General features: G+C 72.6%; 47 protein-coding genes, 2 rRNA genes and 2 pseudogenes (1 of these 51 cut by a window edge). 38 read left to right on the forward strand and 13 right to left on the reverse strand.

All coding sequences use genetic code 11. The features are described from left to right. From ACZ5NJ_RS00005 to ACZ5NJ_RS00020, 4 genes and pseudogenes are all read left to right on the forward strand, one after another. A 23S ribosomal RNA gene (locus ACZ5NJ_RS00005) occupies positions 1–2,473 on the forward strand; the annotation flags it as partial. Between the two features lie 106 nt (positions 2,474–2,579). After that, positions 2,580–2,696: ribosomal RNA gene (gene rrf / locus ACZ5NJ_RS00010) — 5S ribosomal RNA — on the forward strand. 232 nt (positions 2,697–2,928) lie between these two features. Beyond that, positions 2,929–4,005, forward strand: a pseudogene (locus tag ACZ5NJ_RS00015) (hypothetical protein); the annotation flags it as partial. 12 nt (positions 4,006–4,017) lie between these two features. Continuing rightward, positions 4,018–5,196 (forward strand): annotated as a pseudogene (locus ACZ5NJ_RS00020) (hypothetical protein); the annotation flags it as partial. A gap of 79 nt (positions 5,197–5,275) precedes the next feature. On the opposite strand, the gene ACZ5NJ_RS00025 reads toward ACZ5NJ_RS00020, so the two are convergent. After that, positions 5,276–6,547: a DUF1015 family protein gene (locus tag ACZ5NJ_RS00025; RefSeq protein ID WP_468760955.1), complete on the reverse strand. Its 1,272-nt coding sequence runs from the start codon at positions 6,545–6,547 to the stop codon at positions 5,276–5,278. Positions 6,548–6,690: 143 nt separating this feature from the next. On the opposite strand from ACZ5NJ_RS00025, the gene ACZ5NJ_RS00030 reads away from it, so the two are divergent. From ACZ5NJ_RS00030 to ACZ5NJ_RS00045, 4 genes are all read left to right on the forward strand, one after another. Further along, positions 6,691–7,740 (forward strand): HAD-IIA family hydrolase, encoded by a 1,050-nt coding sequence (locus ACZ5NJ_RS00030; RefSeq protein ID WP_468760957.1) that lies wholly within the window; start codon positions 6,691–6,693, stop codon positions 7,738–7,740. Between the two features lie 63 nt (positions 7,741–7,803). Further along, complete coding sequence (locus ACZ5NJ_RS00035; protein ID WP_468761958.1) at positions 7,804–8,853, forward strand: FecCD family ABC transporter permease; 1,050 nt, start codon at positions 7,804–7,806, stop codon at positions 8,851–8,853. Continuing rightward, the gene (locus ACZ5NJ_RS00040) at positions 8,850–9,911 is read left to right on the forward strand and encodes a FecCD family ABC transporter permease (RefSeq protein ID WP_468760960.1); all 1,062 of its coding nucleotides are present in this window, start codon (positions 8,850–8,852) and stop codon (positions 9,909–9,911) included. The genes ACZ5NJ_RS00035 and ACZ5NJ_RS00040 overlap by 4 nt, the downstream gene beginning before the upstream one ends. Positions 9,912–9,915: 4 nt before the next feature. Beyond that, positions 9,916–10,809, forward strand: a complete 894-nt coding sequence (locus ACZ5NJ_RS00045; RefSeq protein ID WP_468760962.1) for an ABC transporter ATP-binding protein — start codon at positions 9,916–9,918, stop codon at positions 10,807–10,809. Positions 10,810–11,004: 195 nt separating this feature from the next. On the opposite strand, the gene ACZ5NJ_RS00050 is transcribed toward ACZ5NJ_RS00045, so the two are convergent. Further along, a complete protein-coding gene (locus ACZ5NJ_RS00050) occupies positions 11,005–11,352 on the reverse strand; it encodes an SCP2 sterol-binding domain-containing protein (protein ID WP_468760964.1) in 348 nt (115 codons plus the stop codon). 65 nt (positions 11,353–11,417) lie between these two features. On the opposite strand from ACZ5NJ_RS00050, the gene ACZ5NJ_RS00055 reads away from it, so the two are divergent. The 6 genes from ACZ5NJ_RS00055 (at position 11,418) to ACZ5NJ_RS00080 (ending at position 17,173) form a co-directional block, all read left to right on the forward strand. After that, positions 11,418–11,714 carry a hypothetical protein gene (locus tag ACZ5NJ_RS00055; RefSeq protein ID WP_468760966.1) on the forward strand — a complete coding sequence of 99 codons (297 nt, stop codon included), beginning with the start codon at positions 11,418–11,420 and terminating at the stop codon, positions 11,712–11,714. A gap of 7 nt (positions 11,715–11,721) precedes the next feature. Further along, positions 11,722–12,537 carry a TlyA family RNA methyltransferase gene (locus ACZ5NJ_RS00060; RefSeq protein ID WP_468760968.1) on the forward strand — a complete coding sequence of 272 codons (816 nt, stop codon included), beginning with the start codon at positions 11,722–11,724 and terminating at the stop codon, positions 12,535–12,537. Then, positions 12,534–13,517 (forward strand): NAD kinase, encoded by a 984-nt coding sequence (locus ACZ5NJ_RS00065; protein WP_468760970.1) that lies wholly within the window; start codon positions 12,534–12,536, stop codon positions 13,515–13,517. The genes ACZ5NJ_RS00060 and ACZ5NJ_RS00065 overlap by 4 nt, the downstream gene beginning before the upstream one ends. A gap of 106 nt (positions 13,518–13,623) precedes the next feature. After that, positions 13,624–15,342, forward strand: a complete 1,719-nt coding sequence (gene recN, locus ACZ5NJ_RS00070) for a DNA repair protein RecN (protein ID WP_468761960.1) — start codon at positions 13,624–13,626, stop codon at positions 15,340–15,342. A 147-nt stretch (positions 15,343–15,489) separates the two neighbouring features. Further along, positions 15,490–16,599, forward strand: a complete 1,110-nt coding sequence (locus ACZ5NJ_RS00075; RefSeq protein ID WP_468760972.1) for a glycosyltransferase family 4 protein — start codon at positions 15,490–15,492, stop codon at positions 16,597–16,599. Between the two features lie 196 nt (positions 16,600–16,795). Further along, positions 16,796–17,173 carry a peptidoglycan-binding domain-containing protein gene (locus ACZ5NJ_RS00080; RefSeq protein WP_468760974.1) on the forward strand — a complete coding sequence of 126 codons (378 nt, stop codon included), beginning with the start codon at positions 16,796–16,798 and terminating at the stop codon, positions 17,171–17,173. A 146-nt stretch (positions 17,174–17,319) separates the two neighbouring features. On the opposite strand, the gene ACZ5NJ_RS00085 is transcribed toward ACZ5NJ_RS00080, so the two are convergent. Further along, the gene (locus ACZ5NJ_RS00085; protein ID WP_468760976.1) at positions 17,320–18,372 is read right to left on the reverse strand and encodes an NAD-dependent epimerase/dehydratase family protein; all 1,053 of its coding nucleotides are present in this window, start codon (positions 18,370–18,372) and stop codon (positions 17,320–17,322) included. Between the two features lie 174 nt (positions 18,373–18,546). Between ACZ5NJ_RS00085 and ACZ5NJ_RS00090 the strand changes: the two genes are divergently transcribed. Together ACZ5NJ_RS00090 and ACZ5NJ_RS00095 are read left to right on the forward strand one after the other, a co-directional pair. Next, a complete protein-coding gene (locus ACZ5NJ_RS00090) occupies positions 18,547–19,908 on the forward strand; it encodes a tetratricopeptide repeat protein (protein WP_468761962.1) in 1,362 nt (453 codons plus the stop codon). Between the two features lie 20 nt (positions 19,909–19,928). Then, positions 19,929–20,795, forward strand: a complete 867-nt coding sequence (locus ACZ5NJ_RS00095) for a glycosyltransferase family 2 protein (RefSeq protein WP_468761964.1) — start codon at positions 19,929–19,931, stop codon at positions 20,793–20,795. Between the two features lie 743 nt (positions 20,796–21,538). On the opposite strand, the gene ACZ5NJ_RS00100 is transcribed toward ACZ5NJ_RS00095, so the two are convergent. After that, positions 21,539–23,161, reverse strand: a complete 1,623-nt coding sequence (locus ACZ5NJ_RS00100) for a PucR family transcriptional regulator (RefSeq protein WP_468760978.1) — start codon at positions 23,159–23,161, stop codon at positions 21,539–21,541. A gap of 217 nt (positions 23,162–23,378) precedes the next feature. Here ACZ5NJ_RS00100 and ACZ5NJ_RS00105 point away from each other — a divergent pair, with 217 nt between their 5' ends. Together ACZ5NJ_RS00105 and ACZ5NJ_RS00110 are read left to right on the forward strand one after the other, a co-directional pair. Beyond that, on the forward strand, positions 23,379–24,932 hold the full coding sequence (locus ACZ5NJ_RS00105) for an APC family permease (RefSeq protein ID WP_468760980.1): 1,554 nt from the start codon (positions 23,379–23,381) through the stop codon (positions 24,930–24,932). Between the two features lie 12 nt (positions 24,933–24,944). Further along, entirely contained in the window at positions 24,945–26,585 is a 1,641-nt protein-coding gene (locus ACZ5NJ_RS00110; protein ID WP_468760982.1) for a flavin monoamine oxidase family protein, read from the forward strand. A 7-nt stretch (positions 26,586–26,592) separates the two neighbouring features. Here the strand turns inward: ACZ5NJ_RS00110 and ACZ5NJ_RS00115 are convergent, their stop codons facing one another. Together ACZ5NJ_RS00115 and ACZ5NJ_RS00120 are read right to left on the reverse strand one after the other, a co-directional pair. Further along, a complete protein-coding gene (locus ACZ5NJ_RS00115; protein WP_468760984.1) occupies positions 26,593–27,975 on the reverse strand; it encodes an FAD-binding oxidoreductase in 1,383 nt (460 codons plus the stop codon). 78 nt (positions 27,976–28,053) lie between these two features. Next, a complete protein-coding gene (locus ACZ5NJ_RS00120) occupies positions 28,054–29,883 on the reverse strand; it encodes a glycoside hydrolase family 15 protein (protein WP_468760986.1) in 1,830 nt (609 codons plus the stop codon). A gap of 451 nt (positions 29,884–30,334) precedes the next feature. Between ACZ5NJ_RS00120 and ACZ5NJ_RS00125 the strand changes: the two genes are divergently transcribed. The 14 genes from ACZ5NJ_RS00125 (at position 30,335) to ACZ5NJ_RS00190 (ending at position 45,415) form a co-directional block, all read left to right on the forward strand. After that, positions 30,335–31,969 carry a CTP synthase gene (locus ACZ5NJ_RS00125; RefSeq protein ID WP_358895100.1) on the forward strand — a complete coding sequence of 545 codons (1,635 nt, stop codon included), beginning with the start codon at positions 30,335–30,337 and terminating at the stop codon, positions 31,967–31,969. A 75-nt stretch (positions 31,970–32,044) separates the two neighbouring features. After that, a complete protein-coding gene (locus tag ACZ5NJ_RS00130; protein WP_468760989.1) occupies positions 32,045–32,701 on the forward strand; it encodes an NUDIX domain-containing protein in 657 nt (218 codons plus the stop codon). A gap of 138 nt (positions 32,702–32,839) precedes the next feature. Continuing rightward, complete coding sequence (locus ACZ5NJ_RS00135; RefSeq protein ID WP_468760991.1) at positions 32,840–34,858, forward strand: tetratricopeptide repeat protein; 2,019 nt, start codon at positions 32,840–32,842, stop codon at positions 34,856–34,858. A 152-nt stretch (positions 34,859–35,010) separates the two neighbouring features. Then, the gene (gene ald, locus ACZ5NJ_RS00140; RefSeq protein WP_468760993.1) at positions 35,011–36,126 is read left to right on the forward strand and encodes an alanine dehydrogenase; all 1,116 of its coding nucleotides are present in this window, start codon (positions 35,011–35,013) and stop codon (positions 36,124–36,126) included. Between the two features lie 461 nt (positions 36,127–36,587). Next, positions 36,588–37,625: a ParA family protein gene (locus ACZ5NJ_RS00145; protein WP_237292736.1), complete on the forward strand. Its 1,038-nt coding sequence runs from the start codon at positions 36,588–36,590 to the stop codon at positions 37,623–37,625. Continuing rightward, positions 37,610–38,104 carry a hypothetical protein gene (locus ACZ5NJ_RS00150; RefSeq protein WP_468760995.1) on the forward strand — a complete coding sequence of 165 codons (495 nt, stop codon included), beginning with the start codon at positions 37,610–37,612 and terminating at the stop codon, positions 38,102–38,104. The genes ACZ5NJ_RS00145 and ACZ5NJ_RS00150 overlap by 16 nt, the downstream gene beginning before the upstream one ends. Before the next feature lie 156 nt (positions 38,105–38,260). Beyond that, complete coding sequence (locus tag ACZ5NJ_RS00155; protein WP_468760997.1) at positions 38,261–39,220, forward strand: segregation and condensation protein A; 960 nt, start codon at positions 38,261–38,263, stop codon at positions 39,218–39,220. Beyond that, positions 39,220–39,825 (forward strand): SMC-Scp complex subunit ScpB, encoded by a 606-nt coding sequence (gene scpB / locus ACZ5NJ_RS00160; RefSeq protein WP_468760999.1) that lies wholly within the window; start codon positions 39,220–39,222, stop codon positions 39,823–39,825. Before ACZ5NJ_RS00155 ends, scpB begins: the two co-directional genes overlap by 1 nt. Next, positions 39,825–41,090 (forward strand): pseudouridine synthase, encoded by a 1,266-nt coding sequence (locus tag ACZ5NJ_RS00165; RefSeq protein ID WP_468761001.1) that lies wholly within the window; start codon positions 39,825–39,827, stop codon positions 41,088–41,090. The genes scpB and ACZ5NJ_RS00165 overlap by 1 nt, the downstream gene beginning before the upstream one ends. A 128-nt stretch (positions 41,091–41,218) precedes the next feature. Then, entirely contained in the window at positions 41,219–41,830 is a 612-nt protein-coding gene (pnuC, locus tag ACZ5NJ_RS00170) for a nicotinamide riboside transporter PnuC (RefSeq protein WP_468761003.1), read from the forward strand. Next, entirely contained in the window at positions 41,827–42,915 is a 1,089-nt protein-coding gene (locus ACZ5NJ_RS00175; protein ID WP_468761005.1) for an AAA family ATPase, read from the forward strand. Before pnuC ends, ACZ5NJ_RS00175 begins: the two co-directional genes overlap by 4 nt. Beyond that, entirely contained in the window at positions 42,912–43,646 is a 735-nt protein-coding gene (locus ACZ5NJ_RS00180) for an NUDIX hydrolase (protein WP_468761007.1), read from the forward strand. The genes ACZ5NJ_RS00175 and ACZ5NJ_RS00180 overlap by 4 nt, the downstream gene beginning before the upstream one ends. Further along, on the forward strand, positions 43,643–44,659 hold the full coding sequence (locus tag ACZ5NJ_RS00185) for an ADP-ribosylglycohydrolase family protein (RefSeq protein WP_468761009.1): 1,017 nt from the start codon (positions 43,643–43,645) through the stop codon (positions 44,657–44,659). Before ACZ5NJ_RS00180 ends, ACZ5NJ_RS00185 begins: the two co-directional genes overlap by 4 nt. Before the next feature lie 3 nt (positions 44,660–44,662). After that, on the forward strand, positions 44,663–45,415 hold the full coding sequence (locus ACZ5NJ_RS00190) for a nucleotidyltransferase domain-containing protein (protein ID WP_468761011.1): 753 nt from the start codon (positions 44,663–44,665) through the stop codon (positions 45,413–45,415). Here ACZ5NJ_RS00190 and ACZ5NJ_RS00195 read toward each other — a convergent pair. From ACZ5NJ_RS00195 to ACZ5NJ_RS00205, 3 genes are all read right to left on the reverse strand, one after another. Then, complete coding sequence (locus ACZ5NJ_RS00195) at positions 45,412–46,095, reverse strand: nucleotidyltransferase domain-containing protein (protein ID WP_468761014.1); 684 nt, start codon at positions 46,093–46,095, stop codon at positions 45,412–45,414. The two genes, ACZ5NJ_RS00190 and ACZ5NJ_RS00195, sit on opposite strands and share 4 nt — an antisense overlap. Positions 46,096–46,124: 29 nt before the next feature. Beyond that, positions 46,125–46,601: a Rieske (2Fe-2S) protein gene (locus tag ACZ5NJ_RS00200; protein ID WP_468761016.1), complete on the reverse strand. Its 477-nt coding sequence runs from the start codon at positions 46,599–46,601 to the stop codon at positions 46,125–46,127. 86 nt (positions 46,602–46,687) lie between these two features. Then, entirely contained in the window at positions 46,688–47,032 is a 345-nt protein-coding gene (locus ACZ5NJ_RS00205; protein WP_468761018.1) for a DUF952 domain-containing protein, read from the reverse strand. A 297-nt stretch (positions 47,033–47,329) separates the two neighbouring features. Between ACZ5NJ_RS00205 and ACZ5NJ_RS00210 the strand changes: the two genes are divergently transcribed. The 4 genes from ACZ5NJ_RS00210 (at position 47,330) to der (ending at position 51,435) form a co-directional block, all read left to right on the forward strand. After that, a complete protein-coding gene (locus tag ACZ5NJ_RS00210) occupies positions 47,330–48,418 on the forward strand; it encodes a prephenate dehydrogenase (RefSeq protein ID WP_468761020.1) in 1,089 nt (362 codons plus the stop codon). A gap of 136 nt (positions 48,419–48,554) precedes the next feature. After that, entirely contained in the window at positions 48,555–49,256 is a 702-nt protein-coding gene (gene cmk, locus ACZ5NJ_RS00215; RefSeq protein ID WP_468761022.1) for a (d)CMP kinase, read from the forward strand. Beyond that, positions 49,217–49,900: a lysophospholipid acyltransferase family protein gene (locus ACZ5NJ_RS00220; RefSeq protein ID WP_468761024.1), complete on the forward strand. Its 684-nt coding sequence runs from the start codon at positions 49,217–49,219 to the stop codon at positions 49,898–49,900. Before cmk ends, ACZ5NJ_RS00220 begins: the two co-directional genes overlap by 40 nt. A 74-nt stretch (positions 49,901–49,974) precedes the next feature. After that, complete coding sequence (gene der, locus ACZ5NJ_RS00225) at positions 49,975–51,435, forward strand: ribosome biogenesis GTPase Der (RefSeq protein ID WP_468761025.1); 1,461 nt, start codon at positions 49,975–49,977, stop codon at positions 51,433–51,435. 16 nt (positions 51,436–51,451) lie between these two features. On the opposite strand, the gene ACZ5NJ_RS00230 is transcribed toward der, so the two are convergent. Together ACZ5NJ_RS00230 and ACZ5NJ_RS00235 are read right to left on the reverse strand one after the other, a co-directional pair. Next, positions 51,452–51,898: a hypothetical protein gene (locus tag ACZ5NJ_RS00230; protein WP_468761026.1), complete on the reverse strand. Its 447-nt coding sequence runs from the start codon at positions 51,896–51,898 to the stop codon at positions 51,452–51,454. 219 nt (positions 51,899–52,117) lie between these two features. Then, a complete protein-coding gene (locus tag ACZ5NJ_RS00235) occupies positions 52,118–52,933 on the reverse strand; it encodes a hypothetical protein (RefSeq protein WP_468761027.1) in 816 nt (271 codons plus the stop codon). A 293-nt stretch (positions 52,934–53,226) separates the two neighbouring features. Between ACZ5NJ_RS00235 and ACZ5NJ_RS00240 the strand changes: the two genes are divergently transcribed. Continuing rightward, positions 53,227–53,982 carry a transglycosylase family protein gene (locus tag ACZ5NJ_RS00240; protein WP_468761029.1) on the forward strand — a complete coding sequence of 252 codons (756 nt, stop codon included), beginning with the start codon at positions 53,227–53,229 and terminating at the stop codon, positions 53,980–53,982. A gap of 24 nt (positions 53,983–54,006) precedes the next feature. After that, positions 54,007–55,056 (forward strand): helix-turn-helix transcriptional regulator, encoded by a 1,050-nt coding sequence (locus tag ACZ5NJ_RS00245; protein WP_468761032.1) that lies wholly within the window; start codon positions 54,007–54,009, stop codon positions 55,054–55,056. Between the two features lie 138 nt (positions 55,057–55,194). Here ACZ5NJ_RS00245 and ACZ5NJ_RS00250 read toward each other — a convergent pair whose 3' ends face one another. Both ACZ5NJ_RS00250 and ACZ5NJ_RS00255 read right to left on the reverse strand, forming a co-directional pair. Next, the gene (locus tag ACZ5NJ_RS00250; protein WP_468761034.1) at positions 55,195–56,238 is read right to left on the reverse strand and encodes a phosphatase PAP2 family protein; all 1,044 of its coding nucleotides are present in this window, start codon (positions 56,236–56,238) and stop codon (positions 55,195–55,197) included. A gap of 264 nt (positions 56,239–56,502) precedes the next feature. Further along, positions 56,503–57,157, reverse strand: partial view of a hypothetical protein gene (locus tag ACZ5NJ_RS00255; protein WP_468761966.1) — the 3' portion only. The gene runs 482 nt beyond the window's last position; 655 of the gene's 1,137 nt are visible here — the last part of the coding sequence; its start codon lies beyond the right edge, outside the window — the gene reads right to left on this strand; it ends in the stop codon at positions 56,503–56,505.

A 57,157-nucleotide genomic window follows, 5' to 3' on the forward strand; every position in this document is an offset into this window, starting at 1 on the left:
TCTCGTGACTGCGTGCCTTTTGAAGAATGAGCCTGCGAGTTAGCGGTGTGTAGCGAGGTTAACCCGTGTGGGGAAGCCGTAGCGAAAGCGAGTCCGAATAGGGCGATTGAGTTGCACGCTCTAGACCCGAAGCGGAGTGATCTAGCCATGGGCAGGTTGAAGCGGAGGTAAGACTTCGTGGAGGACCGAACCCACCAGGGTTGAAAACCTGGGGGATGACCTGTGGTTAGGGGTGAAAGGCCAATCAAACTCCGTGATAGCTGGTTCTCCCCGAAATGCATTTAGGTGCAGCGTCGTGTGTTTCTTGCCGGAGGTAGAGCACTGGATAGGCGATGGGCCCTACCGGGTTACTGACCTTAGCCAAACTCCGAATGCCGGTAAGTGAGAGCACGGCAGTGAGACTGTGGGGGATAAGCTCCATGGTCGAGAGGGAAACAGCCCAGAGCATCGACTAAGGCCCCTAAGCGTACGCTAAGTGGGAAAGGATGTGGAGTCGCAGAGACAACCAGGAGGTTGGCTTAGAAGCAGCCACCCTTGAAAGAGTGCGTAATAGCTCACTGGTCAAGTGATTCCGCGCCGACAATGTAGCGGGGCTCAAGCGTACCGCCGAAGTCGTGTCATTGCAGCAATAGGGCCAACGCCTGCTGTGATGGGTAGGGGAGCGTCGTGTGCCGGGTGAAGCAGCAGCGGAAGCTAGTTGTGGACGGTTCACGAGTGAGAATGCAGGCATGAGTAGCGATACACACGTGAGAAACGTGTGCGCCGATTGACTAAGGGTTCCTGGGTCAAGCTGATCTGCCCAGGGTAAGTCGGGACCTAAGGCGAGGCCGACAGGCGTAGTCGATGGACAACCGGTTGATATTCCGGTACCCGCTTTGAAACGCCCAATATCGAATCCATTAATGCTAAGGCCGTGAAGCCGTTCCGGACCCTTCGGGGAAAGGAAAGTGGTGGAGCCGCTGATCCAAGGTGGTAGTAGGTAAGCGATGGGGTGACGCAGGAAGGTAGTCCAGCCCGGGCGGTGGTTGTCCCGGGGTAAGGGTGTAGGCCGTGTGGTAGGCAAATCCGTCACACGTTAAGGCTGAGACCTGATGCCGAGCCGATTGTGGTGAAGTGGATGATCCTATGCTGTCGAGAAAAGCCTCTAGCGAGTTTCATGGCGGCCCGTACCCTAAACCGACTCAGGTGGTCAGGTAGAGAATACCGAGGCGTTCGGGTGAACTATGGTTAAGGAACTCGGCAAAATGCCCCCGTAACTTCGGGAGAAGGGGGGCCATTCCTGGTGATGAGACTTGCTCTCTGAGCTGGGGGTGGCCGCAGAGACCAGCGAGAAGCGACTGTTTACTAAAAACACAGGTCCGTGCGAAGCCGTAAGGCGATGTATACGGACTGACGCCTGCCCGGTGCTGGAACGTTAAGGGGACCGGTTAGTGACCTTTCGGGGTTGCGAAGCTGAGAACTTAAGCGCCAGTAAACGGCGGTGGTAACTATAACCATCCTAAGGTAGCGAAATTCCTTGTCGGGTAAGTTCCGACCTGCACGAATGGCGTAACGACTTCTCGACTGTCTCAACCATAGGCCCGGTGAAATTGCACTACGAGTAAAGATGCTCGTTTCGCGCAGCAGGACGGAAAGACCCCGGGACCTTTACTACAGTTTGATATTGGTGTTCGGTTCGGCTTGTGTAGGATAGGTGGGAGACTTTGAAGCAGCCACGCCAGTGGTTGTGGAGTCGCCGTTGAAATACCACTCTGGTCGTGCTGGATGTCTAACCTCGGTCCGTGATCCGGATCAGGGACAGTGTCTGATGGGTAGTTTAACTGGGGCGGTTGCCTCCCAAAGGGTAACGGAGGCGCCCAAAGGTTCCCTCAGCCTGGTTGGCAATCAGGTGTTGAGTGTAAGTGCACAAGGGAGCTTGACTGTGAGACCGACGGGTCGAGCAGGGACGAAAGTCGGGACTAGTGATCCGGCGGTGGCTTGTGGAAGCGCCGTCGCTCAACGGATAAAAGGTACCCCGGGGATAACAGGCTGATCTTCCCCAAGAGTCCATATCGACGGGATGGTTTGGCACCTCGATGTCGGCTCGTCGCATCCTGGGGCTGGAGTCGGTCCCAAGGGTTGGGCTGTTCGCCCATTAAAGCGGTACGCGAGCTGGGTTTAGAACGTCGTGAGACAGTTCGGTCCCTATCCGCTGTGCGCGTAGGAATATTGAGAAGGGCTGTCCCTAGTACGAGAGGACCGGGACGGACGAACCTCTGGTGTGCCAGTTGTCCTGCCAAGGGCATGGCTGGTTGGCTACGTTCGGGAGGGATAACCGCTGAAAGCATCTAAGCGGGAAGCCTGCTTCAAGATGAGTATTCCCACCTCCTTGAGAGGGTAAGGCTCCCAGTAGACGACTGGGTTGATAGGCCAGATGTGGAAGCCCGGTAACGGGTGGAGCTGACTGGTACTAATAGGCCGAGGGCTTGTCCTCAGTTGCTCGCGTCCACTGTGTTAGTTCTGAAGTAACGAACAGTTGCTGGTTTCTTGAGCTGGAACACAACTACAGAGTGTGCTTGTTCGCTCGAAACCGATAGGGTTTCGGTGGTCATAGCGTTAGGGAAACGCCCGGTTACATTCCGAACCCGGAAGCTAAGCCTTTCAGCGCCGATGGTACTGCAGGGGGGACCCTGTGGGAGAGTAGGACGCCGCCGAACAATCTTTCAAAGGACCCTTGGTCCTCAGCGTTCACGCTGAGGACCAAGGGTCCTTTTTGTTTTACACCTCTTTACGTTTTACGCCGAAGCGCGGCCATGGGCTGGTTGCGCGAGAATGACTAGCGGTACCCCGAAGACAGGAGTCACACCCATGTCCAACTCTCCCGACGAACGTCCGGAGCGCGAGCCTCGTCGCAACGACGGCGGTGACAGGGGCGGCTACCGCGGGGGCCGTGACGACCGTGGCGGTGACCGTGGTGGCTTCCGCCGCGACGACCGCGGTGGTCGCCCCGCCGGTGGCGGCTTCCGCCGTGACGACCGCGGCGGCCGTCCCGCCGGCGGTGGCTTCCGCGGCCGTGACGACCGCGGTGGCGACCGTCCGTCGTACCCGCGTCGCGACGACGACCGCGGTGGCTTCCGCGGCGGCCGCGACGACCGTGGCGGCGACCGCCCCTCGTACCCCCGCCGCGACGACGACCGCGGGGGCCGTCCCTCCTTCCCGCGTCGTGATGACGACCGTGGTGGTTTCCGTGGCGGTCGTGATGACCGTGGTGGCGACCGTCCGTCGTACCAGCGTCGTGACGACCGTGGTGGCGACCGTCCGTTCTCGCCGCGTCGTGATGACGACCGTGGTGGTTTCCGTGGTGGCCGTGACGAGCGTGGTGGCGACCGTCCGTCGTACCCCCGCCGTGACGACCGTGGAGGCGAGCGTCCCTCCTTCCCGCGTCGTGATGACGACCGTGGTGGGTTCCGCGGTGGCCGTGATGACCGTGGTGGCGACCGTCCGTCGTACCCCCGCCGTGACGACCGTGGAGGCGAGCGTCCCTCCTACCCGCGTCGTGATGACGACCGTGGTGGGTTCCGCGGCGGTCGTGACGACCGTGGTGGCGACCGTCCCTCGTACCAGCGTCGTGACGACCGGGGCGAGCGTCCTTCCTACCCGCGTCGCGACGACGAGCGCGGCGGCTTCCGTGGCGGCGACCGCCCCTCGTACCCGCGCCGTGACGACCGTGGCGAGCGTCCCTCGTACCCGCGTCGTGATGACGAGCGTGGTGGTTTCCGTGGCGGGCGTGACGACCGTGGCGGCGACCGTCCCTCGTACCCCCGCCGCGACGACCGTGGTGGCGACCGTCCGTTCTCGCCGCGTCGTGATGACGACCGTGGTGGTTTCCGTGGTGGCCGTGACGACCGTGGTGGCGACCGTCCCTCGTACCAGCGTCGTGACGACCGTGGCGACCGTCCCTCCTACCCCCGTCGCGACGACCGGGGCGAGCGTCCCTCGTACCCGCGTCGTGACGACGAGCGCGGCGGTTTCCGTGGCGGCCGTGACGACCGTGGCGGCGACCGTCCGTCCTACGGGCGTCGTGACGACCGCGGCGGCGACCGTCCTTCCTTCCGCCGTGACGACCGGGGCGACCGTCCGTCCTACCCGCGCCGTGACGACCGGGGCGGCGAGCGCGGTGGCTACCGTGGTGGCCGCGATGACCGCGGTGGTTTCCGCGGTGGCCGCGACGACCGTGGCGAGCGCGGCGGCCGTGAGTTCCGTGCCGACCGCGACCGGGACCCGGTCAAGCGCCTCCCGATCGACGAGGACGTCACCGGCCACGAGATCGACGCCGACGTGCGCCAGGAGCTCCTGAGCCTGCCCAAGGGGCTGGCCGAGGAGGTCTCGCGCAACCTGGTCATGGTCGCCCGGCTGATCGACGAGGACCCGGAGCAGGCGTACGCGTACGCCCGCATCGCCCTGCGCCTGGCCTCCCGCGTCGCCGCCGTGCGCGAGGCCGCCGGCTTCGCCGCGTACGCGACGCAGAAGTACAGCGAGGCCCTCGCCGAGTTCCGGGCCGCCAAGCGGATGACCGGTTCCGTCGAGCTGTGGCCCGTCATGGCCGACTGCGAGCGCGGCCTCGGCCGTCCCGAGCGGGCGCTGGCCATGGCCGGCGAGCCCGAGGTGCAGAAGCTGGACAAGGCCGGCCAGGTCGAGATGCGTCTCGTCGCCGCCGGTGCCCGCCGGGACATGGGCGAGCTCGACGCCGCCATCGTGACCCTGCAGAGCCCCGAGCTGGCCTCCCACGCCGTGCAGCCGTGGACCGCCCGCCTGCGGTACGCCTACGCGGACGCCCTGCTGGCCGCCGGCCGTGAGGACGAGGCGCGCGAGTGGTTCGCCAAGACCCTTGAGGCCGACAAGGACGGGGCGACGGACGCCTCCGACCGCCTGGCCGAGATCGACGGGGTCGAGTTCGTGGACGCGGCCGCCCCCGACGAGGACACGGACGCGGACGTCGACGACCTCGGTGACGAGGACGACGAGGACGACGAGGACGAGGACACGGCCGAGGTGGCCGCAGCCGAGCGCGCCGCCGACCAGACCGAGTACTACGACGAGGACGACGAGGAGTACGAGCCCGCCGACGGCCCGGACGCCGACGTCGACCTCACCGACGAGATCGTCGTCGTCGAGGACGAGGAGCGCCAGGAGCGCGAGGCCCGCGACAAGGGCTGATCGGGCCTGATGCCGAAGAAGGGCGGCACCCCCTCGGGGGTGCCGCCCTTCCGCATGTCCGGGGCCGGGAGCGGACGGATCAGCCCAGGCTGCGCAGGACCAGCCCGGTGGCCGGCTTCGGGCCGAAGGAGGTGGACTTGCGGGGCATCGTGACGCCCTGGCGGGCCAGGTCGCGTACGACCTCCTCGCGGACCGGGTGCAGCAGGACGGCCGTGCCGCCGTGGCGTTCGGCCATCGCGACCGTGGCCGCCGCGTCGTGGATGTACGCGATGTGCTCCGGGGCGTCCGGGACCTGCCACAGGGCGTCCAGCAGGGAGGCGTGCAGCACCGTCGCGTCCAGCCGGCGCCAGGCCTCGGGGCGGTCGCGGCGCACGGTGCGCTCGATCAGGTCCGGATCCGGGTCCGTGACCAGGTGGAAGGTGCCGTCGCCGGCGAGGAGGAAGGCGTTGCCGCGTTCCGAGGCGTCGGCGAGGGCCTCCAGGGCCAGCGGGAGCGGGCCGTCGACCGGGCGGACCCGGAAGGAACCCTCCGCCTTCGCCAGGGCCTCGGCGAGGGGCAGGCGGCGCAGCATGCGGTGGATGGCGCGGACCTGGAGCGGGTAGCGGGCGGTGTCCACGAGGAGGACCAGGCCGAAGTCCCAGGGGGTCGGCGAGGCGTGCTCCTCCTGGAGGCGCAGGTACGTCGCCCAGCGGTGGTGGCCGTCGGCGATGAGGGCCTGGCGGTGGGCCAGGTCGCCGGTGACGGCGGCCAGCTCGGCGGGGTCGGTGACGGCCCAGAGGCTGTGGCGGAACCCGTCCTCGGTGACCGTGGACAGCAGCGGTTCGCGCGCCGCGGTGGCCTCGACGACCGCGTCCGCGCCGGCGCCCGGGCCGTCGCCGCGGTAGGTGAGCAAGAGGGGTTCGAGGTTGGCCGAAGTGGCGCGCATCAGGCCGGCCCGGTCGGTGACCACGTCCGGCATCACGTCCTCGTGCGGCAGGACGATGCCGGCGTCGGCGGCGGACAGGGCCAGGGCGCCGATGATGCCGCGCTGCAGGAGGCCGGCCTTGCGCTGCTCGTAGACGTAGAGTCCGGGCTGCGGGTCGGCGCTGAGGACGCCCTGTGCGAGCCAGTCGCTCAGGGTGCGGGCGGCCTGTTCGTTGCGCGCGGCCGGGGTGCCGGCCTGGGGCAGGATGAGCCGGACGATGTTGTGCGGGTCGGCGGATTCGAGGTAGTCGACTCCGTCGGGGCGTACGACCACGTCGTACGGCGGCGAGGTCACCGCCGCCAGGCTGCCGACGCGCTCCGGGACGTACCGCAGTCCGTGGAAAGGGGTCAGGCGCAGCCCGTGCTCCGCGTTGCCAGGTGTGGTCATTGGTGCATGGTAAGACCCGTCTCGCGGTCTGGGACGGGCGGGGGAGCAACCGGGTAGTGCAAACTCGGACAAGATCAAACGTAAGAACCGAAGCACCGTTACAGTCCTGAGCGTTTCGAGAACGTGCATTGAGGAGCGGCCAGATGACCCGGCAGAGCAGGACCCGTCCCGCGGGCAGTGAGCGGAGTCTGCACCAGGCGTACGACACGGCCCTGCTGGACCTGGACGGGGTGGTGTACGCGGGCGGTCACGCCATCGCGCACGCCGTCGAGTCCCTGGCCGCGGCCCGGGCCGGCGGGATGCACCTGGCGTACGTCACCAACAACGCGCTGCGGACCCCGGAGGCGGTGGCGGCGCACCTGGGCGAGCTGGGGATCCCGACGGAGGCGGGTGAGGTGATCACCTCGGCGCAGGCGGTGGCCCGGCTGATCGCGGAGCAGGTGGAGCCGGGGTCGAAGGTGCTGGTGATCGGCGGGGAGGGGCTGCGGGTCGCGCTGCGCGAACGCGGGCTGGTGCCGGTGGAGTCCGCGGACGAGGAGGGGCTCGCGGCGGTGGTCCAGGGCTACGGCGGCCCCGACCTGGCGTGGGGGCGGTTCGCGGAGGCGGCGTACGCGATCAACCGCGGGGTGCCCTGGTACGCGTCCAACACGGACCTGACGATCCCCGGGGCGCGCGGGATCGCGCCGGGCAACGGGGCGGCGGTGGAGGTCGTACGGATCGCCACGGGCGCCGAGCCGCAGGTGGCGGGGAAGCCGCTGCCGCCGATGCACCGGGAGACGGTGCTGCGGACGGGCGCGGAGCGGCCGCTGGTGGTCGGGGACCGGCTGGACACCGACATCGAGGGCGCGTTCAACGGGGACGTGGACTCCCTGCTCGTGCTGACCGGGGTGACGGACGCGGAGCAGCTGCTGCGGGCCGAGCCCCGGCACCGGCCGACGTACGTGGACCGGGACCTGCGCGGGCTGCTCACCGGGCAGCCGGAGGTGACGGGGGCGCAGGGGGCCTGGCGGTGCGGCGGCTGGAGCGCGGCGCACGCGGGGAAGCGGCTGGAGCTGACCCGGGCCGCGGACGCGGCGGGGGAGGCCGATCCGGTCGACGGGCTGCGGGCGCTGTGCGCGGCGGCCTGGTCCACGGCCGGGGACGGCGTCTACGCGGACGACGTGGAGGAGGCGCTGGCCGCACTGGGGTGGTGAACGGGGGCGCTCGGCTGTCCGGGGATCATTTCGGGCGCAGGGTAGGCTAACCTAACTTCCGTGTTGGCTGAGAGTCCCCCCGAAACCGAGCGGCCCGCGCCGCCGCCCGCCGTGGCCCGTCCGGGCCACGGCAGGCGCACCGCGGGCCTGCTGACCGCCCTCGCCGTACTGGCCCTGGTCGCGGTGGCGAGCATCGCCGTCGGCGCCAAGGCGATGCCGCTCGCCGACGTCTGGCACGGGCTGTTCCACTACGACGGCACCACCAACGACGTCGTCGTACGGGACCTGCGGGTCCCGCGCACCGTCCTGGGAGTGATGGTCGGGCTCGGACTCGGCCTGTCCGGCGCGGTGATGCAGGCCCTGACCCGCAACCCGCTGGCCGAGCCCGGCATCCTCGGCGTCAACGCCGGCGCCGCGGCCGCCGTCGTCTCCGCCATCAGCTTCTTCGGGGCGAGCACGCTGACCGAGTTCGTCTGGTGGGCCTTCCTGGGCGCCGCGGTCGTCTCCGTCGCCGTCTACGTGCTCGGCGGCAGCCGCAGCGCGACCCCCGTGCGCCTCGCGCTCGCCGGTACGGCGGCCAGCGCGGCCCTCGTCGGCTACATCAACGCCGTCCAGCTCCTGGACAGCCAGGCCCTGGGCAAGCTCCGCTTCTGGACGGTGGGTTCGCTGGCCTCGGCCACCATGGACACCGTCCGCCAGGTCGCCCCCTTCCTGCTGGCCGGCACCCTGCTCGCGCTGCTGCTCGGCCGGCCGCTCAACGCGATGGCCATGGGCGACGACACCGCCCGGGCGCTGGGCGCGCACCTGACGCGGACCCGGATCGCGGCCATGGCCGCCATCACCCTGCTGTGCGGGGCCGCGACCGCCGCCTGCGGGCCGATCGTCTTCGTCGGGCTGATGGTCCCGCACCTGGCACGCCTGGTCACCGGGCCCGACATGCGCTGGGTCCTGGCCTACTCGGCCGTGCTGTCGCCCGTGCTGCTGCTCGGCGCCGACGTGATCGGACGGGTCGTCACCCGGCCCGGAGAGCTCCAGGTCGGCATCGTCACCGCCCTGATCGGCGGCCCCGTCTTCATCCACCTGGTCCGGCGCAAGAGGATGGCCCAGCTGTGACCGACCTCCGCCTCCGCAAGGCCGCCCGGCCGCGCACCCTGCGCGGCCCCGCCGCCACCTCGCTGCGCGTCGAGCCGCGCGCCCTGCTCGCCGGGCTGCTGCTGGTCGCCGCGGCGCTGGTGCTGGCCGTCGTCCTCATCGGCACCGGCGACTTCGAGATCGCGCCCGGGGACGTCGTGCGGACCCTGCTGGGCGACGGAGCTCCCGCCGACGACTTCATCGTCAACGACCTGCGGCTGCCGCGCGTCCTGGTCGCGATCCTGGTCGGGGCGGCCCTCGGGATGTCCGGGGCGGTCTTCCAGTCCGTCTCGCGCAACCCGCTCGGCTCGCCCGACCTCCTCGGCTTCGGGTACGGCTCGGCCGTCGGAGCGCTCGTCGTCATCACCCTGTTCAAGGGCGGGGCCACCGAGGTCGCGCTGGGCGCGGTCGTCGGCGGGGTGGTGACCGGGGCCGCGGTGTACCTCCTCGCGTACAAGAAGGGCATCCACGGGTACCGGCTGGTGCTGGTCGGCATCGGCGCCTCGGCGGTCCTCGTCGCCGTCATCCAGTACCTGATCGCCAAGGCGCAGCTCGTCGAGGCCACCCGGGCGATGGTCTGGCTGACCGGTTCGCTGGCCGGGCGCGACTGGGGGCAGGTGTGGCCGCTGCTGGTCACCTGCGCGGTGCTCTTCCCCCTCGTCCTCGGGCAGAGCCGGGCCCTGCGGGTGATCGAGATGGGCGACGACGCCGCGTACGCCCTGGGCGTGCCCGTCGAGCGGACCCGGATGCTGCTGATGCTGGCGGCGGTCCTGCTGACCACGGCGGCCGCCGCGGCGGCCGGGCCGATCAGCTTCGTGGCGCTGGCCGCCCCGCAGCTGGCCCGGCGGCTCACCCGCTCGCCCGGGTCGAACCTGCTGACCGGCGCGCTGATGGGCACCGTCCTGCTGCTGGCCTCCGACCTGGGCTCGCAGCGGGCCTTCGGCGCGGACCAGCTGCCGGTGGGCGTGGTCACCGGCCTGGTCGGCGGCGTCTACCTGCTCTGGCTGCTCGTCATGGAGCGCAAGGCGGGACGGGTGTGACCGTATGACCCACACGACGCACACCACGCAGACCGTGCGCACGCCGCACACCCACGGGCACGGCCCGGCCGACACGAGGAGTACGCAGGTGCAGAGGCTGACCGCGGAGAACGTCACCCTCGGCTACGACCAGCGGGTCATCGCCGAAAACCTCTCGGTGGAGATCCCCGACCACTCGTTCACGGTCATCGTCGGCCCCAACGCCTGCGGCAAGTCCACGCTGCTGCGCGCCCTGTCGCGGATGCTCAAGCCCACCGCCGGACGGGTCCTGCTGGACGGGCGGGCCATCACCTCGACGCCCGCCAAGCAGGTGGCCCGCACGCTGGGGCTGCTCCCGCAGTCCTCGGTGGCGCCCGACGGCATCACCGTCGCCGACCTGGTCGCCCGCGGCCGGTACCCGCACCAGGGGCTGCTGCGCCAGTGGTCGGCGGAGGACGAGCGGATCGTCCTGGAGTCGATGGCCTCCACCGGGGTCGCCGAACTCGCCGACCGGGCCGTGGACGAGCTGTCGGGCGGACAGCGCCAGCGGGTGTGGATCGCGATGGCCCTGGCCCAGCAGACCCCGCTGCTGCTCCTGGACGAGCCGACGACCTACCTGGACATCCAGCACCAGCTGGAGGTCCTCGACCTGTGCGCCCAGCTCCACGAGGAGCGGGGGCGGACCCTGGTCGCGGTGCTGCACGACCTCAACCAGGCGGCCCGCTACGCCACGCACCTGATCGCCCTGCGCGGCGGGGTGGTGGTCGCGCAGGGGCCGCCGTCCGAGGTGGTCACGGCCGGGCTGGTGGAGGAGGTGTTCGGGGTGGCCTGCCGGGTCATCGACGACCCGGAGACCGGCACGCCGCTGGTGGTCCCGGCCGCACGGAGGGCCAGGGCGAAGGCGGGGGCCGGGGTCTGAGGCCTAGGCCGTCTCTTCCGGATCTCGCCTGGCCCGCGCCGCCCGGCACCGCACCTCGCCGCCTTGGTGGGGCACCAAGTACGTCCAGTACGGCGGCGCCCCGCCAAGGCGCCGATGCACGGCACCTGGGGGCACCTCCCAGCGGTAGCTGGGGGAACGACGCGGGCTTGACCGGCAAGATCCGGAAGAGACGGCCTAGAGGAGGCTCTTGAGGCGCAGGAGGTCGCGGAAGCCGGCCTCCAGGCGGACCCGGCCCGAGGCCCAGGCCTTGGCGAACTTCAGCCGTCCGTCGACCAGCGCGAGGAGGTCGTCCCCCGACATCCCGAGGCGGATCTCGGCCTTGGCGCGGGGCGGGCCCGGGGTGAGGGCGTCCACCCGGATCCGGCCGCCGTCGAGGCGGCCGGTGAAGGTCATGTCGAGGTCGGTGATGTGACAGCTCAGGGACCGGTCGAGGGCGGCGGCGCCGCTCACGTCGCCGTCGGCCCCCGCGAGGTTGTCGGAGAGTCGGTCGAGTGCGGCGCGGCACTCCTGGATCGTAGCCATGGTGTCCCGACCGTACAGCAGAGCCGCGCGTGGCACGGGCGGTGCTTCGGGGTAGCGTCGGGGGCATGACCGACGATGTGTCCGAGGCAGCCGAGGACGTCCCCCAGGAGCCGACGGTGGCCGGGGCGGAGGCCGGGGCGGAGACCGCCGCCGAGCCCGCGGGGCCCGCTCCGCTGGGCCTCGTGCGCACCCCCACCGGGCACCCCGGCGTGGACGCGCACCTGGAGCGGCTCGCGGACGCGGACCACCTGGCGGCGGACGGGCACGTCGAGGTGTACGAGGATGTACACCGGGGACTGCGCGAGGCGCTGAGCGCGCTGGACGCACAGCCCGTCCCCGCACCGTACGAAAACAGGAGCTGAACCGAACGTGGCAGGAGTGGCACGCCGCCGCCTGGACGCCGAACTGGTACGCCGCAGCATGGCCCGCTCGCGGGAGCACGCGGCCCAGCTGATCGCCGCGGGCCGGGTGACCGTGGGCGGCACGACCGCGACCAAGCCGGCCACCCAGGTCGAGACCAGCGCGGCCCTCGTCGTCCTCAAGGACGACAGCGACCCCGACTACGTCTCCCGCGGCGGCCACAAACTGGCCGGCGCGCTCGCAGCCTTCCAGCCGCTGGGGCTGGCCGTCGAGGGCCGCCGGGCGCTGGACGCGGGCGCCTCGACCGGCGGGTTCACCGACGTACTGCTGCGCGCGGGCGTGGCCCACGTCGTCGCCGTGGACGTCGGCTACGGCCAGCTGGCCTGGTCGCTGCAGAGCGACGAGCGGGTGACCGTCAAGGACCGCACCAACGTGCGCGAGCTGACGCCCGAACTGATCGACGGCGTCCCCGTGGACCTGGTCGTCGGCGACCTGTCCTTCATCTCGATCGGCCTGGTGCTGCCCGCCCTCGTGCGGTGCACGGCGCCGGACGCCGACCTGGTGCTGATGGTCAAGCCGCAGTTCGAGGTGGGCAAGGAGCGGCTCGGCAGCGGCGGCGTGGTGCGCAGCCCCGAGCTGCGCGCCGAGGCCGTGCGGGACGTCGCCGCGCAGGCCTGGAAGCTGGGACTGGGCGTGCTGGGGGTCACCGCGAGTCCGCTGCCCGGGCCGTCGGGGAACGTCGAGTACTTTCTGTGGCTTCGGGCGGGGGCACCGGCACTCGACCCGGGGGATGTCGACCGTGCAGTGGCGGAGGGGCCTCAGTGACAGATTCGTCGTCAGCGTCAGCGTCAACGGGTTCAACGGGTTCAACGGGTGCAACGGGTTCCGCGCCTCCGGCGGAACCGGGGGCGGGCCCGCGGACCGTCTTCCTGGTCGCCCACACCGGGCGGCCCGCGGCCATACGCAGCGCCGAGCTGGTGGTGCTCGGGCTGCTGAAGTCGGGGATCGGGGTGCGGGTCCTCGCGTACGAGGCGCGGGACCTGCCGCTGCCGCTCGAGGTGGAGCTCGTCGGGGAGTGCACGCCCGAGGTGCTGGCCGGGTGCGAGCTGCTGATCGTGCTGGGCGGGGACGGGACCCTGCTGCGCGGGGCGGAGTTCGCGCGCGGGTCGGGGGTGCCGATGCTGGGCGTCAACCTGGGCCGCGTGGGCTTCCTCGCCGAGGCCGAGCGCGACGACCTGGACCGGGTGGTGGACCGGGTGGTGCGCAAGGCGTACGAGGTCGAGGAGCGGATGACCCTCGACGTCCTCGTCCGGACCAACGGTGACGAGGTCCACCGGGACTGGGCGCTGAACGAGGCCGCCGTCCAGAAGGTGTCCGCCGAGCGGATGCTGGAGGTGGTCCTGGAGATCGACGGGCGCCCGGTGACCGGCTTCGGGTGCGACGGCATCGTCTGCGCGACGCCGACCGGCTCGACGGCGTACGCCTTCTCGGCCGGCGGCCCGGTGGTGTGGCCGGAGGTGGAGGCGCTGCTGATGGTGCCGATCAGCGCGCACGCGCTGTTCGCGAAGCCGCTGGTCACCTCGCCGGACTCGGTGCTGGCGGTGGAGGTGCAGACCGGGACCCAGCACGGGGTGCTGTGGTGCGACGGCCGGCGGACGCTGGAGCTGCCCGCCGGGGCGCGGGTGGAGGTCCGGCGCGGGACGGTGCCGGTGCGGCTCGCCCGGCTGCACCACGCGTCGTTCACGGACCGGCTCGTGGCCAAGTTCGCGCTGCCGGTGTCGGGTTGGCGCGGCGCGCCGCACTGAGGACGGCACCGGACCCGCTATTAGCACACCCGTTCGGAAAACTCCGGGCGGGTGAGGTCACATGGCACCCGCGAAACCTCGGTATGGTCGTCCCGTGCTTGAGGAGATGCGGATACGGTCACTCGGGGTCATCGACGACGCGGTGGTCGAGCTGTCGCCCGGTTTCACCGCGGTGACCGGCGAGACCGGCGCGGGCAAGACGATGGTCGTCACCAGCCTCGGGCTGCTGCTCGGCGGCCGCGCCGACCCGGCCCTGGTGCGGATCGGGGCCAAGGCGGCGGTGGTCGAGGGCCGCGTCGTCCTGCGCCCGGACGCGGCCGCCGCCGTGCGCGCCGAAGAGGCCGGGGCCGAGCTCGACGAAGGCGCCCTGCTGATCAGCCGGACCGTGTCGGCCGAAGGGCGCTCGCGCGCCCACGTCGGCGGCCGCTCCGTCCCCGTCGGGCTGCTCTCCGAGCTCGCCGACGACCTGGTCGCCGTCCACGGGCAGACCGACCAGCAGGGCCTGCTGCGGCCCGCCCGCCAGCGCCAGGCCCTCGACCGGTACGCGGGCGACGCCGTCGCCGTCCCCCTGGAGAAGTACGCCGGCGCCTACCGGCGGCTGCGCGCCGCCTCCGCCGAACTGGAGACGATCACCACCCGCGCCCGGGAACGGGCGCAGGAGGCCGACCTGCTGCGCTTCGGCCTGGACGAGGTGGCCGCCGTCGAGCCGCTGCCCGGCGAGGACGCCGAGCTGGCGGCCGAGGCCGAACGGCTCGGGCACGCCGAGTCCCTCGCCTCCGCCGCGCAGGCCGCCCACGCGGCCCTCGCGGGCGACGTGGAGGACCCGGAAGGCGTCGACGCCACCACCCTCGTCGCCGGCGCGCACCGCGCCCTGGAGGCCGTACGCTCCCACGACCCGGTGCTCGGCGGCCTCGCCGACCGGATCGCGGAGCTGAACATTCTGCTCGGCGACGTGGCCGGCGAGCTGGCCGGGTACGCCGACGACCTGGACGCCGACCCCCTGCGGCTGGCCGCCGTGGAGGAGCGGCGGGCGGCGCTGACCCAGCTGACCCGCAAGTACGGCGACTCCGTCGACTCCGTCCTCGAATGGGCCCAGAAGGGCTCTGCCCGGCTGCTGGAGCTCGACGGGGACGACGAGCGGATCGAGGAGCTGACCGCCGAACGGGACGCGCTGCGCGCCGAACTGTCCCAGCTGGCCCAGGCGCTGACCGACGCCCGCACGGAGGCCGCCGAACGCTTCGCCTCCGCCGTCACCGCCGAACTGGCCTCCCTGGCCATGCCGCACGCCCGGGTGACCATCGACATCCGCCAGACCGAGGACCCCGACGGCGTCGAGGTCGGCGGCCGGCCGGTCGCGTATGGGCCCACCGGCGCCGACGAGGTCGAGCTGCTGCTCGCCCCGCACCCCGGTGCCCAGCCCCGGCCGATCGCCAAGGGGGCCTCCGGCGGCGAGCTCTCCCGGGTCATGCTGGCCGTCGAGGTCGTCTTCGCCGGCACCACGCCCGTGCCCACCTACCTCTTCGACGAGGTCGACGCGGGCGTCGGCGGCAAGGCGGCCGTCGAGATCGGCCGGCGGCTGGCCAAGCTCGCCAAGACGGCCCAGGTCGTCGTCGTCACCCACCTGCCGCAGGTGGCGGCCTTCGCGGACCGCCAGCTGCTGGTCGAGAAGACCGTCGACGGATCGGTGACCCGTTCCGGGGTCACCGTCCTGGAGGGCGAGGACCGGATCCGCGAACTCTCGCGGATGCTCGCCGGCCAGGAGGACTCGCAGACGGCCCGCGCCCACGCCGAGGAACTGCTCGCGGCGGCCCGCGCGGACGGCTGAGACACCGGGACGTTAGCCCGTGTGGGTGAGGCTGGGGGGCGCACTGCGGTATCCCGCACCGGATCCGCACCCGTATGGTCCCGGAACGCGCGTACGGGCTGGCATCCTGGGCGACGTCTCTGACCCCTCACCCTGGAGCTACCGCCCGTGAGCAGCTCCCCGGCTTCGCTACCGCCGCCCGCCCTGCCGTACGGGCGGCCCCCGCTGCGCGCCGTCCAGGTCCTCGGCGGCGCGGGCGCGGGCAGCAGCGCCCACGTGCGCTCCCTCACGACGGGGCTCGCGGCGCGCGGCGTACGGGTGACCGTGTGCGCCCCCGTCGCGGCCGAGGGGGAGTACGACTTCACGGGCGCCGGCGCCGAGTTCACCCCCGACGCGGCGTGCGCGCTGCGGGCCGCCTGCGCCGGGGCGGACGTGGTCCACGCGCACGGCCTACGGGCCGGCATGCGCGCCGCCCTCGCCCTGCGGGGCCGCGGCCGGCACGCCCCGCTGGTGGTCACCTGGCACGGCACGGCACCCGACGCGGGCCCGCTGGGCCGCCTCGGCCGCCTGCTGGAACGCCACGTGGCCCGGGCCGCGGCGGTGGTCCTCGGCTCCTCCTCCGACCAGGTCGACCTCGCCCGCCGCCGGGGCGCCCGGGACGCGCGCCTCGCCGCCGTGGCCGTACCGGGAGCGCCGACGGCACCCGACGCGGGCAAGACCCGCGCGGAACTCGGCGCGGTGGAACGCCCCCTGGTCATCGCGGTCGGCAGCCTCGTCGCCCGCCGCGGCTACTCCGTCCTGCTGGACGCGGCACGGGCATGGCGGGTGCTGGAACCGGTGCCGCTGCTGGTGATCGCGGGGGAGGGCCCGCTGCGCCCGGAGCTCGCCCGCCGCATCGCGGCGGAGGACCTCCCGGTGCGCCTCCTGGGCCGCCGCCGCGACGCCGACCGCCTGCTGGCGGCCGCGGACGTCGCCGTCCTCCCCAGCAGCTGGGAGGGCCGCTCCCTGCTGGCCCAGGAGGCCCTGCGGGCCGGCGTCGCCCTGGTGGCGACGGAGGTCGGCGGGATCCCGGAACTGGTCGGCGACGCGGCGGTCCTGGTCCCGTACGGCGACGCGCCCGCCCTGGCGGACGCGGTGGCCACGCTCCTCGACGACCCGGACCGCCGCGCCGCCCTGGCCCTCGCCGGCCGCGCCCAGGCGGCGACGTGGCCGTCGGAGGACGACACGGTGGCCCAGGTCCTGGCGGTGTACGACGAACTGATGGAACGCCAGCGGTAGCGCGGCCGCGTCAGGAGTCCTTCACCAGCGGCTCGCGGCCGCGAACCGGACGCGGCTCGGATGCCCGCACCTGCGCGAAGGCGTAATCTGGATGCGTCGCTCTGTCCGGCCCGGGCCCTCGGCCGTTCGCCGGACCCGGGCAATCGATGCGGAAACCGATCCGGGGCAATGATCTGCGCCCCCGGAGGTGATGAACATGCGACGCTTGCTCACTGCTGCGGCCCTGGTGGTCCCCCTCGTCTTCGCGGGAGGCCCGGCCGTCGCGGTACCTGAGAGCGCCCCTTCTGCGACCAGCGTGGCGACGAAGAAGGCAGCGGACATCTGCACCTACACCCTCAGCCGTCCGACGATCAGGCGCGGCTCCTCGGGGAGGGCCGTCCAGCAGGCCCAGTGCTACCTCAACCATGCCATGACGGGCACGGACCTGGACGAAGACGGCGACTTCGGCCCGGTCACCAACACGGCGACCAGGCGGTTCCAGGACTGTGCGGGCATCGTCGTGGACGGAGTCATCGGGGCTCAGACATGGTCGTCCCTCGTCTTCTGGGCCAACTCGTCGGACTACGTCTGCTGAGCCGGCAGGCACAGCCAGGGCCGAGCTGCGTGAGCGACCCCTGGTCGCGACCGAGGCCGGGCAGGGTTCCGGAACTGGCCGGCGCGCGGCGGGCCTGCTGACGTAGTCACCGATACGGAGTGGAAGCGGGCACCTGACTTCTCCTCTCAGGCCGCTTCGGCGGCCTCGCGGCGCAGGAAGTCGGGCAGCGCGCTCGGGGTGTGGTCGAGCCAGGCCACGTAGCGGGCGACGCCCTCGGCCACCGTGATGGCGGGCTCCCACTCCAGGGCGGCGGTCATGCGGGCGGTGTCGGCGGTCCCGCCCAGCGGGTCGCCCTCGGGAAGCGGCTGGTCCTGGAACTCGGCGTCCGGGTAGTGGCGGCGGATGAGCTGGGCCAGGTCACGGATGGACGTGGCCCGGCCGGTGCCAATGTTGAGTACCTGCCGGTCGGCCCCCGGGGCGAGCATCGCGCGAATCGTGGCCTCGGCGATGTCTTCGACATGGACGAAGTCGCGGACCTGCCGTCCGCCTCCGTTCAGCAGCAGGGGGAGGCCGAGCTTCGCGCGCATCGCCATCCAGGCCACCACCCACGAGTGCGAGCCCTCCTTGACGGTCTGGGGCTCGCCGTAGACCGAGAAGTAGCGGACTGACGTGTGAGAGACGTCGGTCTTGCCCAGCACGAGCGCAGTCTGTGCCTCGCCCCACGCTTTGGTGTTCGCGTACACCGACAGTGGGGCCAGGGGAACGCCTTCGCTCCACGTCTGTACGTCGTGGCACTTGGGGTCGCCGTTGCCGTAGACGGCTGCCGAGGACACGAACACGAACCGGCGGACGTGGGCGCCGCAGCGGCGGACCGCGTCCAACAGGACTTGTGTCCCGGCGACGTTGGTCTGGATGGCGGCCATCGGGTTGCGGGTGCAGGCGGCCACGTCGGCGACGGCGGCGGCGTGCAACACGTAGTCGGCTTCCCCGACGACGTGGTCCATCAGAGTCTCGTCGGCGATGTCGCCCACGATGGTGTCCCGGTCGGCGGTGTGCACGCCGAACAGGTCGGCGTAGACCGTAGCGGGGTAGGCGTCGAGCTTGCCCACCGCGAGCACGCGGGCCCCGGCCGCGCGAAGGCGGGCGGTGATGCGGGAGCCGACAAGGCCCCCGCCTCCGGTGACCACCACGGTCGAGCCGGCAAGGGCGGCGGACAGGTCGGCATCGGTCAGCGGCACGGCAGTCTCCTTGAAGTCGGCAGCACAAGGGGGAGGGGTGGGCGCCATGGGAAGGAGTGGTGTTGCAGCCCCGGCGGCGTTGCAAACAGTGAACTCTCCTGCACGGAAGGTGAGTAGGGTGTGACGGGTAGGAACCCGTTCAACCTGTTCAAGATCGTTCGCGAGGGGGCGAAGTTGGCAGGTGACCGGACGCCGAACAGCGCGTTGGCGGGCGTCATCGCCGAAGCGGGAACCACGTACTACGCGCTGGCCAGGGAGATTCGCTCCGTCGCGGCCGAGGCCGGCCAACGGCTGAGTACCGGCCCGTCAGCCGTCGCCTACTGGGTCTCCGGCGGTACACCATCGGGGCAGACACCGCTCTACATCGCCGAAGCCCTGACCAGACGGACGAAACGGAAGGTGACTGTGGCCGAGATCGGTCTAGGCTCCGTTTCCGTCGGTGGGGCCTTGGAAGCCGATCCGCTGGCCGCCATCGCCGATCTCGGGAGATCCGTCATGCAACGTCGTCGTGACATCCTCGGCGCCGCGTTCACTGCCGCCGCTGTTGGCCTGCCCCTGGTCTACGACCACGAAGCAGTCGCCGAGACCTTCTGCGCCGCCGAGGGGAGCGGCACCGTCGGCCCCGGGGAGGTGGCGACAGTTCGGCAACTGACCGAGATGTTCCGCAGCGTGGACGAACGGATGGGCGGCGGCCACGGCCTGACGACCGTCACCGCCTACCTGACCGACACCGTCGCACCTATGCTGACCGCCCGGTTCCCCTCCAGCACGGTCCGCGCCGAGGCGTTCGGAGCGGCCGCCCAGCTCGCTTGTCTGGTCGGCTGGAAGCACCACGATCTCGGGCGTGAGGGCGCCGCCCAGCGGTACTACCAGCTGGGCTACCAACTTGCCTGCGAGGCGGATCCCAACGGACACGCCGCGTGGATGATGCGGGCGCTGACACACCAAGCCCTTGACCTGGGTCATCCGGCGTCGTGCCCCGAGCTCGCGGAGGCGGCGCTGGGCAGAGCGGCCGGGAAGGTGGACCGGCAGACCGAGGCCCTGCTGTTGGTGACGGCCGCCAGGGCGTACGGGGCGAGCGGGCAAGGCGGCAAGGCCGCCCGCGCGCTCTTGGCGGCCGAGGACGCGGTGACGGACGAAAGCGATCCGGTGCCGTCCTACGCCGCCGCCTCAGGTCCCGTCGCGGCCACCGTCGCCTCGCACATGGGCAAGACCTTGACCGCGTTGCAGGACCACTCGGCGGCCGAACGGCATTACCGCCGTGCCCTGGCGGCCCGCGCCCCCGGCACCTACCAGCTCAAACACGGGCTGACCATGGCCACTTTGGGGACTGCGGTGGCGGCCCAGCGCCGCCACGAGGAAGCCGTGGGCCTGTGGGCCCGATCACTGGACTTCATGGGTGGCGTGGTCTCGGACCGCAACAGGCAGGCCGTCAAGACGATCAAGTCAGTGGCGACCGGATACCGCAAGCGCGGCGTGGCCGGGGCGGCGGCCCTGGAGCAGCGCACCGCTGAACTGCTGAGAGGTGAGGCGTGAAGGGAACGGGCGACAGGGAGATGGCGCTGGGGGTCGTGGTGCTGACCATGGGCGACCGGATTGCCGAGCTGGAGGCCCTGCTCGCCTCGGTGGCAGCCCAGGAAGGCACCCCGCCCGCGGTCGTGGTCCTGGCCCAGGGCGTAGCACTACCCCCGCTGCCGGACGGCGTGGCCGGTGTGGAGCTGCCGGAAAACCTGGGGATCCCGGGCGGCCGCAACGCCGGCATCCAGTGGCTGCGCGACAACGGCGGCGTGGACGTCGCCGTGGTCCTGGACGACGACGGCCTGTTGCCCCACAAGGACACCTTCCGCCTGGTCCGGGAAGCCTTCACCGACAACCCCCGCCTCGGCGTCGCGGGCTTCAGGATCGCGGACGAGACCGGGGCGAGCCAGCGCCGCCACGTCCCCCGCTTGGGCGGCAAGAACCCCCTGCTCTCCGGGCCGGTGACGACATTCCTAGGAGGCGGCCACGCCATTCGCATGCGCGTGATCGACGAAGTCGGGGACTTCCCCGCCGAGTTCTTCTACGCCCATGAGGAAACGGACTTCGCCTGGCGTGCGCTGGACGCCGACTGGGACATCGACTACCGGGCAGACATGGTCCTGCAGCACCCGCGCACCGAGGCATCCCGGCACGCGGTCTACTACCGCAACACGGGCCGGAACCGCGTCTGGCTGGCCAAGCGGCACCTGCCCGCCGTTCTGGTCCCCGTCTACCTCACGACCTGGGCCGCCTACACGCTCGCCCAGCGACCGCCGCTGCCCGGCCTGACCGCCTGGTGGTCCGGCTTCTTCGAAGGGGTGAGGACCCCCTGCCCGCCCAGGCGGCCCATGCGGTGGCGAACGGTGTGGCGCATGACCCGCCTCGGCCGGCCCCCCGTGATCTGACGGACCACTGTGACGTATGGCTGGGTGCTCCGCAGGGGGGTCTGTTCGTCGTTTGGTACGGGTACCAGCCCCAGACAGCCGCCGGACGCCGAGACGAGTGGAGCGCGTAGCGATCTGCCGCGAACGGCGGCCCCGCCGGACGATCTCGTCGTCGTTCGGTGCAGGCAGCGGCCCAAGACGGGCGGCGGCCGCCGAGAAAAGGGCAGCGCGTAGCGATCTGGGGCGCTTGGAGTGCTCCGGAGGACGATCTCTTCGCTGTTTCGTACGGGTAGGCGCGCCCCCGGCTCGGGATCAGGATCTTGAGGGGGCCGGATGCCCGGTCTGCCGGGCCCCGACCGCCCGGCTCATCGCTGAGCCCGCCGCTCCTCCGACCATGACCGTGCCGTCCTTTTGGGGGTTTCCCGGCAGTCTTCGGCTTTTCGTGGCGGGGCGGGCTGTCAAGAGTCGCCGTAGGCGATCGCGAAGCGACGCGACGAAGGAGCGCCCTTGACAGGTCGTCACGACGCGGAAGGACGATGAGACTGACGGGAAACCCCCACCCCATCTCCGAGACCGTCCCGCCAGGACCCGGTCACCAGGGGTCCCGCCAGGCTGCTCACTGCTGCCCTGGCGGGCACTGGCTCACAACCCACCGCCCCGCAGACGGGGAGGCGGGTGGGCAAACACCGCTCGATCCCAACTCCTTGAGGGGGAGATAGCGGGCCCGGGCCACCACCCGCGTTCGGCAACAGCGACAGAACCCCTCACGACGGCGTGGTGTGTCTCCGGGCGCGGAGGGCCAGGCTCAGGGACAGGACCGTCTCCGGGTCGTCCAGGTCGGTCCCCAGGAGTTCCGCGATGCGGGCCAGGCGGTTGTACAGGGTCTGGCGGTTGAGGTGGAGTTCCCGGGCGGTCTCCGCCTTGCGGCCCGCGTGGGCCAGGTAGGTCTCCAGCGTCGGCAGCAGCGGCGGCCGGGACGTGGCGTCGTGGGTGCGCAGCGCGCCGATCGCCCGGTCCACGAACGCCGCCAGGTCGGGGTGTTCGCGCAGCCGCCACAGCAGCAGGTCGATGTCCAGCCGGCGGGCGTCGTACCAGGGCCGGGCCGGCAGGCCGTGGGCGGCGGTGGCCGTCTCCGCGGCGTGGCGCAGGCCCGCCGAGGCTGCCGACCAGCTGCCCGAGACGCCGACCACCACCACCGGCGGCGCCCCCGCCCGGTCGAGGCCGGCCCGCTCCACCCCGGTCCGCAGTGCGGCCGCGACCCGGTCGGCGACCCCCGACCGCTCCGACTCCGCCCGCAGCGACACCAGCAGCGGCACCCGTCCCTCCACCGGGCGGACGCCCAGCAGCACCGGGACCCCGACCGAGGACAGCTCCTCCTGCACCGCCCGGGCCAGCACCGACCAGTTCCCGGACGGGACCAGCTCCGAGGACAGCCGCATGACCAGGGGCAGCAGCGGCCCGGCCCCGGGCCGGAAGCCCAGCACCCGGGCCTGCGCCGGGGCGTCCTCCGCCGAGATCCGCCCCTCCGCCAGGTCCGTCAGGAAGTCGCCCCGGCCGCGCGCGGCCAGCTCCTCCTCCTGCCGGGCCTGCATCAGCACCACGGCCAGTACCCCCGCCGTCCGCTCGGCCGCCATCCGGTGGACCGGCAGCAGCGGCGCCGCGACCCCGACCAGCACGACCCGCGCCCGTACCGAGCCCGTACCGTGTCCGCCGCCCGGCACGTCGACGACCACCGCGTTCGCCGGGGGCTCGGCCGCCCGCTGGCCGCGCAGCCCCTCCCACACCTGGAGCGGGTCCGCGGCCGCCTCCCCGGCCACCGGGCCGGCGGCGTACAGCAGTTGGCCGTCCGGGGTCTCCAGGAAGACGGGGTTGGCGGTGAAGTCGGCCAGGATGCGCAGCACCTGCGGGATCCCGCCGCCGCCCAACAGGGCCTCCGTGCACCGCCGGTGGACCTCCTCGGCCCGCTGGAGGAGCGCGTAGTGGTGGTTGACGATCTCGGTGTGGATCTCCTCCGTCACGGTGACGAAGGGGACTTCCCGGTGCAGCTGGACCAGCGGCAGCCCGGCCGTCCGGGCGGTCTCCACCAGCGTCGCCGGGAGCCGGGTGAAGCGCGGGCCGAGTTCCACGACCAGCGCGGCGATGCCCCGGTCCGCGAGGCGGCGTACGAAGGCGCGCTGCTCGGCGGGGCGGGTGCCCAGCCCCAGCCCGGTGGTCAGCAGCAGTTCGCCGCCCTTGAGGAGCGACGCGATGTTCGGGACCTCACCCGCGTGCACCCAGCGGACGGTCCGCCCGAGACGGTCGGCGCAGGCCACCACCTCCGGCAGTCCGCTGCGCAGTCCCGGCAGTTCCAGTGCCCGCTGAACGGTGATCCCGCCCTGGTTGTCCATATCGCGGGACGCTACCGGCCGCCCCGCCGCGAGGACATCACCGGGTGGTCACGGAGCCCGGCATGTCCCCCCTGCACCCCTCATGTCCCCCGGTCGGGCCGACAACTCGTCGTTCCCGCACGGTGATTATCGGACCGCGTGCCGATTGTGGCGTAGGTCACCCGGGTGGAGAGTGGCGGCCTCGCGAACGGCCTCCCGACAGGAACGAGGACGACCCATGAGCAGAGCCGGAGCCACCCCCGCGCCCACCGACCGCACCTCCCCGGGAGCGGCGAGCGGCGCGCCTCCCGTCCAGCGCCTCAAGGCCAACTCCGTCGGCCTGGTCGGCGTGGTGTTCATGGCCGTCGCGACCGCCGCGCCGATCACCGCGATGACCGGCAACCTCCCCATCGCCGTCGGCTTCGGCAACGGCACCGGCGCGCCCGCCGGCTACCTCTTCGCCACCCTCGTCCTGACCGTCTTCTCCGTCGGCTACGTCGCGATGGCCAAGCGGATCACGGCCGCGGGCGCCTTCTACGGCTACATCTCGCACGGCCTCGGCCGGATCGCCGGCATGGCCTCCGGCATGCTCGCCGTCCTCGCCTACGTCGTCTTCGAGGCCTCCATCGTCGGCGTCTTCTCCTACTTCGCCAAGACCACCGTCCACGACCAGCTCGGCGTCGACCTGCCCTGGACCGTCTACGCGGCAGGCATGCTCGCCGTCACCGCCGTCCTCGCCCACTTCGACATCAACCTCACCGCCAAGGCCCTCGGGGTGATGCTCGTCGCGGAGATCGCCGTCCTCTTCGCGGTGGCCACCGCCGTCCTGGTGGCCGGTGGCGGCCCCGACGGGATCCCCGTCGAGCCGGTCAACCCGAAGAACGCCTTCACCGGCACCTCCGCCGGCCTCGGCCTCTTCTTCGCCTTCTGGTCCTGGGTCGGCTTCGAGTCCACCGCCATGTACGGGGAGGAGTCCCGCGACCCCAAGCGGGTCATCCCCCGGGCCACCCTCGTCTCCGTCGTCGGCGTCGGCCTCTTCTACATCTACGTCTCCTGGATGACCATCGCCGGCAACGGCCTGGCGAAGTCCGTCGAGCTGTCGGCCTCCGCCAGCCCCCTCGACCTGTTCTTCGCCCCCGCCCACCGGTTCATCGGGGCCTGGGCCGTCGACGCCTTCCAGTGGCTGCTGCTCACGGGCTCCTTCGCCTGCGGGATGGCCTTCCACCAGTGCGCCGCCCGCTACCTCTACGCCATCGGCCGTGAGGGCTTCCTGCACCCCGCCCTCGGCCGCACCCACGCCCGGCACGGTTCCCCCTACGTCTCCTCCGTCGTGCAGACCGTCATCGCCACCGCCCTCGTCGCCGGGTTCTGGCTCGGCGGGCAGGACCCGTACCTGCACCTGTACACCCTGCTCGCGATCCTCGGGACGATGGCCATCCTGATCGTGCAGACCCTGTGCTCCTTCGCGGTCATCGGCTACTTCCGCAAGAACCACCCCGAGGACCGGCACTGGTTCAAGACCTTCACCGCCCCGCTGCTCGGCGGGATTGGGATGACCGCCGTCGTGGTCCTGCTGGTGCTCAACATGCAGACCGCGGCCGGAGCCGCCGCCGACTCCCTCTTCTTCGAGCTGATCCCCTGGATCGTCGGCGCGGTCTTCTTCGGCGGCCTCGGCCTGGGCGTCTGGCTCAAGTACAAGGCCCCCGCACGCTACGAGGTCATCGGCCGGATCGTCCTGGAGGACGCCGCCGAGCGCACCGACGCACCCGCCCCGACCGCCGCGACCGTCTGAGGAGCCACCGCCATGGCCCGTACGCCGCTCATGCACGCCCTGCGCCGCCTCGCGGCCGACCACGCCGCCGCCCGCCGGCTCGGCCTGCCCGTCGCCGAGGTACGCGGCTCCACCCGACGCGAACTCCTCGGCCGGGCCGCCGCCCTCGGCCTCACCGCCGCCCTGGCCCCCTCCGCCCTCGCCCACGCCGCCACCGCGGAGACCGCCGCCCCCGCCCCCGCGAAGAGACCCGCCGGTCCCGCCCGCGTCGCCGTCGTCGGCGCCGGCATCTCCGGCCTCACCGCCGCCCTCACCCTCCAGGACGCCGGCATCCCCTGCACCCTCTACGAGGCCAACCCGGCCCGCGTCGGCGGCCGCATGTGGACCCAGCGCGACCACTGGGCGTACGGGCAGACCTCCGAGATCGGCGGCGAGCTCATCGACACCAGCCACAAGAAGATGCATGAGCTGTGCCGCCGCTTCGGCCTGCCCCTGGAGGACTTCCTCGGCGGCGGACCCAACGGCGCCGAGGAAGTCCTCTGGTTCAACGGCGCCTACTACCCCCGCACCCGGGCCGACGAGGACTTCAAGGCCGTCTACCAGGCCCTGCACCGCGACCTCCAGGACGCCGGCGAGGTCTCCTGGAACGCCTCGACCCCCGCCGGCACGGCCCTCGACGACATGACCCTGTACGAGTGGATCGAGACCCGCGTCCCCGGCGGACACGGCTCCCTCCTCGGGCGGTTCATCGACGTCGCCTACAACGTCGAGTACGGCGCCGACACCCAGACCCAGTCCGCCCTCGCCCTGGTCCTGCTGATGGGCTACCAGCCCAACCCCGGCAACTTCAACGTCTGGGGCCTGTCCAACGAGCGCTACCACGTCATCGGCGGCAACGACCGGCTCCCGAACGCCATCGCCGCCGCACTGAACCCGGGCACGCTGGTCATGGGCCGCTCACTGGTCGCCGTACGCGCCAACGCCGACGGCACCCAGACGCTCACCTTCGACGACTCCGGCGCCGTGCGCACCGCCACCGCCGACCACACGGTCCTCTGCCTCCCCCTGCCGATCCTCCAGCGCCTCGACACCTCGCAGGCGGGATTCGACCCCCTGATGCGCAACCTGCTGCGCGACGCCCGGATGGGCTACTGCACCAAACTCAACATGCAGTTCACCGCCCGGCCCTGGCGCGGCACCGGCCCCTGGCCCGGAGTCTCCGCCGGCGACTGCTTCACCGACTCCGCCGTCCAGCAGACCTGGGACACCACCAAGGTCCAGCCCGGCTCCGGCGGCATCCTGCTCCAGTACGGCGGCGGCTCCCTGGCCGGCGCCCTCACCCCGGGCAGCCCCTTCGCCACCGAGTCCGACCCCTACGTCCGCGACCTGGCCGGCCGGGTCCTGACCGGCGTCGACGCCTTCTTCCCCGGCACGAAGGCCGTCTGGACGGGCCGCGCCCAGCTCTCCGCCTGGCACCGCAACCCCTACTCCCTGGGCGCCTACTCGTACTGGCCCACCGGCTACCTGCACCGCTACGCCAAGTACGAGGGCACCGCGCAGGGCAACGTCCACATCGGCGGCGAGCACTGCAGCTACGACTTCCAGGGCTTCATGGAGGGCGGCGCCAACGAGGGCGAGCGCGCGGCCCGCGAGGTGATCGCCGCCCTCACCTGAGCGGGGCTCACACCGGCGGGATGTTGTGGTTGAAGCGGAAGACGTTGTCCGGGTCGTACTCCCGCTTCAGCCGCGCCAGCCGCCGCATGTTGTCGGCGCCCAGGCCGGCCACCACCCGGTCCGCGCCCTCGTCCCCCGTGAAGTTCAGGTACACCGCGCCGGTGGACCACGGCCGGACGTCGGCGCGGACGTCCCTGACCCACTGGACCACCCGCTCGTCGTCGGCGGGGTCCTCCCACATCCCGAACGGGTGCACCGCCCACGGCGCGTCCCGGTACGGCACCGGGTAGTCCTCCTTCGCCGCGGCGATCGCCCCGCCCTGCGGCCACACCACGTGCTGGGTGCCGCTCGGCACCGGCATGGAGGCCGCCCGGGCGCAGAACACGTCCACGAACGCGTCCGGTGCCCCGGTCAGGTACTCCGCCGACCAGTGGTTCCGCAGCCCCGGCGGATCGTCGAGCATGCACTGCAGCTCGGCGTACGGGATGGCCGTGACGACCTCCGCCTCGTGCGGGATCGCCAGCAGGGGGCCGGCCAGCCGGCGCAGCTCCTCCTCGGGCCCGGCGTACGTCACCAGCGCCCCGGCCAGCAGCAGGCCGACCAGGTGCGGCGGGACGAACGGGGCGGGCGGCCCGGTCAGGTAGAGGGCGCCGCCGCCGGCCTCGTCGGGACCGGACTCGATGACGTCCCGGTACGTGCGGACCACCTCGGGCCCGCGCTCCGGCAGGTAGAAGACCATCGCGATGGACAGCTCCGGCAGCTCGTGCAGCCGCAGCGTCAGCGAGGTGGCGATGCCGAAGTTCCCGCCGCCGCCGTGCAACCCCCAGAACAGCTCCGAGTGGTCCTCGGCCGTGACGTTCAGCAGCTCGCCCTGGGAGGTCACCAGCTCCACGCCCAGCAGGTTGTCCACCGCCAGGCCGAACTTCCGGTCCAGCCAGCCCGTGCCGCCGCCGAGGACGAAGCCGCCGACGCCGGTGGTGGAGGCCCGGCCGCCCGTCGTGGCCAGCGCGTACGGCTCGCAGGCCCGGTCCAGGTGGCTCATCGTGGCCCCGCCCGCGACCCGTACGGCCTTCGCCGCCGGATGGACGGCGACCTCGTGCATCCGGCGCAGGTCCACGACCACACCGCCGTCGTTCAGGGACATCCCGGCCACACTGTGCCCGCCGCCGCGCACGGCCACCGGCAGGTCCAGGTCCCGGGCGAAGCGCACCGCCGTGACCACGTCCGCCGCGCTCTCGCACTGGGCGATCACCGCGGGCCTGCGGTCGATCATCGCGTTGAAGACCGTCCGGGCCTCGTCGTACCCGGGGTCGTCGGGGGCGAAGACCCCGCCGGCCAGGTCCTCGCGGAGCGCGGCAAGCGCCGTGGCCGCCTTCGAGAGGGGTGCCATCGCTACCCCCCCTTTCCCCAGAAGGGCATGGGACCCCTCCAGGTTAGGCGGGCGTGCCGGGCGCCGCGCGCCGTGCCGTCAGCCCCCGTACGCGCCGCTCGCCGTCAGCCGCAGCGCGGTGTCGATCAGCGGAACGTGGCTGAAGGCCTGCGGGAAGTTCCCGACCTGGCGCTGGAGCTTGGGGTCCCACTCCTCCGCCAGCAGCCCCAGGTCGTTGCGGAGCGACAGCAGCTTCTCGAAGAGGCGGCGGGCCTCGTCGACCCGGCCGATCATCGCCAGGTCGTCGGCCATCCAGAAGGAGCAGGCCAGGAAGGCGCCCTCGTCCCCCTCCAGGCCGTCGACGCCGGCCTCCTCGCCGGCCGTCGGGTAGCGCAGGATGAACCCGTCCGGGGTCGACAGCTCGCGCTGGATCGCCTCGATGGTGCCGATGACCCGCTTGTCGTCGGGGGGCAGGAAGCCCATCTGCGGGATCAGCAGCAGCGAGGCGTCCAGTTCCTGCGAGCCGTAGGACTGGGTGAAGGTGTTGCGCTCCGGGTCGTAGCCCTTCTCGCACACGTCCGTGTGGATCCGGTCGCGCAGCTCGCGCCAGCGCTCCAGCGGGCCGTCCGCGTCCCCGCTCTCGATCAGCTTGATCGTGCGGTCCACGGCCACCCACGCCATCACCTTCGAGTGCACGAAGTGCCGGCGCGGGCCGCGCACCTCCCAGATGCCCTCGTCCGGCTCGTTCCAGTGGGTCTCCAGGTAGCGGATCAGTTTGAGCTGGAGCACCGAGGCGTAGTCGTTGCGGGCCAGGCCGGTCATGTGGCCCAGGTGCAGGGCCTCGGTGACCTCCCCGTACACGTCGAGCTGGAGCTGGTGGGCGGCGCCGTTGCCGACGCGGACGGGGGTCGAGTTCTCGTAGCCGGGCAGCCAGTCGAGCTCCGTCTCGCCGAGCTCCCGCTCCCCGGCGATCCCGTACATGATCTGGAGGTTCTCCGGGTCGCCGGCGACCGCGCGCAGCAGCCAGTCCCGCCAGGCGGCGGCCTCGCCGCGGTAGCCGGTGCGCAGGAGCGAGGAGAGGGTGATGGCGGCGTCGCGCAGCCAGGTGTAGCGGTAGTCCCAGTTGCGGACCCCGCCGATCTCCTCCGGCAGGGAGGTGGTCGGCGCGGCGACGATGCCGCCCGTGGGGGCGTACGTGAGGGCCTTGAGGGTGATCAGGGAGCGGATCACCGCCTCCCGGTAGGGCCCGTGGTACGTGCACAGGTCGACCCACTCGCGCCAGAACTCGGCCGTGGCCTCCAGCGCCGCCTCGGCCTCCGGGGCCTGCGGGGCCCCCAGGTGGGAGGGCTGCCAGCTGATGGCGAAGGCCACCCGGTCGCCCGGGGCGACGGTGAAGTCGGAGTAGGTCGTCAGGTTCTTGCCGTAGGTGTCCGCGTCGGCGTCGAGCCACACGGAGTCGGGGCCCGCGACGGCCACCGTGCGCCCGTCCACCTTGTGGACCCAGGGCACGACCCGCCCGTAGCTGAAGCGCATCCGCAGCGCCGAGCGCATCGGGACGCGGCCGCTGACGCCCTCGACGATGCGGATCAGCTGCGGGGCGTGCCCCTCGCGGGGCGGCATGAAGTCGATGACGCGGACGGTCCCGCGCGGGGTGTCCCACTCCGACTCCAGCACCAGCGAGTCGCCCCGGTAGCGCCGGCGGGCCGCCCGCGGCGGCTCCGTCCCCGGCGGGAACGACGGGCCGATCCGCCAGAACCCGTGTTCATCGGTGCCCAGAAGGCTCGCGAAGACGGCATGGGAGTCGAAGCGGGGCAGGCACAGCCAGTCCACGGCTCCGTCCCGGCAGACCAGCGCCGCGGTCTGCATGTCCCCGATGAGTGCGTAATCCTCGATGCGCCCGGACACGTTGCTCTCCAGTCGAACGGCCACGTCCGCCCCGTAGGGCGCTTGCATTGCGCTGTCGCGCGGTCTCCTGTGCGCAGGGATCCCCGCGTCGAGTCCTACATTGCCGGAACCGGCGTTGTTACGCCGTTCGCCGGACTGCTCGGCGGCGATGTGCAGCGGTATCCGAGCACGGTATGAGCGCACCCTAGTGATCTCCTTAAGTATGGGGACAATGTCACTCGGCCGAACGGGTGACCTGGACGGACGCCGAGGGAGGACGGCCCCGCGCGGCCGGCGGCCGGGCCGCCGCGCAGCGCGCCCGGAGGCGGACACTCCCGGGCGCTGATAGGCTGGTACCCCGTGGACCGGTGGTCTGCCTGTGCGAATCAGGAGCCCCGAAACCGCAGCTTCGGCACCCCCGGAAACGGGAGAAGTCGCCGGACGCACCTCACCTCGCGACCACGGGAGCCCCCTCTTGGCGATGCCGCCCAAATCCATGACGACCAAGCACATCTTCGTCACCGGGGGTGTCGCTTCGTCCCTCGGCAAGGGCCTGACGGCCTCCAGCCTGGGTGCGCTGCTCAAGGCGCGCGGCCTGCGGGTCACGATGCAGAAGCTCGACCCGTACCTCAACGTCGACCCCGGCACGATGAACCCGTTCCAGCACGGCGAGGTGTTCGTCACCAACGACGGCGCCGAGACCGACCTGGACATCGGCCACTACGAGCGCTTCCTCGACGTCGACCTCGACGGCTCGGCCAACGTCACCACCGGCCAGGTCTACTCGCAGGTCATCGCCAAGGAGCGGCGCGGCGAGTACCTCGGTGACACCGTGCAGGTCATCCCGCACATCACCAACGAGATCAAGCACCGCATCCGCCGCATGGCCACCGACGACGTCGACGTCGTCATCACCGAGGTCGGCGGCACGGTCGGCGACATCGAGTCGCTGCCGTTCCTGGAGACCGTCCGCCAGGTCCGCCACGAGGTCGGCCGCGACAACGTCTTCGTCGTGCACATCTCGCTGCTGCCCTACATCGGCCCCTCCGGCGAGCTGAAGACCAAGCCGACCCAGCACTCCGTCGCCGCGCTGCGCAACATCGGCATCCAGCCCGACGCGATCGTGCTGCGCGCCGACCGCGACGTCCCCACCTCCATCAAGCGCAAGATCTCGCTGATGTGCGACGTGGACGAGGCGGCCGTGGTCGCGGCGATCGACGCCAAGTCGATCTACGACATCCCGAAGGTGCTGCACACCGAGGGCCTGGACGCGTACGTCGTGCGCAAGCTCGACCTGCCCTTCCGCGACGTCGACTGGACGGTGTGGGAGGACCTGCTGGACCGCGTCCACAACCCCGACCACGAGGTCAAGGTCGCGCTCGTCGGCAAGTACATCGACCTGCCGGACGCCTACCTGTCGGTGACCGAGGCGCTGCGCGCCGGCGGCTTCGCCAACCGGGCCCGCGTCCAGATCAAGTGGGTCACCTCCGACGACTGCAAGACCCCGGCCGGCGCCGCCGCGCAGCTGTCCGACGTGGACGCGATCTGCGTCCCCGGCGGCTTCGGCGACCGCGGTGTGAACGGCAAGGTCGGCGCGATCACCTACGCCCGCGAGAACAAGATCCCGCTGCTGGGCCTGTGCCTGGGCCTGCAGTGCGTGGTCATCGAGGCCGCGCGCAACCTCGCGGGCATCGAGGAGGCGAACTCCACCGAGTTCGAGCCCTCGACCCCGCACCCGGTCATCTCGACCATGGAGGAGCAGCTGGCCTTCGTCGAGGGCGCGGGCGACCTGGGCGGAACGATGCGCCTGGGCATGTACCCGGCCAAGCTCGCCGAGGGCTCCATCGTGCGCGAGGTCTACGGCGACCAGGCGTACGTGGACGAGCGCCACCGCCACCGCTACGAGGTGAACAACGCCTACCGCGGCGAGCTGGAGAAGAAGGCCGGCCTGGTCTTCTCGGGCACCTCCCCGGACAACAAGCTCGTCGAGTACGTCGAGTACCCGCGCGAGGTGCACCCCTACCTGGTGGCCACCCAGGCCCACCCGGAGCTCCGCTCCCGCCCGACCCGGCCGCACCCGCTCTTCGCGGGCCTGGTCAAGGCCGCGGTGGAGCGCCAGCAGCAGGGCTGACGCTCGGTAACGTAGACGGCCGGGGTACGGATCTTCCGTACCCCGGCCGTCGCACGTCGTGGGAGGACAACCGGCATGGACATCGCAACCGGCACCGGAACCGGCATCAAGGACACCGCGGAATCCTGGGAGACGCTGTCGACCAGGCGGCCGTTCCAGGGCGCCAAGACGGCGGTGGACTCCGACGAGGTGCGGATGCCGGACGGGTCCGTGGCCCGGCGCGACTTCCAGGTGCACCCGGGCTCGGTGTGCGTGCTCGCCCTGGACGGGGAGGGGCGGGTGCTGGTGATCAACCAGTACCGCCACCCGGTGCGGCGCCGGCTGTGGGAACTGCCGGCCGGGCTGCTCGACGTCCCCGGGGAGAACCCGCTGCACGCGGCGCAGCGGGAGCTGTACGAGGAGGCGCACGTCAAGGCGGGGGACTGGCGGGTGCTCGTGGACTTCTTCTCCTCGCCCGGCGGCTCCGACGAGGCGGTGCGGGTGTTCCTGGCGCGGGACGTCGCCGACGTCGAGGGGGAGCGGTACGAGGACGCCTCCTCGGAGGAGGCGGACATGCGGGTGGAGTGGGTGGAGCGGTCCGCGCTCGTACGGGGTGTCCTGGCCGGTGAGCTCGGCAACCCGGCGCTGGTCTCGGGGGTCCTGGCCCTGACGGCGGCCCTCGCCGCCGAGGGGGGCCTGGACGCGCTCCGCCCCGCCGAGTCCCCCTGGCCGGCCCGGCCGTACGAGGCGTAGTCCGGCGGTGCGCCGCCGCGCGGGCGGTGAGCAGCTGCGCGCAGCGGCGCCCGGCGGCCCCCGGGGGGATTAGTAGGCCCATCCGCTGATCCGATCGGGCGATCTGTAGGCCGCGCTCCACACGGCCCGTCGCTCTGCGTGAACTACGCTCAGCAACCCGAAGGCAGGGAGAGGAGCGGATCCGTGGCGGATTTCGTCGGGCGGCGGCGTGAGCTGAAGGAGCTGCGCGAGGACATCGCGCGGACCGGGCTCGACACCCTCTCGGGCCGCAAGGCCAAGGCGCCCCGCGCGCGGGTGCTGCTCGTCGCCGGACGCCCCGGTTCCGGCCGGACCGCCCTCGCCGAGGCCTTCGTGCGCGAGGTCGCCGACGAGTACCCGGACGGGCTGGTCCGGGTCCGGCTCAGCGCTCCCGGGGGCGAGCCCCTCGAAACGGAGCGGGCCGTCCGCACCCTCCTGGAGGGCCTCGGCGAGCGCACCCCGCCCGGGGCCTGCGAGGACGACCTCAGCGCCGCCCTGCGCGAGACGCTCAAGGACCGGCGGGCGATCCTGCTCCTCGACGACGCCGCCGACCCGCACCAGGTCGACGCGCTGCTCCCCGACACCCCCGAGTGCCTGGTCGTCGTCACCGCCGAGGGCCCGCTCACGGGCATCCCCGACGTCCGCCCCTGTACCCTCGGCGGGCTGGACGGCGGATCCGCCGTCGCGCTGCTCGCCCGGATCATCGGGGACACCCGGATCGCCGTCGACCCGCGCGCCGCCGAGGACCTCGCCGAGGAGTGCGGGGCCCTGCCCGCCGTGCTCGCCCTGGCCGGCGGCTGGCTCGCCGCCCACCCCAAGGCCGCCGTCGCCGACCTGGCCAAGCAGCTGCACGAGATGCCCCCCGGGACCGCCGGTCCGCTCGGCCGCGCGTTTCGGATCGTCTACGAGTCCCTGCCGCAGCCCGCCCAGCGCACCCTGCGGCTGCTGCCGCTGGCCCCCGCCGGGATCCTCGACTCGCACACCGCCTCCGCGCTCGCCGGCTGCTCCGTCGCCGCCGCGCAGTCCACCCTGGAGGACTTCGCCCGGCTGGGCCTGGTCCGGCACGACCGGGACGGGCTCTTCCTGCTCCCCGGCTGCCTCGCGCCCCTCCTGCGGTCCCTGCTGGAGACCAGGGAACGGCCCGCCGAAGTGCAGCTGGCCCGGGCCCGGACGCTGGAGCGGACCGTGCGCCTGCTGACCTCCTGCCGTGCCATGGCCGACCTGCCCGAGGAGGAGGCGGCCGAGGCCCGGGAGGCCCTGGACGGGCTGCCGCGCGCCCTCCGGTTCCCCGACCGGCGGGCCGCCGCCACCTGGCTGGACACCCGGATGCCCGCGCTGACCGCCTCCGCCACCCTGGCCGTGGCGGACGGGAACCTGGACACCCTGGCCCGCCGGCTGGTCTCGGCGCTGGTCAGGGCCCTGGCCGCACACCGGGGCACCGAGGCGGCCGCCCCCGAGCTGTACGGGCTGCACCGGCTCGTCCTGGGCGTGGCCGAGCGCCGCCACCTGCACCGGGAGCAGGCCGCGGCCCTGCTGAACCTGGCCGATCTGGACGCCGCGACCGGCCGCACCCACGAGGCCCTGGAGCGGTACCGGGCCGCGCTGGCCGCGGGAAAGGCCGCGAAGGACCCGTACGCGACCGGCCGCGCGATGGAATCCGTAGGCGGCGCGTACCAGGAGCTGAGGGACTGGCCACGGGCCTCCGACTGGTTCGGCCGCGCCCTGGCCCACGCCCTCGCCCGGGGCGAGCGCGCCGACGAGGCCCGGCTGTACGGGCGCCTCGGCAACGTGCACACCTACGCGGGCCGCTACGGGGACGCGCTGCGCAGCTGGCGCGCGGCCGCCGCGGGCTACCGCCGGCTCGCCGATGTCCCGGGTCAGGCAAAGGCGTTGAGCGAGATGGCACGCGTCCAGGAGTACGCCGGCCGGCCCGAGGAATCGCTGCACACCTGCCGTGAGGCGATCGAGCTCTCGCGCCGTGCCGGGGACCTCCGTCTGCAGGCGGCGCTCCAGGTCCGGCTGGCCGACACGCTGGACCGCCTCGGCGACCCGGCGGCCGCCCGGCTGCACCGCTCCGCAGCCGACAGATTGCTGGGAGACGACCCCGCAGCCTGCGAAATCCGCAGTAGCTCCGACTGAAATTATTGGTTTGCAAGGCTAGACAGCGCCTCATCCTTCATTAGACTGGCTTCACCACGTCATCCTGTGGTGCATCCCGTTGCGCGTTCTTGTGGGCGGGTATGTATGGAAGTGCCCCGTAACATCCCCTGAGTCAAGGACCGTGATCGACGATGAAGGTCGGCATCCCCCGCGAGGTCAAGAACAACGAGTTCCGGGTCGCCATCACGCCCGCCGGTGTGCATGAGCTGGTCCGCAACGGCCACCAGGTCTTCGTCGAGCAGAACGCCGGTGTGGGCTCCTCGATCACGGACGCCGAGTACGTCGCCGCCGGTGCCGAGATCCTCGGTACCGCCGACGAGGTCTGGGCGACCGCTGACCTGCTGCTGAAGGTCAAGGAGCCGATCGCGGAGGAGTACCACCGCCTCCGCAAGGACCAGACCCTCTTCACCTACCTGCACCTGGCGGCCTCCCGCGAGTGCACGGACGCCCTGCTGGAGTCCGGCACCACCGCCATCGCGTACGAGACGGTCGAGCTCGCCAACCGCGCGCTGCCGCTGCTCGCCCCGATGTCCGAGGTCGCGGGCCGCCTGGCCCCGCAGGTCGGCGCCTACCACCTGATGCGCTCGGCCGGCGGCCGCGGCGTCCTCCCGGGCGGTGTCCCCGGCACCCACGCCGGCGAGTGCGTGGTCATCGGCGGCGGCGTCTCCGGCTGGAACGCCGCGCAGATCGCCATCGGCATGGGCTTCCACGTGACCCTGCTCGACCGGGACATCAACAAGCTCCGCGAGGCCGACAAGATCTTCGGCACGAAGATCAAGACGATCGTCTCCAACGCCTACGAGCTGGAGAAGGCCGTCATCGAGGCCGACCTCGTCATCGGCGCCGTACTGATCCCGGGTGCGAAGGCCCCGAAGCTGGTCACCAACGAGCTCGTCGCCAAGATGAAGCCCGGAAGTGTCCTTGTCGACATTGCCATCGACCAGGGCGGCTGCTTCGAGGACTCCCGTCCGACCACCCACGCCGAGCCGACCTTCCAGGTCCACAACTCGGTCTTCTACTGCGTCGCCAACATGCCGGGCGCGGTGCCGAACACCTCCACCTACGCGCTGACCAACGCCACGCTGCCCTACATCGTGCAGCTCGCGAACCTCGGCTGGGTCGAGGCGCTCCGTCGTGACCCGGCGCTCGGCCTGGGCCTCAACACCCATGACGGCAAGGTCGTTTACGGTCCCGTCGCCGAGGCCCACAACCTCGAGTCGGTCGAGCTCAGCGCCCTTCTCGGCTGAACCGTCAACGACTGACGTCAATCTCACGTCTCCGGCCGGACCTTGCCCGCAAGGTCCGGCCGGACGCGTTTGGGGCGGCCCCGCGCAGGCCGTGCAACTCGCCTCGAACGTAACCCTTTAACCCTTTCGCGCACCCGCGAAACTTCACAGCGACAGCTCGTACGCCCTTGACAGAGTGGTGTTCGGTTGCCGACACATCGTGCCGGGTCCGGCGGATTGTGTTGCCGCTGAGCGGTGACACGCCATAGAGTCGCCAACCGTCGGCATGGTGCAACGCTGACCTATCGATAAGTGTCCTGGTCACGTCCGAGGAGGTAAGACGACTTGTGAATGAGTCGACATTTGCTCCTGGAGGTGGCCGGGCAGGGACGCCCGAGCGGGCACCGGCTCCTGGACAGGGGTCCGCCGGGCTCGAAGCTGTCGGCTCCGTCGCGGTCCGCACCTTCGCAAACCACCAGCACATGACGACGCCCCAGAAGAGCATGGACGGCCTAGACGTGAACTCCACGGCCGGCGACCACAGCGGCGATGCGCCCATTGGTTTCGCCGACTACGACCAGGTGCCCGAGGGGCACTTCTACGACCCCGACGCGGAGTACGAGCCCGACCCCGAGTACGCGGCCACCCTCGCGCCCGACGCTGCCCGCCAGCGCCGCGAGCGCATCGGCCCGACCGGACGGCCGCTGCCGTACTTCCCGATCCCGGGCCCGCTGACCGACCACGGTCCGGCGAAGATCATCGCGATGTGCAACCAGAAGGGCGGCGTCGGCAAGACCACGTCGACCATCAACCTGGGTGCCGCGCTCGCCGAGTACGGGCGCCGGGTGCTGCTCGTCGACTTCGACCCGCAGGGCGCGCTGTCCGTGGGCCTCGGCGTGAACCCGATGGAACTCGACCTGACGGTCTACAACCTGCTCATGGAGCGGGGCATGTCGGCCGACGAGGTGCTGCTCAAGACGGCGGTCCCCAACATGGACCTGCTGCCGAGCAACATCGACCTGTCCGCCGCCGAAGTGCAGTTGGTCAGCGAGGTCGCGCGCGAGTCGACGCTCCAGCGGGCGCTCAAGCCGCTGATGAACGACTACGACTACATCGTGATCGACTGTCAGCCCTCGCTGGGCCTCCTGACGGTCAACGCCCTGACGGCGGCTCACAAGGTCATCGTCCCGCTGGAATGCGAGTTCTTCGCACTGCGCGGCGTGGCGCTGCTGACCGAGACCATCGAGAAGGTCCAGGAGCGGCTCAACCCCGAGCTGGAGCTCGACGGCATCCTCGCCACGATGTACGACTCCCGCACGGTGCACAGCCGCGAGGTGCTGGCACGCGTCGTCGAGGCCTTCGACGACCACGTCTACCACACGGTCATCGGCCGGACGGTGCGCTTCCCGGAGACCACGGTCGCCGGCGAGCCGATCACCACGTACGCCTCGAACTCCGTCGGTGCCGCCGCCTACCGCCAGCTGGCCAGGGAGGTGCTCGCCCGGTGTCCCGCCGAGTGAGTCTGCCCGGCGCCGACGAACTGTTCCGCACGACCGGGGGGATGGCCCTCCAGTCGTCCTCGCCGCGGCGGGGCGCCGAGGACGCGTCGCCGGCGGCGGGCACCACGGAGCACGCGGCGGCCGCACCGGCGGACGGCACGGCGAGGACCACCGGGGACGGCCCGGCGGTGGGCGCGCAGCGCAGGCCGCAGGAAGGTTCTGCCAGCCCCGCGGGCGCCGGACCCCGGCAGGGCAAGGGCCAGGGCCGGGGAGCGAACCGGCGGCCGAGCGGACGCGAGCGGCACGACGAGAAGATCACGGTCTACGTCTCCGCGGAGGAGCTGATGGACCTGGAGCACGCGCGGCTGGTGCTCCGCGGGGAGCATGGCCTCGCGGTCGACCGGGGCCGGATCGTCCGGGAGGCCGTCGCGGTCGTCCTGGCGGACCTGGAGTCCCGCGGCGACGCCAGCATCCTGGTCCGCCGCCTCCGCGGCCGCTAGGTCACGCCGGGGCAGAGCCCCCGGGAACGGTGGAGGGGCGAGCAGGGGACTCCGGCCCGTGCGGCGGCCCCGCCCGTCCCCCGGGCCGGCGGTGGGGCGGAAACGCTCCGCCAGGGCCTAGGCTGGCCGCTCGACCCCGCACCACCCTGGACCCGCATGCCCCCCAACCACCCCGCCCGCCGGCTCCTGGGGCGCGGCCCCGGCACCCCGCAGGAGCCCGCTGTGGCGCCCGCTGCGCCCCCGGCGGCCCCCGGGGGCATCGTCGGCACCCCCGAGGCCTCCGAAGCCGCCGGTGGCCCCGCGCAGGCCCCCGCCGGAGGCGACGGCCGGTTCACGTTGCGGCTCGACAACTTCGAGGGCCCCTTCGACCTGCTGCTCCAGCTGATCTCCCGGCACAAGCTCGACGTCACCGAGGTCGCCCTCTCCAAGGTCACCGACGAGTTCATGGCGCACATCCGCGCGATGGGCCCCGACTGGGACCTCGACCAGACCACCGAGTTCCTCGTCGTCGCCGCCACCCTGCTCGACCTCAAGGCCGCCCGGCTGCTGCCCGCCGCCGAGGTGGAGGACGAGGCCGACCTCGCGCTCCTGGAGGCCCGGGACCTGCTCTTCGCCCGGCTGCTCCAGTACCGGGCGTACAAGCGGATCGCCGAGATCTTCGAGCGGCGCGCCGAAGCGGAGGCCCGCCGCTTCCCCCGCACCGTCGGGCTGGAGCCGCACCTCGCGGAGCTGCTGCCCGAGGTGGTGATCGGCATCGGCGCCGACGGCCTCGCCCGCCTCGCCGTCAAGGCCATGCAGCCCAGGGCCAAGCCCGAGGTCTACGTCGACCACATCCATGCCCCGCTGGTCAGCGTCCGCGAGCAGGCGGGGGTCGTCGTACGCCTGCTCAAGGCGCGCGGCGAGGCGACCTTCCGGGACCTGACCGAGGACGCCCCGGACACCCTCACCGTCGTCGCCCGGTTCCTGGCGCTGCTGGAGCTGTACCGGGAGAAGGCCGTGGTCCTCGACCAGGAGGAGGCCCTGCTCACCCTCACCGTCCGCTGGTGCGGCGGGGACGGCGACGGCATGCCGACGGTGACCGACGAGTTCGACCGAGTCGTGGAGGCACGGGACTGATGGAGCTGAAGGGGGCCCTGGAGGCCGTCCTGATGGTGGTGGACGAGCCCGCGACCGCCGAACACCTCGCCAAGGTGCTCGAACGCACCCCGCGGGAGGTGGCGGCCGCCCTCGCCGCCCTCGCGGACGAGTACGCCGTCCAGCGCAGGGGCTTCGAGCTGCGCCAGGTCGCCGGGGGCTGGCGGTTCTACACCCGGCCCGAGTACGCGGACGCCGTCGAGGCCTTCGTCCTGGACGGCCAGCAGGCCCGGCTCACCCAGGCGGCCCTGGAGACCCTCGCGGTCGTCGCGTACCGCCAGCCGGTGAGCCGGTCGCGGGTCTCGGCGGTGCGCGGGGTCAACTGCGACGGGGTCATGAGGACCCTGCTCCAGCGGGGTCTGGTGGCCGAGGCGGGCACGGAACCCGAAACAGGTGCGATCCTGTACAGGACGACGAACTACTTTCTGGAGCGGATGGGCCTGCGCGGCCTGGACGAGCTCCCGGAGCTCGCGCCCTTCCTCCCCGAGGCGGACGCGATCGAAGCCGAGACGCAAGAAGGTGTGCCGTCGTTCGATCCGGACGCACCGGACACTGACGTAGACGACGACAAGACGACGGAACTTTGATGCGAAGCAGCGGCAACGGCAACGGTGGCAACAGGAACAGCGGCGGCGGCAGCGGCGGCGGGCGCGGTGGCGCCCGCGGCGGCTCCTCCTCCGGCGGCGGCGGCTACCGCGGCGGTGGCAGCGGCAGCGGCGGCGGCTACCGGGGCGGCTCCGGCGGCGGCTCGGGCAGCGGCGGCGGCTACCGCGGCTCCTCCTCCGGCGGCGGCCAGGGCGGCTCGCGCGACCGTGACCGCGACCAGGCGCCCCAGCGCCCCCGCAACCCGCGCCCCGAGGAGCGCCGCTACGACGTGGGCCCCGAGGGCGAGCGCAGCGGCCGCAGCGGTGGCGGCGCCCGTGGTGCGGCCGCGCGCGGCGGTGCCAAGGGCGGTCCCCGGACCTCCAAGACCCCCGGCATCGGCGGCGCCGGCGGCCCGCGCCGCGGCCCGGGCAGCCGCAGCGGGCAGTCCCGCCCCCGCGAGCTGGACGCGCGGATCGAGGAGCGCGTGCGCGACCGGTACGCCGACAAGCCCGTGATCAAGACCCCGAAGACCTTCCCGGGCGCCGAGCTGGAGGGCGAGCGGCTGCAGAAGGTGCTGGCCCGGGCGGGCATGGGCTCGCGCCGCGCCTGCGAGGAGCTCATCGAGCAGGCCCGCGTCGAGGTCAACGGCGAGATCGTCACCGAGCAGGGCAAGCGCGTCCAGCCGAAGGACGAGATCAAGGTGGACGGCCTGACCGTCGCCACCCAGTCCTACCTGTTCTTCGCGCTGAACAAGCCGGCCGGCGTCGTCTCCACCATGGAGGACCCGGACGGCCGCCAGTGCCTGGGCGACTACGTCACCAACCGCGAGACCCGGCTCTTCCACGTCGGCCGGCTCGACACCGAGACCGAGGGCATCATCCTCCTCACCAACCACGGTGAGCTGGCCCATCGCCTCACGCACCCCAAGTACGGCGTGCAGAAGACCTACGTCGCGGCGATCACCGGCTCCCTGCCGCGCGACATCGGCAAGCGGCTCAAGGACGGCATCGAGCTGGAGGACGGGTACGCCCGCGCCGACAACTTCCGCGTCGTCGACCAGGTCGGCAAGAACTACCTGGTTGAGGTGACCCTCCACGAGGGCCGCAAGCACATCGTGCGCCGCATGCTGGCCGAGGCCGGCTTCCCGGTCGACAAGCTCGTCCGGACCGCCTTCGGCCCGATCGAGCTCGGCGACCAGAAGTCCGGTTGGCTGCGCCGCCTGACCAACACCGAGGTCGGCATGCTCATGCGCGAGGTCGGCCTCTAGCCGTCCCCGACCCCCTACGGAAGCCCGCGGTGCCACCGGCGCCGCGGGCTTCCGCGTTCCCGTGTCTTGTGGCGACCCCCGGAGATGTTTATAGTCATCCTGACTATTAAAGGAAGCGGGTGGGCCCGATGGGCTGGGAAACGAGCTGGACCGAGATCCTCGGCTTCGCCACGGGCGCCGTGTGCGTCTGGCTGGTGGCCCGGCAGCACGTGGCCAACTGGCCGGTCGGCATCGCCAACAACGTGTTCTTCATCGTGCTGTTCGCCCAGGCCGGCCTCTACGCCGACGCCGGGCTCCAGATCGTCTTCATCGCCCTCGCCGCGTACGGCTGGTGGTCCTGGACCCACGGGGGTGGACCAGGAACCGCCGAGAGCCTGCCGGTGCGCCGCACCACGCGCGCCGAATGGCTCGGGCTGCTCGCGGCGGGGGCGGTGGGGACCGCCGGGCTGACCCTGCTCCTGTCCCGGGTCAGCGACTCCACCGTCCCCTTCTGGGACGCGCTGACCACCGCCCTCTCCCTCATGGCCACCTACGGGCAGTGCCGCAAGCTGCTCGAATCCTGGTGGCTGTGGATCGCCGTCGACCTCGTCTACGTGCCGCTCTACGTCTACAAGGGGCTGTACCTGACCTCGGTCCTCTACGTCGGCTTCCTCGCCCTGTGCGTGGCCGGGCTCGTCGGGTGGCGGCGCGCCCTCCCCGGGCACGGCGCCCGCACGGCCCCGGCGGGAGCGGCCGCGTGAGCGGCGGCAGGCGGTTCGGGCACGGCCTGGTGCTCGGCAAGTTCTACCCGCCGCACGCCGGCCACCACCACCTCGTGCGCACCGCCCAGGACCAGTGCGAGCGGCTGACCGTGCTGGTCTGCGCCGCCTCCGTGGAGTCGGTGCCGCTCGCCGACCGGGTCGCCTGGATGCGCGAGGAGCACCCCGGCGCGCACGTGGTCGGCGCGGTCGACGACGTCCCCGTCGACCTGCACGACCCGGACGTCTGGGAGGCCCACATGGCGATCTTCCGGGCGGCGGTGGGCCGGCGCGTGGACGCCGTCTTCACCTCCGAGGAGTACGGGACCGAGCTCGCCCGGCGCTTCGGCGCCGAGGAGGTCCTCGTGGACCGGGCGCGCAGCCTCTTCCCGGTCTCCGGCACCGCCGTACGGGCGGACCCGGCCGGCTGCTGGGAGTTCCTGGGCCCGGCCGTACGGGCCGCGCTGACCCGCAGGGTCGTCGTGCTCGGCGCCGAGTCCACCGGGACGACGACCCTCTCGCGGGAACTGGCCGCGCACTACCGCCGGCGCGGCGGGGTCTGGGCGAAGACCGGCTGGGTCGCCGAGTACGGGCGCGAGTACAGCGAGGAGAAGCTGGCCGCGGCCCGCGCGGCGGACCCGTCGGCCTCCTGGGAGGACATGTCCTTCGCCTCGCGGGAGTTCCCGGTCATCGCCCGGCGGCAGGACGAGAACGAGGACCGCGCCGCCCGGCTGGGCTCGCCGGTGCTGTTCTGCGACACGGACTCCTTCGCGACCGGCGTCTGGCACGAGCGCTACGTCGGCGGACGCAACCGCGAGGTCGAGCGGATCGCCGCGCGGACCCGGCGGGACCTGTACCTGCTGACCGACCACGAGGGAGTCCCCTTCGAGGACGACGGACTGCGCGACGGGCCGGAGCTCAGACCCTGGATGACCGCCCGCTTCCGGCGGGAACTGGCCCGCACCGGCAGGCGTTTCCTGGTGGTGGGCGGTGACCGTCGCGCGCGGCTGCAACAGGCCGTGGCCGCGGTCGACGGCCTCCTCGCCGAGGGCTGGCACTTCACGGCCCCGCTCCCGGAGCGCCGATGACCACCGCGCCCTATGACCCGCACGCCTTCGAGCCGTTCGCGGTGACCGTCGACCTGGCCGTGCTCACCGTGCGCGGCGGTGTCCTGCACGTCCTGCTGATCCGGCGCGGCCAGGAACCGTACGCGGGCGCCTGGGCCCTGCCCGGAGGTTTCGTACTGCCCCGGGAGTCCGCGGAGACGGCGGCCCTGCGCGAGCTCGCCGAGGAGACGGGCCTTTCGCCCCGGCTGGTCGGAGCCCTGCACCTGGAGCAGCTGCGCACCTACAGCGAACCGGACCGCGACCCGCGGATGCGGGTGGTCTCCGTCGCCTTCACCGCCCTCGTCCCCGACATGCCGGAACCGGCCGAGGAGGGCGGCGGCGACGCCGACCGGGCCCGCTGGGTGCCGGTGGGTGAGGCCTCGGAGCTCGCCTTCGACCACGGGCTGATCCTCGCCGACGCCCGCCGGCGGGTCGGCGCGAGGCTGGAGTACACCTGCCTCGCCACCGCCTTCTGCCCGCCCGAGTTCACCCTCGGGGAACTCCAGGCCGTCTACGAGACCGTCTGGGGCACCGGCCTCGACCGCCCCAACTTCCGCCGCAAGGTGCTCGCCACGCCCGGCTTCGTCGAGGCCGTCCCCGGAGCCGCCCGGCTCACCGGCGGCCGCGGCAAACCGGCCGCCCTCTACCGGGCCGGCCCCGCGACCACCCTCCACCCGCCCCTGCTGCGCCCCACGGAAGGACCGCCCCCGTGACCGCCCCCAAGCGCGCCGCGACCGGCGCCCTGATCGGACTGGCCCTGGGCGACGCCCTCGGCTTCCCGACCGAGTTCAACGACGTCCCGTCCATCCTGGCCAAGACCGGCCCGTGGCGGCAGATGCGGCTGCCCCGCCCGGCGATCGTCACCGACGACACCCAGATGACCCTGGCCCTGGCCCGCGGGATACGGACGGCCGCCGAGCGCGGCCGCGTCGGCCCGCTGCGCCTGGCCCGGCCGGTCCGCGAGGAGTTCGTCGACTGGTACCACTCCCCGGAGAACAACCGCGCCCCCGGCCGCACCTGCCTGGTGGCCTGCGGCCTGCTGAACGACCCGGCGCGGGACTGGCGGGACGCCAGCCAGACCGGCTCCAAGGGCTGCGGCGCCAACATGCGGGTGGCGCCCGTCGGCCTGGTCCCCGGCTGGACGGACGAGGAGCGCGCGGGCGCCGCCCAGCTCCAGTCGGCCCTCACCCACGGCCACCCCACGGCCCTGGCCGCCTCCGACCTGACCGCCCGCGCCGTGCACCTCCTGGCGCAGCGCACCGAGGTGACGGGCCTGGTCGGGCGGCTGCGCTCGTACGCCCTGGAGAACCGCACCCGCTACCACGAGCGCTGGCTCGGCGACCTCTGGATGCGCACCGCCTGCGACGCCTCGCCCGAGTCCTTCATCGCCCGGGGCTGGGACGAGTGCCTGGCCGTCCTGGACCGGCTCGCGGCCGCCCTGCGCGCCCCCTCCCCGGAGACCGACCCCTGCCTGGCCACCGGCGAGGGCTGGATCGCCGAGGAGGCCCTGGCCACGGCCCTGCACTGCTTCCTGCTCTTCCCGGACGAACCCCTCCTGGCCCTGCGCCGGGCGGCCTGCACCTCGGGCGACTCCGACTCCCTGGCCTGCCTGGCCGGCGCCTTCGCGGGCGCCCACCTCGGCGCGGACGCCTGGCCCCGTGACTGGGAGGGCGGCATCGAGTACCGCGAGGAACTCCTCGCCTTCGGCACCCTCTGGGACGCGTGAGCCGTGCTGGACGCCCTGAGCATCGACCTCACCCCCGTCGTGGCGCAGCAGCCCGACCCGCTGCTCTTCGCCACGGTCTCCGGGGCCCACCTCTACGGGTTCCCCTCCCGGGACTCCGACATCGACCTGCGCGGCGCCCACCTGCTGCCGCCGCGCGCCCTGCTCGGCCTGCGGGAGCCGGAGGAGACCCGGACCCGGATCTGGGACGAGGACGGGGTGGAGCTGGACCTCGTCACGCACGACCTGCGCAAGTTCGTCCGCCTCATGCTGCGCCGCAACGGCTACGTCCTGGAGCAGCTGCTGTCCCCCCTGGTCGTGCACACGACGCCGGCGCACGCCGAACTGGTCGCGCTGGCGCCCGGCGTGCTGACCGGCCACCACGTCCACCACTACCGGGGCTTCGCGAACACCCAGTGGCGGCTCTTCGAGAAGACGGCCGAGCTCAAGCCGCTGCTCTACGCCTTCCGGGCGCTGCTGACGGGCATCCACCTGATGCGGGCCGCCGAGGTGCAGGCGCACCTGCCCACCCTGATCGCGGAGGTGCCGGAGGCGCCGTCCTACCTCGCCGAGCTGATCGCCGCCAAGGTGGCGGCCGAGCACGGCGGGTACGAAGGGCCCGGCGTCGAGCGGGTCGGGCGGGACTTCGAGGTCCTGCACGGGGTCCTGGACGCGGCGCGGCTGGGTTCCGGGCTGCCGGAGTACGTGAGCGCGTACGAGGAACTCGACGAGTTCGTCGTGCGCCACCGGGAGGGTTAGGAGAGCGCCGACGCCCGGCGGGTGCGGTGGAGGAAGTCGGTGACGCGGGGGAGGTCCGGGGCGGCGGGGAGCGGGGTGGAGGTGAGGGCGGTGTCGGACTCCTCCGTGAGGCGGGTCATCCAGGTGTCGACCTCCTCCCAGGTCCGCTCGCCCCGCTTCACCGCCAGGAGGCGGTCGCGGTACGGGGTGGCGTCGATCTCCAGGCGGCCCGTGCGCAGCAGGTCGCGGCAGGACAGCAGCAGCCGCAGCAGGTGCATGGCGTGCTTCCAGCGCGGGGCGCCGTGCAGGCGGACGTCCGCGACGAGTTTGCGGTGCTGCCCGGCGGCGTAGCGGGTGAAGGTGGCGTGGGCCCGGCGGGAGAGGAACGCCCCGCGCAGGGACACCAGTTCCTCGCCCACCGGGGTGATCCGCTCCACCAGGGGTGAGTGCAGGCACTCCAGGATGTTGGGGTTGGCGCGCAGCGCGAGCTCGCAGAAGCGCTCCAGCTCCCAGGAGAACTCCTCCTCCCGGGGCCCCTCCACGTGTGTGGGGGGCTTGTCGAACCGCCAGAAGAGCGGCGTGGGGGCGAGGAAGACACCGCGCCGGTCGGTGTCGCTCGCCTCCGTGGCCAGCCCGAAGGCGCGGGAGCCCGTCACGCAGGCGTAGATCGTGTGGTCCCGGACCAGGGTGAGGTCGTCCATGCGGGGGAGGGTAGGCGGCGGGGTCCGGACTAGGCGAGCGAGATTTCGCCGTTCGGGGCCACCTTGATCTGCTTCTCCTCCAGGGGGCGCGTCGCCGGGCCGTGGGTCACCGCGCCGTCCGCGACCTGGAACTTGCTGCCGTGGCACGGGCAGTCGATGGTGCCGTCCGCCACCTTGTTCACCAGGCATCCCTGGTGCGGGCACACCGCCGAGAAGCAGCGGAAGGAGCCGGCCGTCGGCTGGGTCACCACCAGCTTCGCCTCCTTGAGGACCGTTCCGCCGCCGACCGGCACCTTCGAGGAGTCCACGAGGGGCTTCGCGGCCTGCGGCGGGGCCGACGCCATCGGGGAGGCGGCCGGCGACGAAGCGGCCGCGGACGGGGCGGACGGGCCCGCCGGCTCGGTGGCGGGCTTGTCCCCGCCCCCGCAGGCGGCGAGCGTGCCGCCCGCCAGGGCGGCCGCCCCGGCCGCGAGTACCGTGCGCCGGGCGGTCTGTGACTCAGTCATGGGAGCTCCGTGGTTCGGTCGGTGGCGGGGATGGCGAGGAGCATCCTGGCGCGTCGCGGGCTCCGATTGAAGCCCGCCACTCCGGTTCAGCCGCCCGGGTGCCAGGGGGCCAGCTCCGCCGCACCGCCGCCGGGCGTGCGTACGACCTCCCACACGCGCACCACGGCGTCCCGGTTCAACGGCCCGTGGACGTGCGGGTACGGGTCCTCCGGGCCGCCGGTGCGGCGGACCTCCGCCGTCAGGGCCGCCTCGTCGAGCTCCACGGCGAGCAGCGGGCCCGGCACCTCCCGGTAGTGCGACCCCGCGATGGCCAGGACGGTCGGGCGGTCCGCCGAGCAGTGGACGAACCCCTCGGAGGCGAGCGAGGCGGGGGCGTACGGGAGCTCCGGAGCGGCGCTCCAGTCCGTGAGCGGGACGATGTGGAAGATCATGCCGGTGGTTCTACCGCACCGGCGCCGACAGCCGTGCACCAAGTGGCGTTACGGGGTGATCCGGGTGACATTGTCCGTGTCGCGCCGACCAGCCCAGTCCTGGATCGGCACCGACGAGGCCGCCGACCGGGTCGCTGGAGGACCTCATCCGGCAGCGGAACCTCCGAACCCCCGGCGAGCGCGGCCACCAGGGCCCGGCCCCGTCCACAGGGCGGACCGCCGGGTCCTTCCTCGGTACCGAGTGGCTACCCTGAGTCAGGCCCAGCCCGCCGTCAAGCGATCACCCTTGGAGCGCCCGTGAGAACCGCCGTCGTCATCGGAACCGGACTGATCGGCACCTCCGCGGCGCTCGCCCTGACCGCCCGCGGCATCGCCGTCCACCTCGTCGACCACGACGCCGCGCAGGCCCGTACGGCCGCCGCCCTCGGCGCGGGTACCGACGAGGCCCCCGACGGCCAGGTCGACCTCGCCGTCGTCGCCGTACCGCCCGCCCACGTGGCCGCCGCGCTGGCCGACGCCATCGGCCGCGGGCTGGCCCGGGCCTACGTCGACGTGGCCAGCGTCAAGGGCGGGCCGCGCCGCGAGCTCGCCGCCCTGGGCGCCGACACCTCCGCCTACATCGGCACCCACCCCATGGCCGGCAAGGAGAGCTCCGGCCCGCTGGCCGCGACGGCGGACCTCTTCGAGGGCCGCCCCTGGGTGCTGACCCCGACCCGCGACACCGACCACGAGGTGCTGAACCTGGCGCTGGAGCTCGTCGCCCTGTGCCGGGCCGTCCCCGTCGTGATGGACGCCGACGCCCACGACCGCGCGGTCGCCCTGGTCTCCCACACCCCGCAGCTGGTCTCCAGCATGGTCGCCGCCCGCCTGGAGGAGGCCGACGAGACGGCGGTGCGGCTGTGCGGCCAGGGCATCCGCGACGTGACCCGGATCGCCGCCTCCGACCCCCGGATGTGGGTGGAGATCCTCTCCGCCAACCCCGGACCGGTCGCCGACGTCCTGGCCGGCATCGCCGCCGACCTGGAGGAGACGGTCGAGGCGCTGCGCGGCCTCCAGTCCTCCGACGAGGCCAAGCGCCGGGGCGGCGCCGCCGGCATCGAGGACGTGCTCAGGCGCGGCAACGCCGGACGGGTCCGCGTCCCCGGCAAGCACGGCGCGGCCCCCATGGCCTACGAGACGGTCGGGGTGTTCATCAGCGACAAGCCCGGCGAGCTGGCGCGGATCTTCGCGGACGCGGGCCGGGCCGGGGTCAACATCGAGGACGTGCGGATCGAACACGCCACCGGCCAGCAGGCGGGCCTGGTGCAGCTCATGGTGGAGCCGAGGGCCGTCGCGGCCCTGGCCGCCGAGCTCCGCGAGCGCGGCTGGGCCCTGCGCCAGCAGTAGCCCCGAGGTCCCCGGCGGGGCCGGTACCGGCCCCGCCGACCGCCCGGGAACGGCCGGGGCCCGGGCCCGGTAACCTGGTGAGGGGCGCTCTTGGCGCGCCCGGACACGTACGCGCAACCAGGAAGGTGCCCGCACCGTGGAATCCGCAGCTCCGTCCGCCGTGATCGTCGCCATCGACGGTCCCTCCGGCACGGGCAAGTCCAGCACCTCCAAGGCCGTGGCCGCCAAGCTCGGGCTGCGCTACCTGGACACCGGTGCCCAGTACCGGGCCATCACCTGGTGGATGATCACCAACGGCATCGACACCGACGACCCGCAGGCGATCGCCCTCGCCGCAGGCAAGCCGGCCATCGTCTCCGGCACGGACCCGTCCGCGCCCACCATCACCGTGGACGGCCAGGACGCCTCCGGCCCGATCCGCACCCAGGAGGTCACCTCCAAGGTCAGCGCCGTCAGCGCCGTCCCCGAGGTGCGCACCCTGATCACCGACCTCCAGCGCTCCATCGCCGCCGAGGCGGCCGCGCAGGCCGACGGGATCGTGGTCGAGGGCCGGGACATCGGCACCACCGTCCTGCCCGACGCCGACCTCAAGGTCTTCCTGACCGCCTCCGCCGAGGCCCGTGCCGCCCGCCGCAGCGGTGAGCTGCGCGGCAAGGAGGCCACCGACCTCGCCGCCACGAAGGAAGCCCTGATCAAGCGGGACGCCGCCGACTCCGGCCGCAAGACCTCCCCGCTGGCCAAGGCCGCCGACGCCGTCGAGGTGGACACCACCGAGCTCACCCTCGACCAGGTCATCGAGTGCGTCGTGACCCTGGTGGAAGAGCGGCGGAGCAAGTGAGCGATACGCCCTCCCTCAAGGGTGCGGCGGTCGGCAGATGCATCGGGATCGGGCTCATGTACGGGCTCTGGAAGCCGCGTGTGCTGGGTGCCTGGAAGGTACCCGCCACCGGCCCCGTGATCCTGGCCGTGAACCACTCCCACAACATCGACGGCCCCCTGGTCATGGGCACGGCCCCCCGGCCGCTGCACTTCCTGATCAAGAAGGAGGCGTTCGTCGGGCCCCTCGGTCCCTTCCTGGAGGGGATCGGACAGGTGAAGGTGGACCGCTCCGGCACCGACCGGACCGCGATCACCCGCGCCCTCGACATCCTCGACCACGGCGGCGCCCTCGGGATATTCCCCGAGGGCACCCGGGGCGACGGCGACTTCGCGTCCCTGCGCGCCGGCCTCGCCTACTTCGCGGTCCGCAGCGGCGCGCCCATCGTGCCGGTCGCCGTCCTCGGCAGCACCGACGCCGGGGGCCGGCTCGTCAAGGGCCTGCCGCCGCTGCGCAGCCGTGTCGACGTCGTCTTCGGCTCCGCCTTCGAGGCCGGCGACGGCACGGGCCGCCGCACGCGGACCGCGCTGGACGCGGCCACCGTACGCATCCAGGACCGGCTGACCGCCCACCTGGGCGACGCCAAGCGCCTCACCGGGCGCTGAGCGAGACTTGAACCAGTAGTGGCGCCCGCCGCGCGGGTACCACCGATCACCACGAACGACGAGGAACGGACTTCATGAACGACCAGCACGACCACGGAGCACTTGGCGACGCCGAGTACGCGGAGTTCATGGAGCTCGCCGCGGAGGAAGGCTTCGACCTGGAGGACGTCGAGGACGCCATCGGGGAAGCCGGCCACGGACCGCTCCCCGTCCTGGCCGTCGTCGGCCGTCCCAACGTCGGCAAGTCGACCCTGGTCAACCGCATCATCGGCCGCCGCGAGGCGGTCGTCGAGGACAAGCCGGGCGTCACCCGCGACCGCGTCACCTACGAGGCCGAGTGGGCCGGCCGCCGCTTCAAGGTCGTCGACACCGGCGGCTGGGAGCAGGACGTCCTCGGCATCGACGCCGCCGTCGCCGCCCAGGCCGAGTACGCCATCGAGACCGCCGACGCGGTCGTCTTCGTCGTGGACGCCAAGGTCGGCGCCACCGACAGCGACGAGGCCGTCGTCAAGCTGCTGCGCCGGGCCGGCAAGCCCGTCGTCCTGTGCGCCAACAAGGTCGACGGCCAGAGCGGCGAGGCGGACGCGGCCTACCTGTGGTCCCTGGGCCTGGGCCAGCCGTACCCGGTCTCCTCGCTGCACGGCCGCGGCACGGGCGACATGCTCGACGCCGTTCTGGACGTCCTGCCCGACGCCCCCGAGCAGACCTTCGGCGGCGCCCCGATCGGCGGCCCGCGCCGCATCGCTCTCATCGGCCGCCCCAACGTCGGCAAGTCCTCCCTCCTGAACAAGGTCGCCCGCGAGGACCGCGTCGTCGTCAACGAGCTGGCCGGCACCACCCGCGACCCGGTCGACGAGCTCATCGAGCTCGGCGGGGTCACCTGGAAGTTCGTCGACACCGCCGGCATCCGCAAGAAGGTCCACCTCCAGCAGGGCGCCGACTACTACGCCTCGCTGCGCACCGCCGCGGCCGTCGAGAAGGCGGAGGTGGCGGTCATCCTGATCGACACCACCGAGAGCATCAGCGTCCAGGACCAGCGCATCATCACCATGGCCGTCGAGGCCGGCCGTGCGATCGTGATCGCCTACAACAAGTGGGACGAGCTGGACGAGGAGCGCCGCTACTACCTGGAGCGCGAGATCGAGACGGAGATGCAGCAGGTCTCCTGGGCGCCCCGGGTCAACGTCTCGGCGAAGACCGGCCGTCACATGGAGAAGCTGGTCCCGGCGATCGAAGCCGCCCTCGCGGGCTGGGAGACGCGCGTCCCCACCGGCCGCCTGAACGCCTTCCTCGGCGAGGTCGTCGCCGCGCACCCGCACCCGATCCGCGGCGGCAAGCAGCCCCGCATCCTGTTCGGTACCCAGGCGGGCAGCAAGCCGCCGCGGTTCGTCCTCTTCGCCTCCGGCTTCCTGGAGCACGGCTACCGGCGCTTCATCGAGCGCCGCCTGCGCGAGGAGTTCGGCTTCGAGGGCACCCCGCTGCACATCTCGGTGCGGGTGCGCGAGAAGCGCGGCGCCCAGTACAAGAAGAAGTAGCGGCGGCGGGCCGGGGTCAGTAGCCCCGGCGCGGAGCGGGCGGCAGGGCCGCCGGGATGTGCTGCATCCCGGTGTGGTGCTGCCGCCCGTCGCCGTATCCGGGCCCGGTTCCGGACGCCGGTACGGGGACGGCGGCGCCGGCGTGCGCGTAGAGGGGCTGCGGAACGATCGGCGCGGGCGGGTACGGGGGCTGCCAGGGGTCGGCCCGCTGCCATGCGGAACCGTTCCATCCGGAGGCGTACGAGCCGCTGCCGTACGCGACGCCGGAGGACCCGGTGTAGGAGCCGCCGTACGAGGAGCCGTACGAGGACCCGTACGAGAACGCCGTGAAGCCGAGGTCCTCCTCGCCGGACCGGTCGCCCGGCAGGGCGCGGAAGGAGCGCAGGTACTCCGCGTACAGGGCGTCGAAGATCGGGGTGTGCGAGGCGGCCGGAGCGTGGTCCCGGTCCAGTGCGGGGCGCATCGGGGGGACGCTGCTCGGATGGGACGGGGCGCGGGAGGGGTCGTATGCATGCACGTATCAGCCAACGAAACGACGGCCCTGCGGATGCGGGGTGACGGGGCGTAAAACGCAGATCGCCGGGGGTGCGCGGGACGGACCGCGCACCCCCGGCGCATGCCGCCCGGCCTCCTTCGTGGGGAGGACGGGCGGCCGTTCCGGCGGGGAGGGAAGGCTTCGGGCTCAGGCGGCCGCGGCACCCGCGAGGGGCATCGAGGCCGCGACGAGCTTGCCGTTGGACGCGGCCTTGTCCAGGGCGTCGCGGAGCAGGTCCTCGCGCGGCTGCTGGCCGATGGAGCCGACCGGGGCGGCGTAGACCAGGACCCGCTGCGTCTTGTTGACGGCGGCCCGCCAGCCGTCGGTGACGGACAGCGCCTGGTGCGCCTGCCACCAGGAGGCCTGCGGGCCGCCGCCCGCGCCGGGCTGGAGCACGGCGTGCAGCTGCCCGCCGGCGAGCAGCACCGACCAGCCTTCGAGGGCGGAGGGCACCTGGTTGGTGTCGGTGACGGGGATGAAGCCCTGCTCGATGAGGAGCGGCAGGAAGTCGTCGCCGGGGCCGGTGGTGCCGGGGCGGGCGATCGGCGCGGTCGGCTCGACGACGAGTGCCGGGTGCAGCTCGCCGTTGATCAGGATCAGGCCGCTGGTGATGCCGAGGACGGCCTGGCCGCCGGGGACGCTCTGGGGGACCTCGCCGCCGGGGCCCGCCTGCTCGGGGGCGGGGCTGTCACCGGTGATGCTGCGGACCGCGCCCTGGAGCTCGGCCTCGGAGACCGTGACCACCTGGGAGGGGATGCAGCCGGCGTGGGCGAAGGCGAGGACGGCCGTCTCCTCGCCCACGAACAGCACGGTGCTCGTCGGGTCGGTCTCGGGGTCGCCGGGGGTGCGGCAGGAGGTGCAGTCGTAACTGCCCGGCGCGTCGTCGCCGGTCAGCAGCCTGTCGGCTTCTTCGTCACCGATCTCGGCACGTACCTCAAGACTGACGTCGAGCATGCGCGGCACGGGGGGGCTCCTCATTCGTGCGGGGGCCGGGGGGTTCCCGGCTCGCCGGGCTCAACGGCCGAGGCTCGGCCGGGGTCACGCCGTTGGAGGGAACGGAATCGAACCAGCCACCCGAACGAGTGAACCGCTCGGGGGCTGCTTCGCTTTTGTGTCAACTGTTGCTTGGTTGTGCGCAGCTGATGGCCGGTGCTGGCCGTTTGGGGGGTGGGGTGGCGGTCGGCCGTCCGGGTGGGGCGCGGGGGAGCGCCGCGTGGCGGGACGGTGCGGGGGAAGGGGCTGCGTAGCGTGGCGCGATGCCCGATGTCTGCCTCCCGGCCCGTTTCCGGCGGGCCGCGTTCGCGGTCTGCGCCGCGCTGGTGCTCTTACTCCCGTGGGGCGCCGGCGCGGTCGCGGCGCCGCCCCCGCCGGCTCCCGGGCCGGCGGGGGCCGCGCACCCCGGCTCGCCCGGCGTCATCGGGCACGGGCCGGGGGACTGCGGGCCGGGCGGGGAGTGGCCGTGGGACTGCGTCGCCGACTGCGAGAGCAGCGGGCGGTGGGCGGTGAACACGGGCAACGGCTTCTACGGGGGGCTCCAGTTCTGGCAGCCGACATGGGTGGAGCACGGGGGGCTGGTGTACGCGGCGCGGGCGGACCTGGCGACGCGGGAGCAGCAGATCCGCGTCGCGGAGGACGTGCTGGGGTCGCAGGGGTGGGAGGCGTGGCCGGTGTGCGCGAAGCGGTACGGGCTGGCGGGGCGCATGCACGTGGTGCGGGGCGGGGACACGCTGGACGGGATCGCGCGCCGGCGGCGCGTTCCCGGGGGGTGGCGGGCGTTGTACGAGGCGAACCGGGAGGCGGTCGGCCCGAACCCGGCCACCCTGAAACCGGGCCTCCTCCTCACCCTCCCGGACAGCATCCCCCCACCGACCCCGGTCCCGACCCCGACCCCGTCCGACGCGGCCCCGGTCCCGGCCCCGTCCGACGGGGCCCCGACGCCCGTACCCACGGGGCCGTCCCCCACCCGCCCATCCACCGTTCCCGCCACGGTCGTACCGGCGGGCGGGGCGTGAAGCGGGAGGAGGCACACTGGGCCCGTGCTCGAGACCTCCGCGCGGCTGCTCCGGCTGCTCTCCCTCCTCCAGGCCCACCGCGAGTGGACCGGCGCCGCCCTGGCCGAACGGCTCGGGGTCACGCCCCGGACCGTGCGGCGGGACGTCGACCGGCTGCGGGAGCTGGGGTACCCCGTCAACGCCAGCCCCGGCACCGGCGGCGGGTACCAGCTCGGCGCCGGGGCCGAGCTGCCGCCCCTGCTGCTCGACGACGACGAGGCCGTCGCGGTCGCCGTCGGGCTGCGCACCGCCGCCGGGAACGGCGTGGAGGGGATCGGGGAGGCCTCCGTACGGGCCCTCGCCAAGCTGGAGCAGGTGCTGCCGGGCCGGCTGCGCGGACGGGTCTCCGCGCTCAACGAGTTCACCGTCCCCCTGCTCCGCGGCCCCGGCCGCGACACCGTCGACCCGGCCGTGCTGACCGAGCTCGCCGCCGTGTGCCGGGACGCCGAGCGGCTCCGCTTCGGGTACCGGGACCACGGCGGGACCGTCAGCCGCCGGACCGTCGAACCGCACCGGCTCGTGTGCACCGAGCGGCGGTGGTACCTCGTGGCCTGGGACCTCGACCGCGAGGACTGGCGGACCTTCCGCGCCGACCGGATCGAGCCCCGCCCCCCGCACGGCCCGCGCTTCACCCCCCGTCCCGCCCCCGCCGAGGACCTCGCGGCCTACGTCTCCGCCGGTGTGTCGCAGCGGGCGTACGCCGCCCGGGCGGTGGTGCGGCTGCGGGTGCCGGCCGAGGCGGCGGCGGGCATCGTCGGGCCGGCGGACGGGGTGCTGGAGCCGCTCGACGCGGAGAGCTGCCTGCTGCGCACCGGGGCGGTGAACCTGGACGTTCTCGTGATTCACGTCATGATGCTCGGCTGTGAGTTCGAGGTGGTGGAGCCGCCCGAGCTGAACGACCGGATCCGTGCTCTGCGGGGCCTTCTCGGCCGGGCACTGGAGGGCTCCGGGGAGTACGGGAATTCGGGCCGGGGGGATTTGAATTCCGCTCGTGGATTCGGTGATTCGGCGGCCGCGGCCGTCGACAACCCGTGACACAAGCGTGACCCGGTACGGAGGAACCTCTGGGCGCGCGGCTGACGTTCCGGACATGTGAACGGCGGGCCGGTTCGTCGGACCGGCCCGCCGTCGTGGTGCGGGGTGGGAGTGTGCGTACCGTCCCCGCGGGGTCCGTCAGCCGCCGGTGGCGGGGCGTGCGCTGCGGGCGGCGGCCCGCTCGGTGTGCGCCGGGCGGCGGCTGCCGGCCGGGGTGACCGGGGTGCGCTCGGAGCGGATCAGGTGCGGCCGGGACACCGGGTGGGCGTGCGCGGCGGGCCGGAGCGCGGGGGAGTGCCCGGCGGCCGGCGCGGCGGTGACGGGCGCCTCGGCCCCGTCGGCCCGGGTGGGCCGCCACTTGCCGCCGGCCGAGAGCAGCGGGGTGAGCGCGGCGGCGACGGGCTCGGAGAGCCGGCCCTCCTCCAGCCGGCGGCGCCACTGCTCGCGCAGTTCGAAGACGTAGGCCTCCGAGCGGGCGATGAGCGGCTCGAACCAGGGCAGGGCCAGCATGATCAGCAGGCCGGCGGTCCAGCCGAGCAGGACGTCGCTCACCCAGTGGGTGCCGAGGTAGACGGTGGTGGCGCCGACGCTGAGCGACAGGACGCCGGAGAGGATGGACAGCACCCGGCGGGTGACGGTGGTGGAGGCCAGGTAGGCCAGGATCCCCCAGGTCACGACGGCGTTGGCGGTGTGGCCGGAAGGAAATATATCGCCGCCCGCGAAGAGCTCCGCGGAGCCGATCTGGGTGGCGTAGTGCGGGCCGAGCCGTCCGAGGCCGAGCTTCACGGAGCCCACGGTGATGTTCAGCAGCAGCAGGGCGACGCCGAGGGCGATGAGCGGGCGGAGGGTGTGCTGCCGCCAGGAGCGCCAGCCGAGCCAGGCCGCGACCATCACGGCGGTGGGGCCGCGCTGGCCGAGGACGACCAGGTAGTCGAGGAAGGCGTGGATCTGCGGCCACTGTTCGTACGGCCGGAAGAACATGATCTGCCAGTCCAGGCGGACGAGCCAGGACGTCGTCAGCACGGCCACGACGATCACCAGGTAGAAGGCCAGGGTCGCGCAGAGGAGCACGATGCGGTGCCGGCTCATCTGCGGTGTCTGCAGATGAGCCGGTCGCTCGGGTTCCCGGTCCAGCCGGGCGAACACCGGCTCCAGACGGGACAGCAATTGATCGGTACGCACTCAATCGACGTTACCGCGCGCCGAAGCGCGGCCCGTGCGAATCGCGCGCTTTGTGATGACCATGTGATGTGGAGTGCGTCTCACGCGGGACTTAATTCCCGCTATTTCGCCCCCGGTTGGAACTCCCCGGATTACCGCTTGTGGAGTCCTGCCCCGCCAATTGTCCACATGCTTACGGGGGGTTTATCACTTCGGCTCAATTCCTTTGCGCAATCATGGATTGGAATGGTCCATTCCGTGATCGCGGGCGATGGGCCCCACGCGTCACGGTGGCCCGGAGCCGTTCAGCCAGAACGCCCCGTAGACCGCCGAGGCCAGGGCGAGCACCCCGACGACCGCCGCCGCCCGCCCGCCGCGCCACCAGGCCAGCGCCACCGCGGGCGGCAGCACCAGCGGGAACGCCGGCAGCAGCAGCCGCGGCTTGGAGCCGAAGTACCCCGAGGCGCACAGCGCCAGCGCCACCACGATCCCGCAGTAGACGAGGAGCACGGCCGGCAGCCGGCGGCGCACGCACAGCGCGTACAGCCACAGCACCAGCAGCACGCCCGCGATCAGGCCCACCCCCGCGAGGAAGGCGGACGAGGCCAGCCGCGCCCCGATGAACCGGGCGAAGGCCCACCCCCCGTCGAAGCCGTTGCCCCACCCCGCCTGCACGTCCAGGTAGCCCGTCAGGCCCCCGCCCGTCCGGGCCCCCACCCACAGCGCGTACGCCCCCGCCCCCACCGGGGCCAGCAGCGCCCCGGCCGCCATCCGCCACGAGCGCTCCCCGCGCCGCCACGCCGAGGCGGCCGCCACCCACACCGCCGCGACGACCGCCGCCCCGACCGGGCGAGTCAGCCCGGCCCCGGCCGCGAGCAGGCCCGCCACGAGCCAGCGCCCGCGCACCGCCCCGTACAGGGCCCACGCGGCCAGGGCGGTG

The organism is Streptomyces sp. NPDC032091, from assembly GCF_055580265.1.

Excerpts from the sequence above, each read along its gene's own strand:
- ACZ5NJ_RS00025 (WP_468760955.1), bottom strand. The coding sequence starts at position 6,547 with ATGACCACACCTGGCAACGCGGAGCACGGGCTGCGCCTGACCCCTTTC.
- ACZ5NJ_RS00030 (WP_468760957.1), top strand. The coding sequence starts at position 6,691 with ATGACCCGGCAGAGCAGGACCCGTCCCGCGGGCAGTGAGCGGAGTCTG.
- ACZ5NJ_RS00045 (WP_468760962.1), top strand. The coding sequence starts at position 9,916 with ATGACCCACACGACGCACACCACGCAGACCGTGCGCACGCCGCACACC.
- ACZ5NJ_RS00050 (WP_468760964.1), bottom strand. The coding sequence starts at position 11,352 with ATGGCTACGATCCAGGAGTGCCGCGCCGCACTCGACCGACTCTCCGAC.
- ACZ5NJ_RS00055 (WP_468760966.1), top strand. The coding sequence starts at position 11,418 with ATGACCGACGATGTGTCCGAGGCAGCCGAGGACGTCCCCCAGGAGCCG.
- recN (WP_468761960.1), top strand. The coding sequence starts at position 13,624 with ATGCGGATACGGTCACTCGGGGTCATCGACGACGCGGTGGTCGAGCTG.
- ACZ5NJ_RS00080 (WP_468760974.1), top strand. The coding sequence starts at position 16,796 with ATGCGACGCTTGCTCACTGCTGCGGCCCTGGTGGTCCCCCTCGTCTTC.
- ACZ5NJ_RS00095 (WP_468761964.1), top strand. The coding sequence starts at position 19,929 with ATGGCGCTGGGGGTCGTGGTGCTGACCATGGGCGACCGGATTGCCGAG.
- ACZ5NJ_RS00100 (WP_468760978.1), bottom strand. The coding sequence starts at position 23,161 with ATGGACAACCAGGGCGGGATCACCGTTCAGCGGGCACTGGAACTGCCG.
- ACZ5NJ_RS00105 (WP_468760980.1), top strand. The coding sequence starts at position 23,379 with ATGAGCAGAGCCGGAGCCACCCCCGCGCCCACCGACCGCACCTCCCCG.
- ACZ5NJ_RS00110 (WP_468760982.1), top strand. The coding sequence starts at position 24,945 with ATGGCCCGTACGCCGCTCATGCACGCCCTGCGCCGCCTCGCGGCCGAC.
- ACZ5NJ_RS00115 (WP_468760984.1), bottom strand. The coding sequence starts at position 27,975 with ATGGCACCCCTCTCGAAGGCGGCCACGGCGCTTGCCGCGCTCCGCGAG.
- ACZ5NJ_RS00125 (WP_358895100.1), top strand. The coding sequence starts at position 30,335 with ATGACGACCAAGCACATCTTCGTCACCGGGGGTGTCGCTTCGTCCCTC.
- ACZ5NJ_RS00130 (WP_468760989.1), top strand. The coding sequence starts at position 32,045 with ATGGACATCGCAACCGGCACCGGAACCGGCATCAAGGACACCGCGGAA.
- ald (WP_468760993.1), top strand. The coding sequence starts at position 35,011 with ATGAAGGTCGGCATCCCCCGCGAGGTCAAGAACAACGAGTTCCGGGTC.
- ACZ5NJ_RS00145 (WP_237292736.1), top strand. The coding sequence starts at position 36,588 with ATGACGACGCCCCAGAAGAGCATGGACGGCCTAGACGTGAACTCCACG.
- ACZ5NJ_RS00155 (WP_468760997.1), top strand. The coding sequence starts at position 38,261 with ATGCCCCCCAACCACCCCGCCCGCCGGCTCCTGGGGCGCGGCCCCGGC.
- scpB (WP_468760999.1), top strand. The coding sequence starts at position 39,220 with ATGGAGCTGAAGGGGGCCCTGGAGGCCGTCCTGATGGTGGTGGACGAG.
- ACZ5NJ_RS00165 (WP_468761001.1), top strand. The coding sequence starts at position 39,825 with ATGCGAAGCAGCGGCAACGGCAACGGTGGCAACAGGAACAGCGGCGGC.
- pnuC (WP_468761003.1), top strand. The coding sequence starts at position 41,219 with ATGGGCTGGGAAACGAGCTGGACCGAGATCCTCGGCTTCGCCACGGGC.
- ACZ5NJ_RS00180 (WP_468761007.1), top strand. The coding sequence starts at position 42,912 with ATGACCACCGCGCCCTATGACCCGCACGCCTTCGAGCCGTTCGCGGTG.
- ACZ5NJ_RS00195 (WP_468761014.1), bottom strand. The coding sequence starts at position 46,095 with ATGGACGACCTCACCCTGGTCCGGGACCACACGATCTACGCCTGCGTG.
- ACZ5NJ_RS00200 (WP_468761016.1), bottom strand. The coding sequence starts at position 46,601 with ATGACTGAGTCACAGACCGCCCGGCGCACGGTACTCGCGGCCGGGGCG.
- ACZ5NJ_RS00205 (WP_468761018.1), bottom strand. The coding sequence starts at position 47,032 with ATGATCTTCCACATCGTCCCGCTCACGGACTGGAGCGCCGCTCCGGAG.
- der (WP_468761025.1), top strand. The coding sequence starts at position 49,975 with ATGAACGACCAGCACGACCACGGAGCACTTGGCGACGCCGAGTACGCG.
- ACZ5NJ_RS00230 (WP_468761026.1), bottom strand. The coding sequence starts at position 51,898 with ATGCGCCCCGCACTGGACCGGGACCACGCTCCGGCCGCCTCGCACACC.
- ACZ5NJ_RS00240 (WP_468761029.1), top strand. The coding sequence starts at position 53,227 with ATGCCCGATGTCTGCCTCCCGGCCCGTTTCCGGCGGGCCGCGTTCGCG.